A 48725-nucleotide genomic window follows, 5' to 3' on the forward strand; every position below is an offset into this window, starting at 1 on the left:
GCGCGGCGGAAAGCTGCGCGGCAGCACAGTGCGCTTCGGCGACGCCTGTCTGCGAAAGACCGACGTCGAGCAGCCCGGTGAAGAGGCCCTCGGCGTTTGCGGTGTTTTGGCCGTGCCGCAGCAGCACCAGCCGGGATACTCCGGCGTCGCCCGTCATGAAGTCACCGCCCACGGGAGGGCATCGTCTGATGCGACCGGTGCCACCGGGATGACAATCACCGGCCGGTGTTGACGGTGGGCCAGATGCGCGGCAACGGAGCCGTTCAAGAACTCACCGACAGTGGAACGCCCGCTGGCGCGGCGGGTTCCGACCACGATCGCCGTCGCATCCCACTCCCCCGCGAGTTGCGCGAGAGCAGCGGCCGCGTCGCCAGCCGGTATCGACGTACACGAACACCAACCGCGCGCCGAACCGTTCCGCGAAGACGACCGCCTGCGAGACCACGACGTCGGGCATGCCCGGGAACACGCCGACGACAATGACTGGCGTGCTCACTACCGCCAAAGGTTCGGGCAGTGACGATGCGGTGGGTGACTGTGACACGGTGGGCTCCTATCTCGTGGCGCACCAAAGTGCTGAGATAGGGACTGTTGTCGACCTGGGTCGAGGTTGGTTACGGTGAGCCCCACCGCCGTCGCACCAAGGTGCTCTCTAAACATGCCACAGATGACTGGGTAGCGCTACGACCGAGACGGCTGGTGATTCCACGGTCGCAAGCGTACCCTAGGGGGGTATCCAATAGGGGAGTTGACGATGAATGTTCGAAGTGCAGGATTCACCCCAGAGATCACGACGATGAACGCCTGGCTCGTCGAATGGGGCGCGAGTTCCCGCCGCATGCCGGGCATGGACATGAGCGGCATGATGAGCCAGAGCATCATGACCTCGCAGACGGCTGAGATCACCACCATTCACACTCTGCTCGCGGGGCTCTGATCATGTTCATCATTCAGGCCGTCGGCGACGCTCTCGCCACCGCCGGGTCGATGGCCTGGCAGATTCTCTGGCCGCTGATACTCGGTTTCACCCTCTCCGGCGTCATCCAGGCACTGATCAGGCGCGAGCAGATCACTCGGCTGATGCGAACCGACTCGCCGCGCTCGCTGGTCATCGCGAGTGGCCTTGGTGCGGCATCCTCTTCATGCTCGTATGCCGCCGTGGCACTGGCGCGGGCCCTCTTTCGAAAGGGAGCCAGCTTCTCTGCTGCCATGGCCTTCGAGATCGCGTCGACCAACCTGGTGGTCGAGCTCGGCCTGATTCTGGCCTTCGTGATGGGCTGGCAGTTCACTCTCGCCGAGTTCGTCGGCGGCCCCATCATGATCATCCTGGTAGCCCTCGGCTTCCGACTCTGGATGCGTGGCAAGATCATCGACAAAGCCCGCGAGCAGGCAGAGAAGGGCCTGGCCGGCTCGATGGAGGGCCACGCCGGCATGGACATGTCGGTGCAGCAGGGCGGCACGTTCTGGCAGCGCCTCTTTTCCCGCCCCGGCATCACCTCGGTGTCTCAGTACTTCGTCATGGACTGGGCCGCGGTACTCAAAGACATCGTCATCGGCCTACTGATCGCCGGCGCGTTCGCTGCGTGGGTTCCGAAAGCCTGGCTGCAAGCCGCTTTCTTCGTCAACGATCCGACCGTGGCGTTCCTCCTCGGCCCGATCATCGGCCCGCTGCTCGCGATGATCAGCTTCGTCTGCTCGGTCGGCAACGTACCACTGGCCGCGGTGCTCTGGAACGGCGGCATCAGTTTCGGCGGGGTGATCAGCTTCATCTTCGCCGACCTCATCATCATTCCGATCATCCTGATCTACCGGAAGTACTACGGCACAAAGGCAGCCATCCGCATTACTGTCATCTTCTACGGCGCCATGGTGCTCGCTGGGTACGCCGTCGAACTGATCTTCACCCCGCTCGGCCTCATCCCCACGAATCGCAACCTCACGATCGTCGACGATGGAACCAGCTGGAACTACACCACGTGGCTCAACATCGTCTTCCTGCTGATCGGAGCTCTGCTGCTGGTCGTGTTCTACCGAAGCGGCAGCGGGCCCATGCTGAAGATGATGGGCGGCAACCCCGACGGGGGGGCCGACCACGCGGTCCACAATCACGCAGGACACTAGCCCTGAGGGGTCGCCGGAGCCACTCAGGTGATCTTCTGATGGGGGGCGTCGGGGGCATCCTCCATCGGGCCGACACCCACCGGTATTCCCGCTTCAGGATGGTTCAGGTCGAAAGCTGGCGACTCGCTACGAATGCGCGGAATGGTGGTGAAATTGTGCCGAGGAGGCGGACAGGAGGTAGCCCATTCGAGCGAGCGACCGTAGCCCCACGGGTCGTTCACGGTGACCTTCGGAGCGTTTCGGGCCGTGATGTACACGTTCAAGAAGAACGGGATCATCGACGAGGCCAGCAGGAAGGCGCCCACGGTGGAGATCTGGTTCATCCAGGTGAAACCGTCGTCGGGTGAATACGACGCGTAGCGACGGGGCATGCCCACCACTCCGAGCCAGTGCTGGATGAGGAACGTGGTGTGGAACCCGATGAACAGCAGCCAGAAATGCCACTGGCCCAGCTTCTCGTTCAGCATCTTGCCGGTCCATTTGGGCCACCAGAAGTAGAAGCCGGAGAACATGGCGAACACCACGGTTCCGAAGACCACGTAGTGGAAGTGGGCGACGACGAAGTAGCTGTCGGAGACATGGAAGTCAAGCGGCGGGGAGGCGAGGATGACGCCCGTGAGCCCGCCGAACGTGAAGGTGATGAGAAAGCCGATCGCCCACACCATGGGTGTCTCGAACGTGACCGAGCCTCGCCACATCGTGCCCACCCAGTTGAAGATCTTGACCCCGGTGGGAACGGCGATCAGCATCGTCATCAGGGAAAAGAAAGGAAGCAGAACGGAGCCCGTCACGTACATGTGATGTGCCCACACGGTGATCGAGAGTGCCGCGATCGCTATGGTCGCATAGATCAACGTCTTATACCCGAACAAGGGTTTCCGGCTGAAGACGGGGAGTACTTCGCTGATGATGCCGAAGAACGGCAGCGCGATGATGTAGACCTCCGGATGCCCGAAGAACCAGAACATGTGCTGCCAGAGCAGGGGTCCGCCGTTGGCTGGGTCGTAGATGTGCGCACCGAAGACGCGGTCGATACCGAGCGCTGACAGTGCTGCTGCGAGCACGGGGAACGCCATCAGGATGAGGATGGCCGTGACCAGGGTAGTCCAGCTGAACAACGGCATACGGAACATCGTCATACCGGGTGCCCGCATGGTGATGATGGTGGTGATGAAGTTCACGGCGCCGAGGATGGTGCCGAACCCGGAGAGCACGAGTCCGAACACCCAGAGGTTGCCGCCGTCTCCCGGGGTGAATGTCTGGCTCGAGAGCGGTGCGTACGCGAACCAGCCGAACGATGCGGCGCCCTGGGGGGTGAGGAACCCGCCGACGACAATTGCGCTTCCGAACGTGTACAGCCAGAACGCGAGCCCGTTCAGCCGCGGAAATGCGACGTCGGGGGCACCGATCTGTAACGGCATCAGCACGTTCGCGAACCCCGCGAAGAGTGGTGTTGCGAACATCAGCAGCATGATCGTGCCATGCATCGTGAACAGCTGGTTGTATTGGTCCTTCGTCGCGAGGAGCTGCGCCCCGGGTTCGAAGAGCTGAGCACGGATCACCAGAGCGAGCACGCCACCGAAACAGAAGTAGAGAAACGATTCGATCAGGTACATGTACCCGATGATCTTGTGATCGGTCGATGTGACCCATCGCACAAACACATTTCCTTTGCGCAGGGCCGAAGCGCTGACAGCGACATCGGCATGGTCACTGAGCGTGGTCATGACATTCCCCTCCGGCGGCCGGTCACACCCGTCTTCATGTTTATACACTCGTACGTTCTAGTTTGACAGGGGCATCATTTCTGAAGGCGCCCGTGTATGTTTTCTCGAACATCTGCTGATCGGAGCGCGCGTGCTACTCGAGGGAAAAACCATTGTCGTCACGGGAGGCAACAGCGGCATCGGAGAAGCGATCGTGATCGCCGCGGCCGCCGAGGGGGCGAACATCGTGATCGACTACCTCACCCACCCAGAGGAAACATCCGACATCATCGACCGCATCGAGAAGGCCGGTGGCCACGCCGTCGGTGTGCAAGCGGACGTCAGTCGGGCCTCCGACCTCCACAAGATGATCACGACGGCTGTCGACACCTACGGCAGGCTCGATGTGATCATCAACAACGCCGGCATTGAGACACGCACCTCCATCCTCGACACGACCGAAGCGGACTTCGAGAAGGTCATCGATGTGAACCTCAAAAGTGCATTCTTCGGCACACAGTTCGCCGCGAAACGGTTCATCGAACAGGGCGGCGGCGGGCTCGTCATCAACATCTCATCGGTGCACGAAGACTGGCCGATGCCGGGAAACATCGCCTACTGCGTCTCCAAAGGCGGCACCCGGATGCTCACACGAACCGCGGGCGTCGAGCTCGGCAAGCACGGCATCCGGGTCGTCAACCTGGCACCGGGCGCCGTCGACACGCCCATCAACGCCAGCACCGAAGCGAATCCTGCACAGCTGAAAGCACTCGATGCGGCTATCCCTCTCGGCCGGATGGCTAAACCCAGCGAGATCGCGGATGTCGCCGTTTTCCTGGCCTCGGGCCAGTCCTCGTATTTCACTGCCACAACCCTGTTCCTCGACGGTGGGATCATGCAGGGAAGCGTCGGACTGTGAGCGAACCACACACCTCACCGAGTGATCACTACGACGTGATTGTCATCGGCAGCGGCCCAGGCGGTGGCACCACCGCCGCAGAGGTGGCCAAGACCGGAAAGCGGGTTCTGCTGATCGAACGAGGCGACTACCTCCGACGTGAACGGGAGAACTGGGACTCGAAATCGGTGTTCGCCGAGAACCGATACGTTGCCGAAGAGACGTTCTACGATCTCAACGACAAACCATTCCGGCCCGAGCTGCACTTCTACGTCGGAGGCAATTCGAAAGTGTACGGCGCAGCTCTGTTCCGCCTGCACCCCACCGACTTCACCGGTGTTCAGCACCCCGGCGGTGTATCGCCGGAATGGCCGATCAGCTACGACGACCTCGAACCGTACTACGTAAAGGCAGAGCACCTGTACTGGGTTCATGGCAAACACGGCGAAGACCCTTTCGCTGGAGCATCCAGTCAGGACTACGCCTTTCCCCCGGTCAAACACGCACCGCGGATCCAAGAACTCTCCGACGGCCTGACGAAGCTCGGGCTGCACCCGTTTCATCTGCCGGTCGGTGTGAATCTCGTGCAGAATGACGACGGCACCGCTGCCCACGGATCAGCGTGCATCCGCTGCGACCGGGTCGATGGTTTTCCCTGCCTTGTCGAAGCGAAAGCGGATTCCGAGTCGGTCGTCGTACGCCCCGCGCTTCGCGCGAACCCCAACCTGCGCCTGCTGACCAACACCACGGTCACGAAGCTGCTCACCGACACAACCGGCCGCACGGTCACCGGGGTGGCGACTGTGAACACTGCAGGAGAGCACACCACATTCAGCGCCGACATCATCGTTCTCTCGGCCGGGTCGATTCTCTCCTCGGCGCTGCTGCTCGCCTCAGCAACGGATACCCACCCGGGCGGCCTCGGCAACAGCTCCGATACCGTCGGGCGCCACTACATGCGGCACAACAACCTCGCGCTCATTGCGTTCTCCAAAGACCGCAACGACACCGTCTTCCAAAAAACACTGACCCTGAACGACTACTACGGGCCGAGCAGCGCGTGGGAATACCCGATGGGCAACATTCAGATGCTCGGCAAATCCGACGACTGGCAGGTCAAAGGCCAGGCGCCGAAGGGGCTCGGCTGGGCACCACCAGCAGCGTACGGAATCGTCGGCAAGCATTCGATGGACTTCTGGCTCGCCAGCGAAGACCTGCCTCTCCCCACCAGCCGCGTCACTCTCCGAACCGACGGCCACATCAACCTCACCGTGCAACCCGACAACAATTCTGAGGGGCTCAAACGGCTCCGCCACACCTTCGACAGCATGCTCACCGATCTCGGCATGCACTCACAATCGTTCGAAAGAAACCTCTACCTCAGTAAAGCGATGGATGTCTCAGCCACCGCACACCAAGCCGGAACCGCACGATTTGGAACCGACTCAAGCACCTCCGCCCTCGACACGAACTGCAAAATGCACGACCTCGACAATCTCTACGTGATCGACGGCTCATTCATGCCCTCCATCGGCGCTGTGAATCCCACACTCACCATCATCGCCAACGCACTCCGAGTCAGCGAACACATCACGGGCAGGCTGAACTGACGACGCCCACGCAACAGCGCTGCCACTGCAGGAAGTGCCGCTTGGCAGACCCGAGCCGGAGTACCAACTGCGTCGACTCAGCGAAGTGAGCGGAGCAGCGCGTTGACCGCGCGCACGTGATTCGCGCTGCGCCGGTGCCCGTTCGCGGGAGACGGGTGCGGCGCCGCCAGCACCGGCACGATTATCGGATGATCGTGCAGGGTGTATGCCGGCTGCATCGAACAACGGCCAGGAAACCACGTTCCACCGGAAGCAGTCGCTCCGCGACATACCGGCCTCGATGTCATCCCTGCGCCCCCTGTGGTCTCAGCGCGCATGCGTCAGAGCGATGGAGAGCAGCCGTTCAGCGTTCTCCGGCAGGCCGGTCGAATTGCGCACCCACACCGCCGTGAGCGGACGCTTCAACGTCAGCCCCGCAACACGAACCCGCGCGAGGCGACCGAGCGTAAAGTCGTCGCGGATGGCGAGCGAGCTCAGGACGGCGGGCGCCCTACCCGATGCGACGGTCGAACGGATCGCGGTCGTCGTCGGCAATATCGAAGCTGGAGCAGCCAGGACAATCTTCGGTTCGAGTGTGTCGAGCGCGAGTTCGAGCGTGCGCCTCGTACCGGAACCCTCCTCACGAACCACCAGGGCGGTCGAGGCGAGCTCGGCGGCGCTGAGCGCACGCCGCCGCCGCGCCCACGGATGGTTCACACCGACCACGACAACGAGTTCATCGAATGCGATGACACGCGACTCGAGGTCGGATGGCACATCGGGTGTCTCGATGAACCCAATGTCGCGGGCACCCGCGCGCAACTGCTCGATGACCGCGCGACTGTTCGCCACGACCAGGTCGACGGCAGCAGGATTTCCGCTCCCCGTCTGGAATGCGATCAACCACTCCGGCATCAGATGCTCGGCGATCGTGAGGCTCGCGCCGACCCGAAGCTGCGAATGACTTTTGTCTCGGAGTGCGGCGACCGCGACCTCGAACCGTTCGGCGGCATCCAGCACGTCCTTCGCCCAGCCTGCCACTAGCAGGCCCGCCTCGGTCAGCTGCGATCCGCGGGCAGACCTCGTCACGAGCGGAGATCCGGTGCGAACTTCAAGAGCGCGGATACGCGATGAAACTGCCTGCTGGGTCACGCCGAGCGCGGTGCTGGCCGACGTCAGGCTGCCAAGCTCGGCCACCACTGCGAGCGTCTGCAGGCTCTTCAGGTCAGGCGGGTCGCTGCGGATCATCACTAACCCTCCCCCACAAACTCAGCTTGTGACCTCACAACCCTAACGCTCTTCTGCGATCACCCCGTGGAACGCAGGATTGAAGTATGTCAATAGCCCAGGCCCTCCGACCCGCCGCCCCGTCACGGATGTTCCTGCGTGAGCTCGAACGCCCGATGCACATGTTCCGGAACATCACCCCGAACTGGTATGCGTCGGTCATGGGAACGGGAATCGTGGCCAACGCAGCAGCCACGCTCCCTCTGCAGTTCGCTGGGCTTCGCATCGCGGCGACAGTGGTGTGGGTGATTGCCAGTGCACTGCTCCTTGCGCTCACTGCAGCCACGGTCATCCACTGGGTCACGAATCGGCAGACAGCCCGAACCCATCACCTGAACCCCGTCATGGCGCACTTCTACGGCGCACCCGCGATGGCCCTGCTCACGGTCGGGGCCGGCACGATCCTGCTCGGCCGGGACGTCCTCGGCGAACAGACCGCCGTCGCCGTCGACGCCGTCCTGTGGACCCTCGGCACGATCATGGGCCTGGCAACTGCTGTCGCGGTGCCCTACCTGACCTTCACGAAGTTCACGGTCGCCGCCGACAGCGCATTCGGCGGCTGGCTGATGCCCATCGTGCCACCCATGGTCTCCGCCTCGACAGGCGCCCTGCTCATTCCGTACCTACCCGACGGCCAAGCGCGCCTCACGATGCTGCTGGCCTGCTACGCCATGTTCGGCCTCAGCCTCGTCGCCTCCCTCATCGTCATCACCCTCATCTGGTCCAGGCTCACCACACACAAGATCGGTGTCGCAGCGATGGTGCCCACGCTCTGGATCGTGCTCGGCCCCCTCGGCCAATCCGTCACCGCCGTGAACCTCCTCGGCGGCAACGCCCACCTCGCCACCACCGCACCCCTTGCCGAAGCCCTGCAGGCCTTCGGCGTGATCTACGGGGTACCCGTGCTCGGATTCGCGGCCCTCTGGGCAGCACTCGCCCTCGCCATCACCCTGCGAACCGCGCGCGAACACCTCCCGTTCTCCTTGACCTGGTGGTCATTCACCTTCCCTGTCGGCACTTGCGTCACCGGACTCACCGGAGTCGCCCTACACACCGGATCCGTCGCGTTCCAGGCCGCCGCCGTACTCGCCTTCGCCGCCCTCCTCGGCGCGTGGGCAGTCGTCGCCATCCGCACCTTCCGCGGCAGCGCCCTCACCGGCACCCTCTTCGTACCCCCGGCAGCAAAGATCGGCTGAACCACCACGCACCACCTCCTCGGCCTCTGGCTCAGCAACATCGAGGATCCCCACCTGGGAGTGCGTCGGCGCTGGCGGCTGCGGCCGAACCGGTGTGCGAGCATCCCCCGGCCACCCGGATAGATTGGAGACAGTCGATGCCAGCACATCGAGAAGCTACGACAGTTTCTCGTGTGATCGGAGGTGTCGGAAGACTGGCTCATTGCCAGAGGAGAAGGGAGCTGTCGTGAGATTGGCAGTTTTTCAGGGCCAGGCGATTGCGCTTGATTTCCCCCACAACCTCGCCCTGCTTGAAGCTGCGGCGATCGAAGCGGCCGAGGGCCGGGCCGACATTCTGATCACTCCAGAGCTCTTTGCGGTGGGGTACGCGCCCGACGCGATTGCACGAGAAGTGACGGCCGACGATGTCGACGTCATTGAGCGTTCACTCTGCGACATGGCACGGCGGCATCGCATTGCCCTCGTTTTCAGCACGCCAGGGCGCGGCGATGCCACACTCCGCGGCATCACCTCCACCTTTGTCGACAGCGAAGGGGTCAGGCTCGGCACCTACACGAAGTCACACCTCTTCGGCGAGCATGAAGCGGCCGCCTTCCAGCCGGGACTGTTGCCGCCAACGGTTGTCTCGTTCGCGGGCGTCAGGGTGGGGCTGGCCATCTGCTTCGACGTGGAGTTTCCGGAGGTTGCACGTGCGGCTGCGGTTCGCGGGGCAGACATTCTGCTCGTGCCAACCGCCGTGGGTGAGGGTTTCGAAAGCGTGAGCCTGGTTCTGGTACCGGCCAGGGCGTTGGAGAACTCAATGGTGATCGCTTATGCAAACCACGCGGGAGTCGAGAACGGGTTCGCGTTCTCCGGCACGAGCGTCATCGTCGATTCAGACGGCACCATCGTCGCGCAAGCCGGAAAAGCTCCTTCTGTGATGTTCGCCGACGTTGAGGCGCGACGACCCGAGGTCGACTATCTCACCGAACTGAAGCCTGAGTTGTACGCTTCGTGGTCGGCCCTGCCCCGATAGAATCGGTCGCTCAGGAAGAACCGCTCCAGGCCGCGGGAACGATAGTCCAAACGACTTCGCTCTCCCGTTCTGTGGGGTTGCTCCACGAATGCGGTTCACGGCCTGGCACGGTCATCGTGTCTCCCTCGCCCAGCGAAACGGAAGAGCCGGCGAAACGCAGCTCGATGCAATTGCGGATCACATGAACCACCTCAACGTCACAGTTGATCGTGTACAGCTCCGCACCTCCCGTAGCGCCCGGGGAGAGCGTCGAGCGCAGCATCTGCACGCGCGACTCATTGCGAGGAGTGAGGAGTCGCTCGATCGCGTTGTCACCGCCCATATTGATCAGAGGCGCGTCTGCAAGACTGATGACCTCGTTTGAGGACGGCTCGAAAAGAGACCCGATCGGCAACGAAAGAACCTGGCAGATCGTCACCAGCGTGGCCACGCTCGGAGACGTCTCATTGCGTTCGATACGGCTGATGAACCCCGATGTCAGCTGTGTGGCGCCGGCGAGATTCGCAATGGTGAGGCCCTGCGCCAAGCGGCTGGCCCTCAACTTCGCCCCAATCAACGTCGGCAAAGGCGCGGGCGCGGGATGAACGGCTCTCACGCAACACTCCTCAGTGAACAGTTGACAACTACGGTCAGACAGCCCATCATATTGTAAACCGCAAGTTGCCTTATAAGCACTTTACGGTGCGTATAGGTATATTTCATACAGTCCATCACACCTCGACGAGGAAGTCTGAACCGTGAACGCCGCATCGAACTTTGTCGGCCCCACCGACTCGAGCAAGACACCACGCTTCGCGGGGATCGCGACATTCGCACTGCTGCCGCAGTTGCGCGACGTGCCGCACGCCGACGTCGTCGTCGTCGGTGTTCCGTTCGACGCGGGAGTCAGCTACCGCCCCGGCGCACGGTTCGGGCCCGCGCACATTCGCGAGGCGTCGCGGCTACTGCGACCGTACAACCCGGTTCAGGACATCGAACCGTTTGCGACGCAACAGGTCGTCGATGCCGGAGACATCTCAGCGAACCCCTTCAACATCGATGAGGCCGTGGCCCAGATAGAAGACGGAGCTCGCCATCTCACCGAGACAGGTGCACGATTGGTGACTCTGGGCGGCGACCACACCATTGCTCTTCCGCTGCTGCGGAACGTCGCCCGCACGCACGGGCCAGTGGCGGTCATCCACTTCGATGCGCACCTTGACACCTGGGACACCTACTTCGGCGCACCCGTGACGCACGGCACCCCGTTTCGTCGGGCGTCAGAGGAGGGGCTCATCGACCTCACCGCCAGCTGGCACATCGGAACCAGGGGGCCCCTCTACGGCCGCGAAGACCTCCGCGACGACGAACGGCTCGGCTTCGCCATTATCGGGTCGCACGAATTCGAGACGGAGAGCCTCGCCAGCATCATTGCGCGGCTGCACGCGCGCATTGCGGGAAAGCCTGTGTATGTGAGCGTCGACATCGATGTGCTCGACCCTGCGCACGCTCCGGGCACGGGCACCCCCGAGGCGGGAGGGCTGACAAGTCGAGAGCTGCTGGCGATCATCCGGTCGCTCTCCACAGTCAATCTGGTGGGCGCCGATGTGGTCGAAGTGGCCCCCGCCTACGATCACGCTCAGGTCACCGCTGTCGCGGCATCCCACGTAGCGTACGAACTGATCTCAGCGATGGCGCCCCGCTCGTGATCGGCATCTCGGAGCCGGCCGATTCTGCGGAGACAGAAGCGCTTGCTGCAGCAGACGCCATCGTCGCCGCCTTCGGCAACCACCGACGAGACGAATACTTCAGAGGTTTCGCTCCGGATGCGACGTTCGTGTTCCACACGCATCCCGCCCGTCTGGAGTGCCGAGCAGAGTACGAACAGCTCTGGCATGAGTGGGAAGACCTTCATGGGTTTCGCGTACACAACTGCGTGTCGACGAACAGGCGCGTGCAACTCGTCGACACCGTCGCGATCTTCACCCACGACGTAGTCACTGAGTCGACGATGGACGGGCAACGCGAAATCGGTCGCGAGCGCGAGACGATCGTGCTCCAGCGACACGCCGGCGTTTGGCTTGCCATCCACGAACACCTCTCCCCTGCCTCACACCTTTAGAACTGCCTCACAACATCTGACAATGGAGTCACAATCATGACAAATCAGACAAGCCCGCAGACCGCATCCACGTCGCGGGTGCCCCTCGTCGAGAAACGATCGATCGACTGGGTTCCGAACAGCGAACGGCACGGAAAGCTGTGGCACCAAGCGCCGCTGTGGTTTCTCGGCAACTTCCAGTATTTCTCCATCCCGATCGGCTTCATCGGCCCCTCCCTCGGCCTCTCCCTGATCTGGACGGCGGTTGCCAGCATCATCGGAATCGGGATCGGCACGCTGTTCATGGCGTTCCACGCTTCTCAAGGACCGCACATGGGGCTTCCCCAAATGATCCAGTCTCGCGCCCAGTTCGGGTTTCGCGGAGTACTGATACCCCTGCTCGCGACCCTGTTCACGTACCTCGCGTTCAACATCGCCGATACCGTGCTGCTGGGGGAAGGCTTGAACAGCGCATTCGGCTGGAACCCCACCGTCGTCGCCGTGACCGTCGCGATAGCCGCCGCCCTGCTTGCTATTTTCGGCCACGACTGGGTGCACAAGATCTTTCGCATCCTGCTCTACGTCTCGTTTCCCCTCACCGTGCTTCTGACGCTCGGCGTGATCTTCGGCGGCGCCGGCGGAACCCCACCCGAAATCGACTACGGCTTCTCGATCGTTGCCTTCATGGCACAACTCACCGCAGCGGCCGCTTACAACATCACCTACGCCCCCTACGTTTCTGACTACTCCCGGTACCTGCCCTCGACCACCGCACCGCGGAAGGTGATCGCCGCCGTATTCTTCGGCGCATCATCGTCGGCGATCTGGCTCATCATTCTCGGCGCCTGGCTCGCGATCGAATTGCGCGCAACCGACGGTCTCGGCGGCCTTCAGCTCGCCGGCAACAACGTCTTCTTCCACCTCGGCGACGCCGTCGCATTGCTCTCCGCCCTCGCCCTGGCGGCGACGATGGGCATGAACGCCTATGGCGGCATGCTGACCATCCTCACCGGCATCGACTCGTTCAAGTCGATCAAGCCCACCAGAGCCGCCCGTGTCATCACGATCATCGTTCTCACCGTTGTCTGGTTCTCCATTGCCAGCATCATCACCACCGACTCTGTCGGCACGGTCTTTGCAGCGCTGACCCTCATGCTCTACCTCCTCGTGCCCTGGACCGCGACGAACCTCGTCGACTATTTCGTCGTCCGCAAAGGCCGCTACGCGATCACCGACCTCTTCACCCCGAACGGTGTCTACGGAACCTGGGCCTGGCGAGGGCTGGCCGCCTTCGCGATCGGATTCGCTTTCGAAATACCGTTCATGGTCATCCCTCCGCTCGGCGACTGGTCGTTCACCGGCCCGATCGCGGCCGCGCTAGGCGGGCTCGACGTGTCTTGGCTCGTCGGCCTCGTGGCGGCTTCTGTTGCGTATCTGGTCTTGTCTCGCTCGCTCGACCTCGATCGTGAACGGGCAGCCGAACTGCGAAGCGACAGAGAACTCGCCGAAATCGACGAGCGAGAGGCCGTGAACTCGTGACGCTCGCCATCACCCTTCGCCCGGGATCCGGGGTGCAGACCGAGACGATTGCCCTCGCTGCACCCGGGCCGGGCCAGGTCGAAGTCGAGATCAGAGCAAGCGGCGTGTGCCATTCAGACCTGCACGTCGTCAACGGCGACTGGCCGGCAGAAAGGCCGCTTGTGCTCGGGCACGAGGCCGCAGGAATCGTGACCGCCATCGGAGCCGGGGTGCTGGATGCCCGACTGGGCGACCACGTCGTCTTGTCTTGGTTCGCCCCCTGTGGCCGTTGCACGAACTGCGCCGCCGGCAAGGGATGGCTCTGCACCGGCACAACGGCGCTCGACAATACGTTGCCCGATGGCACCACCGCCTACACCGACGCACGAGGGGCAGACGTCTGGCCCTATCTCGGACTGGGGGCCTTCAGCGAACGCGTGGTCATTCCAGAGTCAGCGGTCGTGGTCGTTCCGCCAGAACTGCCGTTCGAGATAGGCGCCCTTCTGGGCTGCTCAGTCACAACGGGAATCGGTGCCGTGGTCAACACCGCGTCCGTTCCCATGGGGGCATCGGCCGCCGTGATCGGCTGCGGCGGCGTCGGTCTTTCGATCATCATGGGCCTCAAACTCATCGGCGCGAACCCGATCATCGCCATCGACGTGTCAGACGAGAAACTGGAAGCGGCACGTGCGCTTGGTGCGACCACCCTGCTGCGCGGCGATCTGGTTGATACGACCGCGGAGATTCAGAGCTCGCTCGGCGGAGTCGACTTCGCTTTCGAGGCCATCGGGCGGGTCGCCACCATCGAGAGCCTGCCGGGCCTTCTCGCGCGAGGGGGTACAGCCGTACTTGTCGGCATGACTCCCATCGGTCTTCGTGCCTCGATAGACCCGTTCGACCTCGCCGACCAGGGGAAGAACATTCTGGGCTGCAACTATGGCTCCAGCGTTGCGCGGGTCGACATACCGAGACTCGCAAAGCTGTATCTGGCGGGGCGGCTCCCGCTCGACCAGCTCATCGGGCGCATCCGTCCCCTCGCCGAGGCCTCAGAGGCGCTCACCGAACTCGGTCAGGGCGTCGGGCTCAGAACGATTCTCGTGCCACCGAAGCGCTCGCAGCGCTAGTGTGCTGGTAGCCGAGCCTTCCGGCGAGAGAATGGGCGGTCAGGCTACGACGCTTCGTGATCGGACAGAGAATGCACCCCGTACCTGTTGTGGCGTGGATATTCACCGCTCTTCTCCTTCTACTGGTCGTGGTCTGCATCATGGCGGGGCGCGGGCAGCTCGGCATGAACAGGTTCGTCGGAATACGCTTTCCCAGCCTGATGCGAAGCGACTCTGCATGGCGGGCGGGTCACGCCGCTGCCGTGATGCCAGCCGTCGTCTCGTGGGGTGCCGCTCTCGTCTGCAGCGCGATCGGCACAACAGCCCTCCCAGCGTATTGGGGGGCCATCGCGGCGTTTGTCGGCGGATTCGTCTGGGTGGCGGTTCGCGCATCACACGCTGCCTCAAAATCCGACCACCGCTGATCTCGCAACTCTCCCGTAGAGGCCACCGCCCGAACTGTACGCGGTACAGTAGAACCATGCCCGCCCCACGCCAGACCAAACCGCGGGAGCGCCTGAAGCGAGACGATCTCGCAGCCGGCGCCCTCGCCCTCGCCGACCGCGAAGGGCTGGAGGCGGTGACGATCAGACGGCTCGCAGCCGACAACATGGTCACGCCGATGGCGTTGTACTGGCACTTCAGCGACAAAGACGCCCTGTTCGATGCCATCGCCGAACGCATCTATGCCGAGATCACGCTACCTGCGCTACCCGAGGCAGGCGGACTGGCGTGGCACGAAGACCTGCACGCGGTACTCACGGCTGCGCTCGACGCTCTGCGCGCACATCCACTCGCCGTCATGATCGTCGCCCCGGCCATTATGAAATCCGAGGCGGGGCTCGAGCTTGCCGAGCGAACCATCGGCCTGCTGAGAGCGGCGGGGTTCTCGGCCGCGAGCGCCGCGCAGACCGGCATGTTCCTCCTCTGCTCGCTCGTGAACCTGGTCGACATCGAGCCGGGCAGCGACCGCAGGCTCGACTCCGACACGCAAGCCGCCCACCTGCGGTCGAAGCGGGCTCAGCTCGAGTCGCTCGACCCGAAACGCTTCGCGAGCGTGCTCGAGACAGCCGAGTTCTTCTTGTTCTGCCCGAGCGAAGACGAGTATTTCAGCCGGGGAATCGACTTTCTGGTGGCTGGCGCCCAGGGCACGCTGCCCGCCTGAGAGCCGCCAGCTGGTTCCGGTGTTTTTTTCGCACTTGCCTTCCTATACATTGCACATGTACGGTGTACACGTACGGCGTATATACGCGCTGGCCCGAACGCCAAATTAAGGAAGAGCAATGAGACGCAGCCCCTGGAGCACCCTGGTCGTGCTCGCGATAGCGCAGTTCATGGTGGTGCTCGACGTGACCATCGTCAACGTGGCCCTCCCCCGCATGCAGACAGACCTGGGCTTTGCTCCGGATGACCTGCAGTGGGTCATCAGCGCGTACACGTTGATCTTCGGTGGTTTTCTGCTGCTCGGGGGCCGCTCGGCCGACCTCGTCGGTCGGCGGCGCATCTTCGTCGCAGGGCTCGTGGTCTTCGCGCTGTCGTCACTGGCCGCCGGAGTCGCGACCTCACCCCTCGAACTCATTCTCTTTCGCGGCGTGCAGGGCCTCGGCGGCGCGATGCTTTCGGCATCGGCACTGACGTTGCTGATGGTGACCTTCGAGCACGGGCGCCGCCGCACCATCGCCTTGGGCGTGTGGGGTGGGCTGGCCGGCCTCGGCGGCACTATGGGTGCCATCGTCGGCGGCGTGCTGGTCGACAACCTCAGCTGGCGCTGGGTGTTCCTGGTGAACGTGCCCATCGGCATCGTCGTGATCGCGGCCACCTTCTTCATCATCAGAGAGAGCCGCGCGATCATCTCCGGCCGACGCACGTTCGACGTGGCGGGAGCCGTTCTCAGCACCACCGGGCTACTGGCTATCATGCTCGGTGTCATCCGGGCCGAACCTCTCGGCTGGGGGTCGATCGAGGTCATCGGCCTGCTGGCCGGCGGCGTTCTGCTGCTTGCGGCATTCGTTCTGGTCGAATCCCGTTCGGCGGCGCCCCTGATTCCGCTGCGGCTTTTTCGCACACGCAGTCTGTCGCTGTCGGTCGTCGCACTGGGGCTGAACAGTGCCGGTTTTCTCGCGATGTTCTTTCTCACCGCGATCTTCCTCCAGCAGGTACGCGGGCTGTCGGCGTTCGACACCGGCCTGGCCTTTCTGCCGATGGGTATCGCTGCGATCGTGGGGGCAGTCGTGGCGTCACGCTTCGTGACGATGTTCGGCACTCGCGCCGTGCAGGTCGTTGCCGCTGTGATCAGCGTGATCGGACTGTTGTTGCTGTCGACAGCCGACGCGAGCTCACCGTACGCCAGCAGCCTGCTGCCGGGGCTCATTCTGTTCGGCCTGGGAATCACGGCCATGGGGGTGCCCGCGCAAGTTGCGGCGCAGTCGAAGGTGCGAACGGATGACGCTGGTGCGGCATCCGGAGTGCTGAATGCCGGTTACCAGGTGGGCGGCGCGCTGGGGCTCGCTGTGATCACGACACTCGCAACGGCCCACATCACCGACGCAATGACGGGCGGCACGGCGCCGCTGGCCGCGGCCGTCGGCGGGTTTCAGTTCGGGCTGCTGATCGCCGCGATCTTCGCCGCCGTGAACATCGTGATTGCGCTGCTCTCGCCGTCGGTGACGGTCGACTCGGCCACCGCAACGGAGGCCGCCGAGCTCGAGCCCGTCGCGATCTGAACGCATCAGCGAGTGCGGGGGCAGCAGCAGCCTGACCGACAACGGAATCGCCGAGTCATGCGGGAGCCACGACAGCTTCGGCATTCCGATCGGTTTTCGCAGTCAGCCGCTGCGGCTCCTTCGGGAGGAGGAACGCCAGCGCCAGCGGCACCGCGCTGAAGGCGAGCACCCACCAGAATGTGGCGTTGAAGGCTGCCGACAGCGCGGCAGCCGATGCCCCGCCCTCGCTGAAGTGCTGCAGTATCACGGCGATGACCGTGACACCGAACGGCGCTCCCACCTGCTTCACCAGGTTGTATGCAGCGCTGCCCCGCGGGGTTTCGGCATGGCTGAGGCTCACAAAGGCCAAGGTCATGACGGGCAGCGAGACGGCGGCCATGCCGAATCCCTGCAAGAACTGCCCGGCCAACAGCAGGGCGTCTCCACCCGACGCCCCCGCGAGGGCGAACGGGAGTGTTCCCAGCATGCTCAGGATGACGCCCCCTGCGATCACGAAGCGGGTGTCGACGCGGCCCGCCAGGCGACGGTTGACCAGAATGAAGACGATGGTGCCGACGCCCTGCGGAATGAGCAGGAACCCCGTGGTGAATACCGAGTCGCCCCGAACCTGCTGGTAGAAGAGCGGCAGCAGGAACATGATGGCGTAGACCGAGAACCCCGCCAGCAGAGTAATGATGCTGCTGATGCCGAAACTGCGGCGGCCGAACACGCGTACGTCGATGAGGGCTGGCCGGGTTGCGCGCAACGATCGCAGCACGAAGACCCCAAGCAGGATGACGCCAGCAGCGATCGGCAACCACACTTCGACAGCGCCGAACCCCGCAGCATCCGGAATCTGGCTGATGCCGTAGGCCAGCGCGATCACGCCGGGTGTCAGCAGCAGGAACCCGAGGAGGTCGAGACGGCGTGCGCTGTCTCTCTCGCCCGTGGGCAGGAACATCGGCGCGAGAACGAGGGCTGCGAGGCAGATGGGGATGTTGATGAAGAACAGCCAGTGCCAGCCCACTGAGGTGATCAGTGACCCTCCGATGATGGGCCCGAGGATCGGACCGAGCTGGCCGACGATGCCGATGGTCGCGATGGCTCGGCCGATCCGGTCACGGCCTGCCGCGCGGGTGAGCAGCGTGATGGTCACCGGCAGCACCATTCCGCCGCCGATGCCCTGCAGAACGCGGAAGCCGATCAGCGAGGGCAGGTTCCAGGCCAGGCCGCAGAGAACAGAACCCACCAGGAAGACGGCGACCGCGAGCATCCAGACCCGGCGTGCGCCGAAGCGCTCGGAGGCCCAGCCGGAGACGGGGACGACGGCGACGTAGGCGAGCAGATAGCCGGTGACCACCCACTGCGATTCAGCAACGGAGGCGTGGAAGACATCGTGGAGGGTGTCGAGGGCGATGTTCACGATGGTGGCGTCGAGGATGGTCGCGATCGCGCCGAGAATCAGCACAAGGCTGATGAGATTCAGTCGGCGGGCTGAGACCGGGGCGGGAGCATGTGTGGTAGTCATGATGGCTACACTACACCGTGCAGTGTAGTTACGAAGGCCGTAAGCTGAATCCGACGAATGGATGAACGGATGGCAGCGCCGGCGGGTAAGAGCATTCGGGAGGGTTCGGCGCAGAAGCGCTCGGCCATCCTGCTGGCTGCTCGAGCACTCTTTCTGTCTGACGGATTCGATCGCACCAGCATGGATCTTGTCGCTGCCGAGGCAGGTGTCTCCAAGCGCACCGTCTACGACTACTACGGCGACAAGCGCACGCTGCTAGCGGCCGTCGTCGACCACACGGTCGAAGCGCTGAGCACTGCGGTTCAGCGAGCGATCGACGAGAACCTCGTCGTGGTTCCGGATGCGGCCCAGCTCGAGCACGCCCTCGTTTCCTTCGCCGAGAGCATCACTGTGTCGGCCATCGGATCCTCTGACTATGCGGCTCTCATGCGCCTGCTCTACACAGAGGCAACGAACCTTCCCGAGACCCGGTCGATGGCCTGGAACGCCGAGGAGCCCGAAGACGCGGTAGCCACCCGCTTCGCCGCCTTCGACCGGGACGGCCTGCTGCACGCCCCCGACCCTCGGCTGGCTGCGGACCACTTCGTGGCGCTGACGATCTCCCCGCTCACGTCGAGTCTCGGGGTCGTCGGTGCCGAAGTCGACGAACACCGCGTCATCGTCGAGGGAGTGAGGGCGTTCCTCCGCGCCTATCGGCCATTCTGAATTCTCTCTGGCGTGTGAAACGTGGCCGCTCCGACGACCACGCCCCGCGGGTTGTTCGGCGTACTAGCGGAGTCAGGCCGCGTCGAGGTAGCCGTTCGGATTCAGAACGTACTTCGTTGCAGCACCGGCGTCGAACTCGGCGTAGCCGCGTGGCGCGTCGTCGAGGGAGATCGCCTTGGCGTTCACGTTCTTACCGATGTGCACCCTGTCGTGCAGGATCGCCATCATGAGCCCACGGTTGTACTTCATCACCGGGCACTGGCCGGTCGTGAACGAGAGAGACTTCGCCCAGCCGGTACCGAGGCTGAGGGAGAGCGAACCCTTCTGGGCCGCCTCGTCGACCCCGCCCGGATCACCGGTCACGTAGAGCCCGGGGATGCCGAGGGCACCGCCCGCCGCCGTGATGTCCATCAGGGAGTTGAGTACCGTTGCCGGAGCCTCACCACCGCCGTGCAGACCCTTCGCCTCAAAACCGACGGCATCGATTCCGCAATCAACCTCGGGAACTCCGAGAATCTGCTCGATCTGGTCGGCGATCTCGCCCGAAGACAGATCGATCGTCTCGCAGCCGAAACTGCGGGCCTGGGCCAGTCGATCGGCGTTCATGTCACCGACGATGACGGCCGCCGCGCCGAGCAGCATGGCAGACGTCGCAGCAGCGAGCCCCACCGGGCCGGCGCCGGCGACATAGACGGTGGAACCGACACCGACCCCCGCGGTCACGGCACCGTGAAACCCTGTGGGAAAGATGTCTGACAGCATCGTCAGATCCATGATCTTCTCGAGCGCGTGATCACGGTCAGGAAAAACGAGCAGGTTCCAGTCTGCGTAGGGCACGAGAACGAATTCGGCCTGGCCACCCACCCAGCCACCCATATCCACATAGCCGTATGCACTGCCGGGTCGATCGGGGTTGACGTTCAGGCAGATGCCCGTCTTACGCTCTTTGCAGTTGCGACAGCGACCGCAGGAGATATTGAAGGGAACAGAGACGATGTCGCCGATCTTCACGAACTCGACACCCGGGCCGACCTCGATGACCTCCCCGGTGATCTCGTGCCCGAGCACAAGATTGGCGGGGGCCGTGGTGCGACCTCGAACCATGTGCTGATCCGAACCGCAGATATTCGTTGCGACGGTGCGGATGATCGCGCCGTGCGGCACCTTGCGGCCGATGTTGGCGGGGTTGACGCCGGGCCCGTCTTTCAGCTCGAACGTGGGGTAGTCGGTGTCGATGACTTCGACTTTGCCGGGCTCTTTGTAGGCAACTGCTCTGTTTCCTGACATTCGGATCCTCCTTGATCCTGCGGGCCCCGTTGTGGGGGTCTCTGTGTCAACGGTAAGTCGGCCCGTCGCCGGTGTCCAGCCCGCGCCGCCCATCTCCGCCATGGAGGCAGACCGGGTCAGCGCGCCTGGAAGGCCGCATCGAAGGCGGCCGCCGAGGGTTCGTACGACGAGAGTTGGCGCACGAAGCCCAGGGCCTCCGGAGCACCGACGAGGCGATCCATGCCGGCGTCTTCCCACTCGATCGAGAGCGGCCCGGTGTAGTGAATGGCGTTCAGCATGCGAAACGCGTCTTCCCACGGCACGTCACCGTGGCCGGTCGAGATGAAATCCCAACCGCGTCGCGGGTCGGCCCAGGCCAGGTGCGACGACAGGCGACCGTTTCGGCCGTCGACGAGACGTTTCTTCGTGTCTTTGCAGTGCACGTTGTAGATACGGTCTTTGAAGTCCCACAAGAACCCGACCGGGTCGATGTCTTGCCAGACCATGTGACTCGGATCCCAGTTCAGGCCGAACGCCTCGCGATGGCCGATCGCCTCGAGGGTTCGAACGGTGGTCCAGTAGTCGTAGGCGATCTCTGAGGGGTGAACTTCGTGGGCGAAACGAACCCCCACCTCGTCGAAGACGTCGAGAATCGGGTTCCAGCGCTCGGCGAAATCGTGGTAGCCGGCGTCGATCATCTGCTCGGTGACGGGCGGGAACATGGCCACGTACTTCCAGATCGATGACCCGGTGAAGCCGGTCACTGTCTTCACCCCGAGCTTCGCTGCGAGACGCGCGGTGTTCTTCAGCGAATCGGCCGCGCGTTGCCGCACGCCCTCGGGGTCACCGTCGCCCCACACCGCGGCGGGCAGCATGTCATGGTGCCGCTGGTCGATCGGGTCGTCGCAGACAGCCTGACCCGTGAGGTGATTCGAAATGGCGAAGACTTTCAAGCCGTTCGCTGCCAACACCGCGAGCTTGCCCTGAACGTAGGCCTCGTCATCCCACCGCTCCGGGTCGAGGTGGTCGCCCCAGCACGCGATTTCGAGACCGTCGTACCCCCACTCCCCCGCCAGCCTGGCAACTTCGACGAAGGAAAGGTCGGCCCACTGGCCAGTGAACAAGGTGATCGGGCGTGCCATTGCGTGGACTCATCTCTGTAAGAAGTTCTCGCCGTTTGTAGTAATTTACTCAGGCTGTCGACATTGCGCGCGCCGCCGCACGGAGCACGACCCAGCAAACGTAGTGTCGGAGGCATGGAACGGCGAATCTCTTCGGGGCGGTGGCGATGAGCAGCGCCGTGAAGACCCCCATGGGCGCGGCTACCTCGGGCGGCGCCCGCCTCATGCGCATCACCCTGCCCAAAGTCGCTCCGATGCTCTCATCGAACTTCTACCTGCTGCTCGGTGTGACGCTGTTCATGGTGGGCTTCGGGCTGATGATGGTGCTCTCCTCGTCGTCTGTCGGATCAGAGATCGACGCCGACAACTCGTTCACGGTCTTCCTCCGGCAGGGCAGCTTCGCCCTCATCGGTATTCCCCTGCTGCTGCTGGCCTCGCGGCTACCCTCGTCGTTCTGGAAGCGCTCGGCCTGGCTGGTGCTCGCCGGCGGCTCTGCGCTTCAGCTGCTCGTCATCGCGACTCCCCTCGGCGTCACTGTAAACGGTAACCGAAACTGGCTGCAGCTCGGCCCACTGCCCGCTCTGCAGCCCTCCGAACTCATCAAGGTGGGCGTCGTTCTGTGGCTGGGCATGTTCCTCGCGAAGAAACAGCACCGCATCGCCCAGTTCTCGTACACACTGGTGCCGACCGTGATCGTCACGGGCACGGCCATCATTCTCGTGGCCCTGGGCGGTGACCTCGGTACGACCGTCATCCTGATCGGAATGGTTCTCGGCGCGCTGTTCTTCGCCGGCATTCCCCTTCGTCACCTCGCCCTCCTCACCGCCGTGTCGGCGACCATCGCGATTCTCACCGCTCTCTCGAGGCCCAACCGGGTCACGCGCATCCTCTCGTTTCTGCAACCCGACACCACCGACTACAGCGGCTCGGGCTGGCAGATTCAGAACGGCTATTTCGCGCTCGGCGACGGCGGCATCTTCGGTGTGGGGCTTGGCAACTCGAAAGCAAAATGGTCGTGGCTGCCCGCCGTCGACACCGACTTCATCTTCGCGGTGATCGGCGAAGAGCTCGGCCTGATCGGCGCCGTCGTCGTTCTGCTGCTGATCGTGGTGCTCGGGGTGGCGTTTCTGCGAATCATTCATGCCACGCAAGACCCGTTCGCCCGGGTGGTGACCGCGGCCATCCTGGTCTGGATCGTGGGGCAGGCCCTCGTGAACATCGCCGTTGTGCTCGGCCTGCTACCGGTGCTCGGGGTGCCTCTACCGCTGATATCTGCCGGGGGCACAGCCTTGATCAGTTCGCTCATCGCCATCGGAATCGTGCTTTCTTTCTCGCGGGAGACGGATGCCCGAACCCCAGACCCTGGTGAGCGCGAGTTCGTCGACGCTTAGAGCTTCGCTGGCCCGGGCAGGCTGAACGCCTCTCAGCGCACGATGCTGGCCCGGCGCATCGACGTGCCCGCCCGCGCGGCGAACGCGGTTGCGGTGGCAGCGATGGTGTGCTGCATCACCTCGACCGCGGCCGTCGGCGCGACATCGGCCGGGCGAGCGAGGCTGATCGTGCGGGTGAGGGCGGGCCCTCCGAGGCGCACCGATCGGAGGCCCGGGCGATCGATGAGCACCATGGCGGGCACGATGGCGACACCGAGCCCGCGTTCGACGAACCGCAGGAGGGCATCCATCTCAGCACCCTCGAGCACCACGTCGGGCGTCAGACCTGCCGCACGAAACGCTGCGTCGGTGGTGCGGCGCAGGTCGTACGTCGAGCTGAAGACGATCTGCGGCAGGGCCGCCACTTCGTCGAGCGCAATGGTGGCGCGGGGAGTCACCGGCGGGGAAGCGATAGACGAGATCACCACGAGCTCTTCGACCAGCAGCGGCGTCACGGTGAATCGTTCGGCCGCCGCGGCATCTGAGGTTGTGATCAGAGCGAGATCGAGTTCTCCTGCGGCCAGCTCATCGAGCAGCAGCCGGGAGCCCTGCTCAGAGAGGTGCAATTCGATGGCGGGGTGAGCCGCGTGAAAGGCGCTGAGCACTTCGGCTACGAGGCTGATGCACAGGGTTGGTGTCGCGCCGAGGCGCACCCGGCCCCGGCCGAGGCCCGCCAGTTCGGCGAGCTCGTGACGAACCGACGCGGCATCGGCCAACATGCGCCGAGCGAGGGGCAACAGCGCCTCTCCCGCGGTGGTGAGAGTGCTGCCGCTGCGAGCGCGATGAAACAGCTCTGCCCCAAGGTCGAGCTCGAGAGCAGAGATCTGGCGACTGAGCGAGGGCTGGGCGAGGTGCAGCTTGTCGGCGGCGCGTGTGAAGTTGCCGAGACTCGCCACTTCGACAAAGCTGCCCAGCTGCTCGAGGTTCATATCGATAGCTTATCTGCATCGTAATGACGAATAATATGCATTGGAGTAATCAAATATCAAAGCCTAGCGTTGCCTCATGAGCACTTCAGAACGACAGATCTCCACCACTGTTCTCGTCATCGGCACCGGCGGTTCGGGCCTGCGCGCGGCCATCGAACTGGCTGAGGCCGGGGTCGACGTGCTGGCCCTGGGCAAGCGCCCGAAGTCAGACGCCCACACCTCGCTTGCGGCCGGTGGCATCAACGCTGCCCTCTCGACGATGGACCCAGAAGACAGCTGGCAGCAGCACGCGGCAGACACCCTCACAGAGAGTTACCTGCTCGCCAACCCGCACACGGTCGAAATCGTCACCTCGGGTGCGGCCCGCGGCATCGACGACCTCGAACGCTACGGAATGCCGTTCGCGCGCGAGGCCGATGGCCGCATCTCGCAGCGCTTCTTCGGCGCTCACACCTACCGGCGCACCGCCTTCGCGGGCGACTACACCGGCCTCGAGATTCAGCGCACGCTCATCAACCGGGCGGCCCAGCTGAACGTGCCCATCCTCGACACGGTATATGTCACGCGCATCCTGGTGAATGACGAGGGAGCGGTTTTCGGCGCCTACGGCTTCGACCTCGAAGATGGCACTCGGTACCTGATTCACGCTGATGCGGTCATCCTCGCTGCCGGCGGCCACAACCGCATCTGGCGGCGCACGTCTTCGAGACGCGACGAGAACACGGGCGACTCGTTCCGTCTCGCGGTCGAGGCGGGCGGGCGGCTGCGCGACCCCGAGCTGGTTCAGTTTCACCCGTCGGGCATCATCGAGCCCGAGAACGCCGCCGGCACCCTCATCTCTGAGGCGGCGCGCGGCGAGGGCGGCATCTTGCGCAACGGTCTCGGCGAGCGCTTCATGCAGAACTACGACCCCGAGCGCCTCGAACTCTCGACGCGTGACCGCGTGGCGCTGGCCTGCTACACCGAGATCAAGGAGGGGCGCGGAACCCCCAACGGCGGCGTCTGGCTCGACGTCTCACACCTGCCCCGCGAGACCATCATGACCCGCCTGCCCCGCGTCTACCAGACCATGCTCGAGCTGCAGATGCTCGACATCACGACCGATCCCATCGAGATCGCGCCGACCGCCCACTATTCGATGGGCGGGGTGTGGGTGCGCCCGGATGACCATTCCACCGATGTGCCGGGCCTGTACGCCATCGGCGAGGCCTCCTCGGGGCTGCACGGTGCCAACCGGCTCGGCGGAAACTCCCTCATCGAACTGCTCGTCTTCGGGCGCATCGTCGGCCAGGCCGCGGCGGAGTACTCTGCCGGGTTGCCCGCGCAGACACGCTCCGCGGCGGCGGTCACGACCGCCCGTTCGGAGATCGACGCGCTTCTCGCGGCCGACGGCACCGAGAACGTGCGGGCCCTGCAGCGCGCCATCCGCAACACGATGACCGACCACGCGGGCGTCGTGCGAAGCGAAGAGGGCCTGCTGGCCGGTCTCGCCGAACTCGACGCGATCGAGGCGCGCATGCCCTCGATCGGCGTGCACCCCGACATCGCCGGCTACCAAGACCTGGCGCACGCCTTCGACCTGAAGTCGGCCGCCCTCGCCGCGCGCGCCACCCTCGAGGCCGCCCTCGAACGCCGCGAGACCCGGGGCTGCCACAACCGCAGCGACTACCCCGACCTCGACCCGGCCCTGCAGGTGAACCTCGTCTGGTCGCCCTCCGCCGGCATCGTGCGGGAGCCCATCCCGCCCATCCCCGCCGAAATAGCCGCTTTTATGCGCGAAGAGGTCACCACCGCCGGCAAACTCCTCGAGTAGCCCCGCCAACCCTCGCCCGGCCCCTCGCCGCCATCCATCGAGAGGGCAGAAACGCTCCGAAACAGGATGATTTTGGAGAGACTTTGCCCTCTCGATGGCGGACGCGCGGGCGGGGTTGACGAGGGCGGGGTGGGAGAGGGCGCTGGAGGAGTTCATGCGCGAGACTGTCGGTATGAGCTTTACGGAGGTTCCCCGACGCGAGTTGTTGGGTCAGGCCGTGGCCTCGGTCATCCGCAATCAGATTCTGGGCGGCGAGATACACCAGGGTGAACGGCTGGCGCTGGCGCCGCTCTCGCTGAAGATGGAGATGAGCATCACGCCCGTACGGGAGGCACTGCTGCTGCTCGCCCAAGACGGCTGGGTCGTGCACGAAGCCCACCGCGGGTTTCGTGTCGCAGCAATTCGGCGTGACGATGTCATCGACACCTACCTGATGTGGGCCACCGCTGAGGGTGAGATCGCCGCCCGCGCCGCAGCACGCCGCGAGACGGCCGACATCGTGCGCCTGCGCGCCATCGACGCGCGACTGAACGAGATGCAAGACCACCACACGGGCGACGCTCTCGCGCTGAACACCGAGCTGCACGTCTCGGTGCACCAGATCGCGGACGCCCCGAAGCTGGCCTGGTTCGCCGACGCGGCCGCACGACTCGTGCCGCTGCGGTTCGCCGATTCTTTCACGTCTGTTCCGGGCTGGGCCGAGGTCAACCGATACGGTCACACCTCGATCATCGACAGCATCGAAGCGGGCAATATCGCCCGCTCCCGCGTGCTGATGCACGACCACTTCATGCTGACGGCCGACCTGCTACTGCGTCGCCTCGACGCGATCTCCTTCTGGGAGGCATCCGTCTCAGAGAACGATCTCGAGACGCAGCCCACCGAGTAGACACCGACCAGAGCCGCCCGGCGTTCTCGTACGATGCATCACCCGCAACGCATGGCCGGCCTCACGCCGCCCGCGAATAGGCCTTCAGGTCGAACAGGGGGTCGGCGGCCTGTGCCACGGTCAGTGGCAGGTGATGGCTCAGGATGCGGCGGGCGGCTAGGTGGTCGGCGGTGTTGTTGACCGACTCGACTCCGAGCAGGTGGTCGCCACGAAAGCAGAAGACCGAGAACTTGCCGCACGCGGGGTCTCCGCGAAGCACCGGATCGCCCGCAACGTCGACGATGCCCGCGATCTGCAGTTTGTCGGCGCCCTGCTGCGACCAGAACCAGGGTAGTTCGACGTACTCGGTCGGCTGGCCTGTGAGCGTCTTCGCCAGAACCTTGGCCTGGTCGACCGCGTTCTGCACCGACTCGAGGCGGGTGATTGTTCCGGTGTGGGCGTTCGGGTAGCTGCAGCAGTCGCCGATCGCGTAGACGAACGGGTCGCTGGTGCGCAGGTACGAGTCGACTTCGATGCCGTTCGAAACACCGACCCCAGCCATCCGGCCGAGTTCGACGTTGGGCTCGACGCCGATTCCGACGACCACCAGGTCGGCGGCGTAGAGGGCGCCGCTGGTGCCGACTCCCCCGGTCACGTGGCCGTCGACCCCGGTGAGACGTGCGATGCCCTCGCCGAGCCGAATGGCGACGGAGGCGTCGCCGTGCAACTGCGAGAAGTGCTGCGACATGGGTTCGGAGAGCACCCGGCCCATGATGCGCTCGCCCCGCTCGAGCACGGTCACGGCAACGCCGCGCTGGCTGGCGCTGGCCGCGAACTCGAGCCCGATGAACCCGCCGCCCACCACGAGGGCGGTTCTGGCACGCTCGAGTTCGACGCGCAGCGCCGTCGCATCGTCGAGGGTGCGCAGGTAGTGCACACCCTCGAGCTCGGCACCGTCGATGGCGAGCTGGCGGTTTCGGGCACCGGTCGCCAGTACCAGAGCGGCGTAGCCCAGAACGTCGCCGGCGGATGAGGTGATCAGCCGGGTGGCCGCATCGACGCCGGTCACCGAGACGCCCCGGTGAAATGTGATGTCACGCTCGGCGAAGAACTTCTCCGCCCGCAGCGGCAGCGCCGACGGGTCGTCGGCCGTGCCCAGGAAGTCTTTCGAGAGCGGCGGCCGCTGGTAGGGCAGGTGAGCTTCGGTCGCAAAGACGTCGATCGGCCCGTTGTAGCCCTCGGTGCGCAGCGAGTCAGCGAGCTGGATGCCCGCCTGCCCGCCTCCGACGATGACGACGCCGGGCGCCCCACCATCCGGGCGACGCTCTGCGCCGACCCCGCCCACCCCGCTCACTCCTCGACCTGCATCGACGGCAGGTCAACCACGATCGACTCGAGCCGCGAGCCCATCTTCAGCTGGCAGCCGAGCCGCGACCGCTCCTCATCCCGCGGCGCTGCCGTCTCTTCGAGCATCTCTTCTTCGTCGTCGTTCATCGGCGCCAGAGCGGCCAGAAACTCGTCGCGCACGTAGACATGGCAGGTGGCGCACATCGCCTGGCCGCCGCACTCCCCCACGATGCCGTCGACGCCGTTCGTCACGGCGGCGCGCATCACCGACGTGCCCGGCACAACCTCGATGACCTGTTCGTCGCCGTTCGGGTGAACATAGGTGATGGAGGGCACGGTTATCGACGACCCGTCAGCACTCGGGCGGCATTCGTCACCATGATCTGGCGAATGCTCTCCTCCGACACCCCGCGCTCCCGGATGGCCGGCAGAATGTTGTCGGAGATGTTGGCGTGATGCCAGTTCGGCGACACCCGCGAGCGCCACGACGGCGGTGTGTTGATGCTGAAGATTCCGGCATCGTGCGAGAGCGTGATCTTCTCGGCGTAGCCCAGTTCGATCAGCTGCACGAGCATCTCGATGCGGCGATCGTCGCGCAGAACCTGTTCCATGCCGAAGCGGTCGAGCCCGATGGTCGAGCCGTTGTCCATCAGCTCTTTGAGGTAGTCGAGGTCGGTCGAGTCGCCGCAGTGCCCGATCAGCACGTTCTCCAGCGGCACGCCGGCCTTCCTGAAGAACTCCTGCTGCAGTCGCCCGGTGAAGTGTTCGACATGGGTGTGGGTCGAGATGGTGGCACCCGTCGCTTTGTGGGCCTCTGCCGCCGCGTTCATGACCCGCTCGACGCCCGGTGTGATGCCGAACTCGTCGGTGGCGATCTTGATGAACACGGCCTTCACGCCCGTGTCACCGATGCCCTCGGTGATGTCACGCACGAAGAACTCGCTCATCAGCTCCGGCCCGTCGACCATCAGCCCCGGCCCGTGGGTCTGAAAGAACGACGGCAGGTCTTTGAACGTGTAGAACCCCGTGGCGACCACGATATTGAGGTCGACGCGAGCGGCGACCTGCTGAATGCGCGGAATGTAGCGCCCGAGCCCCGGCACCGTGAGGTCGACCATTGTGTCGATTCCATTGGCCTTCAACGCGGTGAGCGCATCGACAGCCTTCTGAATCATCGGCTCTTCGCCCTCCCACTCGGGGTCGGGCCAGTTCTGCTCGATCTCGGGGTTCTTCGTGAAGATGTGCTCGTGCGTCAGGGTCACGCCGATGTCTTCGACAGCGATGGGCCCGCGAACGGTTTCGATGGTTGTCATTTCACTAACACTTTCGTTGTATTCGTTTCAGCTGAATCGGTGGCGCGCTTCTCAGACGGGTTCCGGATGATCACGCCATAACTCTGCGGAGTCGACGTGCGCGCCGTGGCCAGCGCCGACCTGATCATGGTGATGTCGCTCGCGACGGTGACCATGCGAAACCCGTCGGCCGAGCGGCGAGCCGCGTTGCCGGTGATGGCGGCGACTTTGCCGGCGCGGGCACACGCATCCTGAATCGCCGCGATGGCCGCCAGCTGGGTCTGGTCGCCCGACTGTTCGACGCCAACGGGCAGGCCTCCGAGGCTCACGGCGAGGTCGGCCGGCCCGATGTACACGCCGTCGACGCCCGGGGTGGCGAGTATCTCGTCGACGTTCGCCAGGCCCTTCGCCGACTCGATCATCACCAGGCAGATGACCTGGGCGTTGACTGTGGCCGGGTCGCTTCCGAGCCCGTAGACAGCCCGGAGCGGGCCCCAGCTGCGCTGGCCGAGAGGGTGGTACCGGCAGGCGGCTGCTGCACCCGCCGCCGCGGCGGCGTCTTCGATCATGGGCACGATGACGCCTTCGGCCCCGGCATCCAGAGCCTGCCCGATGAGGGCGACATCGTTCTTCGCCACCCGCACGAGCGGGGTCGTCTCAGACCGGGCGACCGCTCGCAGCATCTCGAGCAGGGTGTCGGCCGAGGTGGTGCCGTGCTGCTGATCGAGGTACACGTAGTCGAACCCGGCGAGCGCGAACTCTTCGGCGATCTGGGCGCTGCCCAGCATGCACGACAGGCCCACGGCCGTCTCGCCCGCCGCCAGCACCTCGAGCAGATGGTTGGTACTCACAGTCGGTACCAGTCACGCGCCGACTCGCTCATCAGCTTCGGGCGCATCGACTCGGGAACCACCTCGAGCAGCTTCTCGAGCGAGTCTTCGTGCAGGTGGGGGTAGTCGGTCGCGAACATCAACAGGTCTTCTGACCCGAGCCAGTCGACGATGCGCTTCGACTCTTCAACGGTGCCGAGGTCGCTCGGTGCGACCGAGAACCGCATGTGGTCGCGCACGATCTCGAGCGGCAGGCGGTCGACCCATGGGGTTTCGCGGCGAAGGCCCTTCCACTTCTTGTTCATGCTCCAGCCCCACATGGGCACCCAGCTGAAGCCGCCCTCCATGACGGCGACACGCAGGGTGGGGAACTTCTGAAAGGTGCCCTCGAACACCATGCTCGTGAGCTGGGCGAGGTACACCTGCGTCTCGGCGGCGTACTGCTCGGCGTAGTACGACGAGTAGCCGGTGGGCGACGGGGCGTCTTCTGTGGTGCCGCCCCACTGCAGGCCCACGACGAGGTTGTTGCGGGTCGCCGCCGCGTAGATGGGGTAGAAGATGCGCTGGCCGTAGAGCCGCTCAGACCGCACCGGCAGCATCACCTGCACGAAGCCGGGGTGCGAGCCCACGCGGTCGATCTCGGCCGCCGCCGCGATCGGGTCGCGCGCCGGAATGACGAGCGACGCCGCCAATCGGGGGTCTTTGTCGAGCCACTCGGCGATGATCCAATCATTGACCGAACGCGCCAGTGCGGGCGCCCAGTCGGGGTGCCGCAACGAATCGATTCCGTAGTAACAGTTCACGATGGCGCGGTCGACCTGCCAGGGGTCGAGAATGTCACTCTGCAGCATCCGGAGCCTCGAGGCGGGCTCTTCGCCGTCACGGCGCCATTCGGGCCGGGCCGTCGTGGTGGCACCGGGTGGATACGCGTAGCGGGGGCCGGTGGGGCCGCGCCAGCCCCTCTCCTGGGTGCCCTGAACCCACACCGGCTCCATGTAGTCGAAGAGCGATTCGATCGAGGGCACGTTGGCGTGCACGTCGCAATCGATGATCGACCCTGACCAGAGGTCGGTGCGGTTGGTGCCTGAGAGCAGTGCGGTCGTCATTGTCGGCTCATTTCTCTGTCTGGGGTGCGCGCGTGAGGGGCGCACGGTCGTTGATGGTTGTCTGAGCGCGGGCCGAGGTGGGAACGACGGCGGGAATGGCGCAGGCGTGTGCCTGCTGTTCGGCCGTGCCCGGGTTGTCTGGGGCCCCTTTGCCTGAGGCGCCGCCAGCTGCTGCGACTCCGGCTCCGGATGCCCGGGGCTGGGCTTTCAGCGACAGCACCACGTACTCGGCCTCGACTCCCACCTCGATGGTCTCGGCCTTGTAGGGGCCAGCGATTCGGCCCACACTGCCGGCGCTCACCTGCTCGGAGACCGATTCGCCGGCCTCGACCTCGACACCGAACGGGCGGGCGTGCAGGTTCTTCGGATCCCAGTACGACTGCCCGGTTCGAATGTCGAACTCCCAGTTGTGCCACGGACAAGCGAGCAGGTCTTGACCCGTGTTGAGGGTCATGTTGCCGGGGCCCGTCGACTGGATCTCGTTCAGTACTTGGCCGACGCACAGCGGGCCGCCCAGATGCGGGCAGCGGTTCAGCATGGCGAAGAACTCGCCCCGAATGTTGAAGATGCCTATGGATCGGCCGTTGATCTCGACGATCAGCCGGCCGGTGGCGGGAAACTCGGCGACCGGGCAGACCACGTAGCGCTGGAGGCGATTCGAGGGTTTCGCGGGTGCCTGAGTTGCGGATTCTGCGTTCATGAGCAGCTCACTTTCGGGTCAGAAGGTCGGGCAACTCTGCAGCCGCCGCCTCGGTGTTCAACCACGACGCATCCAGTGCACCCACCGAGGTGCAGCCGAGCAGCCGCATCGTACGAATCATCTCTGCGCGCAGAATCTCGAGCACGTGCGAGACCCCGGCCTCGCCGCCCGCGGCCAAGCCGTAGGCCGGATAACGGCCCACGAGCACGGCTTTCGCGCCCAGCGAGAGGGCCTTGATGACATCACTGCCGCGCCGAACGCCGCTGTCGAGCAGAATCTCGACGTCGCCGCCCACCGCTTCGGCGATGCGCGTGAGCACGTTCATCGTGGCCGGGGCGCCGTCGAGCTGGCGGCCGCCGTGGTTCGACACGATGATGCCGTCGGCGCCGAGACTGGCGGCCTTTCGGGCGTCGGCCACGGTGAGAATGCCCTTGATGACGAGCGGCCCGTCCCAGTTCGAACGCATCCAGCGAATGTCTTGCCACGAGGGCGAGTGCGAGTCTTTGCCGGTGCGCGTCATCTCGGTGAGCTCCATCGGTTTGCCGTCGCTTGTGAGATCGGCGGTGTTGGGCAGCTCGAACGGCATGCCGTCGCGCATGAACCGGTACACCCAACCGGGTCGAGTGCTCATGCGGGGTGCCATGCGCGCGATGTTGGCGAGGTTGATGCGCATGTTGTAACTGAACCCGTTGCGAAAGTCTTTCTCGCGGTTGCCGGCCACCGCGGTGTCGATCGTGGCGACGAGGGCGCCGAACCCGGCGGTCTGTGCCCGCCGCACCAGCGACTGCATCGCGTCTTCGTTCGAGAACCGGTACGCCTGAAACCACTGCTGGCCAGGCGTCTGGGCGATCTCTTCGAGCGAATAGCCCGAGGCCGAGGTCGCCACGTGAACGGTGCCCGCACGGCTGGCTGCCCGCGCGATTCCGAGATCGCCCTCGGGATGCACCAGGCGCATGCCACCGCACGGCGCGGTCATCACCGGCAGCGAGAGGTCACAGCCGAGCACGCGGGTGCGGAGGTCGGGCTCCGCCACCCACGTCGCCCCGCGAGGAGCGAACGAGAGGTCGGAGAACGCCTTTGTGTTGCGACCCAGCGTCACTTCGTCTTCGGCCCCGCCGTCAACGTAGTCGAAGATGGCCTTGGGCAGCCGCTTCGCCGCCGACGCCCGGGCATCGGTGTAGTTGCGGATCGTCTGAAGGCGGCGGTCGGTCTGCGCGTCAGTGAAAGAGGAGAGCAGCGACATCAGAACTCCGTCGGAGAGGGCAGCCCGCTGTCTGGCAGCAGCGGCAGGCCGTAGAGCTTCGACGCGTTCTCGCCCAGGATGCGGCGGCGGCGGTCTTCGGGAAAGCTCTCGGGCACCGACTCGTACGGTGAGTCGAAATCCCAGTGCGGGTAGTCAGAGGAGAACATCAAGCGGTCGGCAAAACCGGCCTCCTCGAACATCTGGTAGACCCCTTCGGTCTGTTCCGGATGCTCGGGCTCTTCGAGGGGCTGCGTACTGAACCAGAAGTGCTCCTTGAGGTACTCGGAGGGCTTTCGCGCCAGGTGGCTCACCTCGTCGCGCAACTTCGAGTACGTGGCATCCAGTCGCCAGCTGTAGGGCACCACCCAGTCCCAGCCGAGTTCGAGCGCGGCGATCTTCAGCTTCGGAAAGTGGTCGAAGACACCCTCGAAGACGAAGCTCGGCACCATGGCGAGCGGCAGCACGGCGAACGCGGCGTGCATCTCCGAGTAGAAGTTCTGGCGGCCGGCGCCCGTGGGCTGGCGGCCCATTCCCGGCACGTGAAAGCCCAACGGAATGTTGTACCGCTCGCACGCCTCGAAGATGGGCCAGTAGCGGCGCTTGCCGATCGGGTCGGCACCGGCCGGCGACATCAGCACCTGAACGAACTTGTCGCCGTTCGGGCCCTCCTTGCAGCGCTCGATCTCTTCGACGGCGCCCGGCAGGTCGCGGGCGATAGAGATGGATGCCCTGAACCGGTCATCCGCGCCGCACCAGGTGTAGGCGAGGGCATCGTTGTATGCGCTGTAGAGCGAGATCGCCATGTCGTGCGGCATGTTCACGCCGCCGTTGGTGATGATGTACGCCTGCGGGCAGGTGAGCACGACGGCCGACATGTCGAACATGTCGACGACCTGCTCGACCGCGAGCTGCGGGTCGACGCCCACCCGGCCGTTCTCGTCGATGGCGTCGAGCCGGTGGGTGAACTCGCGTTGGGCGGGCGACACTCCCCCGCCGAAACTGCCGAGGCCGTAGCGGCTGATGTAGTCACGCCACTTCTGCGGCAGGTGTTCGGCGACCTGTTTGTCGGTCGGCGTCGGCATCGGGTGAAAATCGACGTCGATAACACCGAGCTTGCGCGGCGAGGTGACCGCGGCGGGAGTGGTCTCTGTGATGGTCATGACTTTCCTTTCTAGAGCACGTCTTTGTAGGTCTCTTTGGCGAAGAAGACAGCCACGAGGGCGATCACATTCACCAGCACGCTGAAGAGCGCAACGTAGATGGTGTTCGGCGGGCCTCCCGCTGCGAGCAACAGAGCCGCGCAGATGAGCGGGGTGAGGCCGCCGACCGACCCGGCGATCTGGTAGCCGAGCGAGGCACCCGTGTAACGCAGGTGCGTCGGGAAGAGCTCGCCGAGCCACGCGGCCATCGGGCTGTAGCAGATGGAGTGGCCGATGCCGATGAGACCCATGGTCACATAGACGCCGCCGAGGTCGTGCGCGTTCAGTTGGTCGAGCATGAAGAACACGCTCACCGCCTGAATCACGAGCCCGATCGTGACCACGAGCTTTCGGCCCCAGTAGTCAGAGAGCGTGCCGAAGATCGGTTGGCCCAGAAAGCCGATGGCCGCCGTGAACAGCACAACATTCGACATCTCCGAGGCGGTGAACCCCACCTGCAGGCCGTATGCGGCGGCGAACGTCGAATACACCGAGCTGATGGCGAACGGCCCGACAACCAGACAGATCGAGATGATCAGCGCCTTGGGGCGGCGCAGCACCTCCAGAATCGGTGCCTTCTGTTTCACGGTCGCCGTGACCGCTGCCTTCTGTGCCGCCAGAAAGATGGGGCTCTCGTGGATGCCGAGACGAATCCACAGGCCGACGATCACCAGCACTGCCGAGAACAGGAACGGCAGCCGCCAGCCCCAGCTGAGGAGTTCGTCTTTGGGCAGCAGTGCCACCAGCGCGAACACCCCCGTCGCGAGCAGGATGCCCCCCGTCAGCCCCATCTGGGGAAAACTACTCGAGAACCCCCGCCGCTTCGGCGAGTGCTCCATGGCGATCAGCACGGCACCGCCCCACTCGCCGCCGGCTGCGATGCCCTGCAGAAAGCGCAGCACGACAAGGATGATCGGTGCGCCCATGCCGATCTGGGCATAGGTGGGGAGGAGGCCGATGATCGTGGTGCCGATTCCCATCAGGATGATCGAGAGTACGAGCATCCGTTTGCGACCGATTCGGTCACCGAAGTGCCCCCAGATCGCTCCCCCGATGGGGCGGGCGAAGAAGCCCACCGCAAGCGTGGCGAAGGAGGCGAGCGTGCCGACGCCCGGGGCCACCTCCGGAAAGAAGACGAGCGGAAACACGATCGCCGAGGCAATGCCGAAGACGTAGAAGTCGTACCACTCGATGAGGGCCCCGACGAAGCTCGAGACGAGAACGCGTCGAATCTCCTTCGGCGTCGAAACGGTGACGGTCGCTCCCTCAGGATCGATCACACCCGTCGTAGTTCCTGCTGTTTCGTTCACAAAGATCCTCCATCGCATCTGTGACTGCCGCGTCGTCGCGTGGGGTTTACGCTAGCACATTTATCTTTTATAAAATATTAAAGATACGCGAACAACATGGCGCGAGATCAGTCTCTCCCGCGTTGGCGCGTCAACTGCCGAGCGGGGCCGCCAGCTCGAGATTGATGTCGTCGGGGTCTTGCAACGACACAATGACAAGGTTGAAGTCGGGCAGCGGCGTGACCTCGCCGTGAACGACCCCGGCGGCAGTCAACCGTTCGGCCGCGGCGTGCAGCTCGGCGAACGTCGCCACGGCAAAGCTCAGATGATCGAGCCCCACCCGGTTCGGGTTGAACCGGTCATCCTTCGGCGCCACCGGGCGGAGACCCATGGTTTGGCCGGCGAACGTGAATGAGCAGCCGCCATACAGACGCGCGGGGTCGTCATGGATGCTCGGGTCGTCGATCTGGTCGCTGAAATCGTTGCCGGGTGGCGTGCCGAACAGGCTCTCGTAGAAGGCCTTGCTGCGGCCGATGTCGGTCACCGTGAGACGAATGTGCGAGAACCCCCGCGGCTGAAAGACCTGAGACGTCATGCCCCTATCGTCTCAGCTCTCGCCGACAGCGGTGGGCTCCGTGTGAGGGGTGGGCTCCGTGTCACCGGCGGGCTGCCACAGCTCGACGCGGTTGCCCTCCGGGTCGGTGAACCAGCCGAATCTGCCGAAGTCGAAGCTCTCGCGGTGGTTGTCGACCTCGACACCGAGCTCGGCCAGCCTGTCTAGCATGGCATCGAGATCATCGACCTGCAGGTTGATCATCACGTTCTGCGACCGCGGAAAGTACTCATCGTCGGCGCCGAACAGCGCGAACACCACCTGGGTGCGCTGCTCGCTGGCGGGAAACGCGAAGTAGCCACCCGACCGGCCGAGGCCGAGGTGCTTCTCGTACCAGCCGTACAGGGCCTCGGGGTCGTGGGCGCGCACGAACGCGCCTCCGAAAGCGGTGATCGACGCCATCAGGCCTCCCATTCAGAACTGAATTCCCTGATCATACGCGCTCAGAAGCGTACGCGAACAGGAGATTCGCTGGGCAGCGTGCGTACGGCAACCATCACCCCGAAACTCCTGTTTTATGGTGCGATCACGGCCGGCACCGACCGACTCCGCTCAGTGGTCGCAGCCGCAGCTGTGGCCGCATAGCGGGCGGCGAGCACCCCGAACGCGGCCGCCAACTCGGGCGGCCCCACCACCTCGATGTCGGTGTCGAACCGGCCGAGAGACGCCGCGAGCGCCACCCACGACCACGAGCCGGCGACCAGGCTGCACCGATGGGGGCCGAGGTCTTCGACAGCCTCTCCCTCTGCGAAGGGCAGCACCTCACGGGCGGGCAGGTTCAGGATGACCGTTGCCACGCACGGCCAGCCCCCACCCTGCTCTGACCCTGCGAAGCGCGCCGCCACGAACGCCTGCACGCTGGCGCCTCCCGGCAACTCGCGCCGAGAGAACCGCGGCCCCGGGGCACTCCTCGGCTCGAATCGGTCGACGCGAAAGATGCGCCAGTCGGCCTTCTCCAGATCCCACGCCACGAGGTACCAGCGTGCCCGCGAGGTGACGAGGTGGTGCGGCTCGACGCGGCGCGGCCCGCGAGGCACGGGCTGCTCGCTCGGCTCAGGCACAGACGCAGACCCAGGCTCAGACCCAGACCCAGACGCAGACGCAGACCCAGACGCAGACCCAGACGCAGACTCAGACCCAGGCTCATACAAAGACCCAGACGCCTCCGCATAGTCGAAGCGCAGCACCTCCCGGGCTCGAATCGCCAGCGACAGCGCCACAAGCACATCGGGTGACACCGTCTCGCGACCGCCTCCTCCGCCGGCGCTTCTGCCCGCCGCCGGGGTCGCCGCCGTGCCGGCCGCGACCCCCGTCGACCGCTCGGGAACCGCCGTGAACCGCAGCGCGTCGAGTCGGTGCCGCAGCCGCGACGGCATCACCTGGCGCACCGTTGCCAGCGCACGAACTGCGGCCTCCCCCATGCCGGCGCCCGCCACGATCGCCGACTGCAACCCCACCGCGAGCGCCACAGCCTGTTCGTCGTCGAACAGCAACGGCGGCAGTTCGCTGCCCGCCTCGAGTCGGTAGCCTGCGCCGGGGCCCTTGGTGGCGCGCACGCGGTACCCCATCTCGCGCAACCGATCGACGTCGCGGCGAACGGTTCGCTGGCTGACCTCGAGCCGGTCGGCCAACAGCTGACCCGGCCAGTCGCGACCCGTCTGCAACAGCGAGAGCACCAGCAGCAGGCGTGAGGTCGTCGAAATCATGGGACTCATGGTAATTCGAATAGAGGCCCGAACCTGTCCTGCACTGGCGCGAGAGTAGACGCAGTCGGGACAAGCCCGGCACCACCCATCAGGAGCAACCATGACGATCACCACCACCCCTCACCTCAACTTTCGGGGCAACGCTCGTGCGGCGCTCGAGTTCTATCACTCGGTCTTCGGCGGCCAGTTGGTCGTTCTGACGAACGAACAGGCCCACAGCGCCCAGACGCCCGCCGAGGCCCAGCAGGTCAAGTTCGGCCAGGTCGTGGGCGACAGCGGCTTTCAGATCATGGCCTACGACGTTCCCGCGAGCGTGTCGTACGAGCAGGGCGACAAGTCGCTCTTCGTGTCGGTGCGCGGCACCTCGGCAGAGCAGATCAGCGAACTCTGGGGCCGGCTCTCGGCAGGGTCGACCGTCATCGAAGATCTGGCGCCGTCGTTCTTCTCTCCTGCCTACGGAATGCTGAAAGACAGCTTCGGCGTGGTGTGGGTACTTGATGTGGCGGTTGCGTACGAGCCCGCGTGACCCGGTGAGAGCGGGCGGGGCCGGATGATCATCCGGCCCCGCCCGTCACAGCACCAGCACCAGCATGCCGAGCACACGGTACCCTTGAGTCACTCATGGCAGACAACAACGCATCACACGTATCCCCCACCGACTCGCTCGAGGCACGCCTCGACGCCGCCGTCGAACTCGACGGAGCCGACACTGTTGCGCGCCGGGCCGCCGCGCTGCTCGCCGGCGGTTACGAGGGTGAAGACTTCTTGCGGGTTGTCGGCGGCGCGCACGCCGAGGGCATTCTGGGCGGGGCTCCGGCCCCGTACTGGCCCGAGCTGTGGGGAGCCCGTGCTCTGCTCTACATCTGGAACGATGCTGCGACGCCCATCGTCATCGCGAATCTCGCCAACCAGTCGTGGCGCGTGCGCGAGATGTGCGCGAAGGTGTGTGCCGCCCACGGTCTCGGCACACCGAAGGAGCTTGCCCGGCTGACAACCGACGAGCAGTCCCGGGTGCGCCAAGCCGCTGCCCGTGCGCTGGTGACGATCGGCGACGCGTCGAGCATCGGTACCCTCGAAGTGATGCTGCGCGACCACGACAAAGAAGCCCGTCGCACCGCACAGCAGTCGCTCACAGCGCTGCACACGCGCCTGAACGAGGCGTAGCCCGAGCGCTGCCTGACCGCCGCGCCGCCTACGCCCCCGGGCCGACGGCCGCGAACAGCGTGGCTGCGAGGCGCACGAGGGCAGCACGATCGGCCTCTGACGACGGTCGCAGCAGCGCGTCGAGGCCCAACGAAACCTCTTCGACGAGCTCGGCTGCGAGGGTATGCGCAGCAGCGGTCAGCTCGACGAGGGTGACCCTGGCATCCGTCGGCGAACCCCGTCGCACGACGAGGCCCCTGCGCTCGGCCCGGTCGATGAGGCCGGAGACCGACGAGCGGTCGAGTTCGAGTACGTCGGCGATGGCCGCCATGCTCGGGGTGCGGTCGCGAAGAATTCCGAGCAGCCGCAGCTGGGTGACCGAGAGGTCGTGCACCGACGCGACCCGCGTGAGAACGAGCTGAACGGCGAAACTGAGTTGCACCAAGGCGTCGACCACCAGGGGTGTCTCGCCGACGCCGGATGTCGTTTCGCTGGGTTCGCTGGGCATGTTCCGATGATAGTTGATTTAGTTGGTGTCACCAAGTATATGATTGGTGACACCAACTAAATCGAAGGAGGGCGCCATGCACGCCGCCGTTGTCAGAGACTGGGCCACCCCGCCCCGCTACGAAGTGTTCGCCGACCCCACAGCGCTCGGCGAACACGAGGAGGTGGTCGAGGTGCTGGCGTCTGGACTGCACCCCCGCGTGCGTTCGCAGGCCGCGGGCTCGCACTACACCTCGACCGACACTCTGCCGCTCATCCCCGGCATCGACGGCGTCGGCCGCCGCGCCGACGGTACGCTGGTGTACTTCGTTCTCCCCGACACGAACCTGGGGGCTCTCGCAGAGCAGACGGTGGTGGATGCCCGCCGCCTGGTCACCCTGCCCGCGAGTTCTGACCCGGTGCTACTCGCGGCGGCGATGAACCCCGCCATGTCATCGTGGATCGCTCTTCGCGACCGACTCTCGTTCACCGCCGGCGAGTCGGTGCTGATCATGGGTGCCACCGGCTCGGCCGGCCAGCTGGCCGTGCAGGTGGCGAAGCATCTCGGCGCCGGCGAGATCGTCGTGGCCGGGCGAGGCCAAGCGCGGCTCGATCTGTTGAGGGCACTCGGCGCTGACAGAACCATCGACCTGGCAGGCCCCCTCGAGCAGGTCGCCGCCGACTACGCCGCGCGAGCGGCCGAGGTCGACGTGGTGCTCGACTACCTCTGGGGGCCGCCGACCGAGCTGGCGCTGCCCGCGCTTCTGCAAGCGCGACGCGACCGTGGCCGCCTTCTCTCCTGGATCGAGATCGGATCGGTTGCGGGCCCCGACATTGCGCTGCCGTCGGCCGCCCTCCGTCAGGCCAACGTGCATTTTCTGGGCAGCGGGCAGGGCTCGGCCAGTACCGCCGGCATCCTCGCCAGCCTGCCGGCTCTTGTCGAAGAGCTCAGCCGGGGCAGTTTTGTGATCGATGCCGTGACCCGGCCGCTTCGCGACGTCGAGGCGGTATGGGGCGAGCGCAGCCAGAGTTCGGGTGAACGAATCGTGCTGGTGCCCTGACAGGTCGGCCTGCGCCGGGCACGGCCGACCCTTTATACCTCCCGAACCCCCGCTTCGCCAACTGTCACATTCTGGCTAGGTCAGTGTCGGCCTGTCTGATTCACTCGGAATATGAGACAGCTACATTACGGCGCCGGCGTCATCACCGTGAGTTTCGCCGTGTGCTCGGCCGTGTTCGACTACACGGTGGCACTCGCGAATGCGGGGCGCACCGAGCGCATCACGGTTCCCGTGCTGGTTGACGGCGAGAGGGGCTTCTCAAACCTGCTGCTCGGGCCGACCACGCAGTTGTACTGCACCTCACCCGACAGCGCTGCTGTCAGTGCGGCCGACAGTACGGTCGATCTCGACGACGCGGAGCTCATCGAGACGCTCGCGCGAAAGACCGCCGAACTGGCCGAGAACCCGCCACTTGTCGCGTCGAACCATGAACTCGACATCGAGACCATCGACCTGGACTGAACGGGCCGGGCCCCGGCGGGCTCCGACCAAGACCGTCTGGCCAGGCCCAGGCCCCGCCACAGTCAGACTCAGACGGTCAGACTCAGGCCCCGGCCGTTCGGGTCAGGCCGGAGCCTGCGCCAGCTTCTCGGCGATGAGTTCGAGTCCGCCGGCGCTGTTGGCGCGGTTCATCATGGCCTCGATCCAGGCCCGGTTCAGCGGTATTCGCTTCGAACCGTAGTAGCTGAATTCGACGAACATGTGCGGGTGCATCCAGAGCGTGTTGTGACCGCTGCTGAGGTCGGAGGAGCGTTCCCAGGTGAACGAGAAACTTTCGCCCCGGCGCAGCTTGGTGAGAATGACGGCCTGCAGGTGCGCAAGGTCACGATCGTCGATCGAGATGGGCTTCGCCGCCGGACCGTAGGTGAGAGTGCCCATGCGAGCAGAATATCAGGTCGTTTTGGTGGCTACGGCCTCGACGAGTGCCGCCCGGCGACCGAAGCGGATGCACCAGGAAGCAAGGCCCGGCGCTCTTCGACGCTGCGGTGCGCGAACAGCAGCACCGACCGCAGCGGCTCGGCGGCCGAGATACGGGCCGGTGCGCTTCGCCAGAACTCGAGGAAGATCTCACCTGTCAGTTCTTCAGCGAGAAGTTTGTCATCGATACCGGCACACACGATGCCGTGCACGCGGGCCGACATGACGTCGTAGAAATCACCGAATGCGTCGTGATCACCCTGCGCCACACGCCGCAGAAGGTCGGCGGCGAACGACAGCCCGGAGACAGGTGGATCGTCGGCTACTGCGTCGTGAATGCTCATGAATTACCCCTGTGATCAGCGAATCGCTGCCAGGGTCTTGGGCAACACTTGACGATACCAAGGGTCTCAGCCGACGACCGGAATCGGTTTGACACTTGACGAGCGCGACATGCTGTGCATACGGCGCAGATCAGTTGCAGACGCCGAGGTACCGCTCGGCCTCCGTCACCAGAGCGGCCGCGGCGCTTTCTGGTCGGGCGGTGCGGGCGAGTTCTGCGCAGCGACCGACCACAGCGCGTGCAAGTGGCTGATCGGGCCCCGGCCGGTTCCCACCTCGAGGGCGTCGGCATGCCGAAGGCTGTCGAGCAGCCAGTGCTTCGAGAGCGTCAGCGAGCGGACCCAGTCGAGGGTCTGAGCCTGGCGGGTTGCGAGCGCAGACGACAGCGAGCATCCGGTGCCGTGAGTGTTCACCGTGGCGACCCTCTCACCGGTTGATTCGAAGAGCCCCGCGGCGACCCTGCCCGAGGCGTCGACCAGGGCGTCGGGGCTCAGGGCTCCCTCGAGGTGGCCGCCTTTGGCGAGCACGATCGCTCCGGTGTCGGCCGACAGGCGCCGGGCCTGCTCGAGCGCCGTGGCCCAGTCGGGTGCCAGGGGTGCGCCGACAAGCACGGCAAGCTCAGGCAGGTTGGGCGTCACGAGGTCGGCGAACGGCACGAGACGCCGTACGGCGTCTTCGGCGTCGGCGGCGAGCAGACGGTGACCACTCGTCGACACCATCACGGGGTCGAGCACCACGATCGGCGGCCGCACCGTGTCGAGCCAGCCTCGCACGACAGCCACGGTGACGGCCTCCCCGAGCATTCCGATCTTGACGGCGTCGATGACAACGTCGTCGCTCACCGCGTCGAGCTGTTCACGCAGAAACTCGGGCGGCGGCGTGTGCACCGAACGCACCCCGTGCGTGTTCTGGGCCACGAGCGCGGTCACGACGGCCATGCCGTAGCCACCGTTCGCCGCGATGCTCTTCAGATCGGCCTGGATGCCCGCCCCACCGGTGGGGTCGGTGCCCGCGATGCTCAGCACTCGTGGCACGGCTCGGGCGACGGGGGCCGGGCGGTCGGTGGGGCTACTCATTGTCGCGCTCGCCGACCCGGCGGGCGACGGGGGCAGTGGTATCGGCGGCGGGCGAGTTCCACGCGGCGACGAGCAGTTCGGCCTCGCGCCGAGGGTCGGCGGCGAGGCACAGAAGGGAGACCACCGCGGCGCCGACGCCTCCGGCCTGGCGGATGGCCGGCAGGTCATCCCGCCGCACTCCCCCGATGGCAACGCACGGCACTGAGCTGGCCAGAGCGAAGCCCGCGAAACCGTCGATTCCCAGGGGTTCTGGATGATCGGCTTTCGTGCTCGTCGGGCGAATGACCCCCACGCCCGCGTAGCTCACGGTGCCGGGCGTCAGGGCGCCGATGGCGTCGAAGTGCGCCGCCGTGTTCGCCGTCAGGCCCACGATCGCCTCGGAGCCCACCAGCTCGCGAACCCACCGCACCGGCAGGTCGCCCTGGCCCACGTGCACCCCCTGAACCCACGCACCCGCGGCCTTCGCCGCCAGATACACGTCGACTCGATCGTTCATCAGCACGGTGGCATGCCCCTGGCAGACCTGCCCCACCGCAACCAACAGCTCGAACGCCTCAGCGGCCGACTCATTCTTCGCGCGCACCTGAACGGTGTGCACCCCGCCGAGCACGGCCTGCCGAACGGTCTCGACGACGCCCCGGTCGCCACACAGCGCGGTGTCGGTCACGAAGTAGACCGCGGGGTCGAAGCCGCGCGGAGCCGAACTCAGAGCGGTCACGCGAGCACGAAGCGTTCGCGCAGCTGGTCGCCGGTCAGCTTCGCCAGAGCGTCGACGAATTCGGCCGCAAACGAGCCGGGCCCGGATGCCCGTTCCGCCGCGATCTCGGCCGCAACCGTGTACGCGGTGATCGCCGCGACCGTCGCGTCGAACGCGTCGGCGCTTCCTGCGGAGGCGGCCGCGTCGGTACTGGCCGCATCGGTACTTGCCGTGTCGGCGGCCGCGCCGAGGAACGCCGCCATGACGGCGCCGAGCGCGCACCCGCCACCGGTGACGCGGGTGAGCAACGCGTCTCCGTTCGCCAGACGCAGGGTTCGAGTGCCGTCGGTGACGATGTCGATGGGGCCGGAGATGGCCACGACCGAACCGAAGGTGCGCGCGAGGTGCTGTGCGGCATCCAGAGCATCGTCACCCGTGTCGGTGGAGTCGACGCCACGCCCACCCGCGCCGCCGCCCGCAAGCGCAATGATCTCGGAGGGGTTGCCGCGCACGAGGGTCGGCCGGTGCGCAACAAGCTCGGCGGCGAGCGCGGTGCGCACCGGCAGCGACCCGATGGCGACGGGGTCGAGCACCCAGGATGTGCCGTGCGCGACGGCTGACAGAGCCGCCTCGAGCATGGCTTCACGCTGTTCGGCGTGCGGGGTTCCAAGGTTGATGAGCAGGCCCGAGGCCACCGCGGCGAACGGCCCGGCCTCTGCCGGGATGTCGACCATGGCGGCCGATGCCCCGACGGCAAGCAGAACGTTTGCGGTGAAGTTCACCACCACGCTGTTGGTGATGCACTGCACGAGCGGCGGTTGCGCGCGCACCCGGTCAAGAAGCGCGATCGATCGTTCGACGATGTCGTGCGTGGTTGTCGCTGCGGTCGTTTCTGGTGCCAGGCGAATGGTCATTCGCGACATCCCTTCGCTAGTGCTAACTAGATCAGGTTCAACGGGTCTCATCTCAGCCCGCTGTGTGGGGCACCCCGTGTCACTCAGCACGATTCTAGCGGGCACCGCCCGCCGGCGACTCAGCGGGGAGGGGTCAGGAGGTGGCGGCGATGAGGGCGAGAGCCTCGCTCACCACGCGGGCGGGGTCGTCGCGCTGAATGGAGTGTGCGGCGCCCTCGACCACAGCGAACGTGATCGCCGGGTTGGCCGTCGCGAGTGACAGGCCTTCGGCCTCGGAGAACACCGGAGGTTCGATTGCCGGGTCTGCGCCGAGAATCCGCATGCGCCGGGTCGTGTTGGCGACGACCGCACCGACGTTCCACGGCACATTGTCGAGCAGCGAGTGCTCGACGACGAACGGGCTGATGGCGCGGGCCGCGATCAGTTTTTGGTGGGCGTCTTCGGCGTGCCAGCGGGGGTTCTGCGCCAGATGGTCGGCGACGGTGCCCGAGAGCAGAGCCGACGACATGTCGTGGGCGATGCCCGGAACCGCGTCGTCAGCCGCGGCGAAGAGCGGGTCGAGCAGCAGTGCTGCAACGGCCCACTCGGGGTGGCCTGCGAGCGTGTGACCCGTGATGGCGCCGCCGAGCGAGTGCCCGATGACGAGGGTGTAGGGGCGGGCATCCGGAGCAGCCAACCGCAGCAGGTCGGCACTGAATTCGGGCAGTGTGTAGCTGAGGGTGCGCGGCGCGAGCCCATGGCCGCGGAGGTCTGGAGCTTCTACGAAGAACCCCTCGGCGGCGAGCAGGCTGGCGACCCGCCACCACACCGCCCCGGCCGAGGTGAGACCGTGCACGAGCAGAATTCGGCGCTCTGAGCGGGGGTCGCCCCACGACGTGACAGGAAGTTGCACAGAAACGGCCGAACGCGCAGACACAACGGGAGCACTCATGGCACCAACTTACCGGCGCGCATTCGTTAGGCTCAGCACCAGTCGGAGGCTCCTTCGACTGAGGGGTGGGGATGCACGGTGAAATCGAACGCGTTCAGAGCGGGTTTTCTGGCGACACTCGGCGGGCTGATCGCCCTGGTGCTTGGGCTGGCTGTGTCGTCGATCGCGACGGTTCTCGTCTACCTCGCCGCGGCGCTGTTCATCGGGCTCGGACTCGACCCCATCGTGCGCCTCATCGAGCGTCGGGGGCTGAAACGCATCTGGGCGATCAGCATCGTCTTCGCGGGCTTCGTCGTTGTGCTGGTGGGAATGCTCTTTCTCATCGTGCCCGTGGCCATCACCGAAGGCGCCTCGCTCATCTCGTCGTTGCCCACGTCGGTCTCTGATCTCGCCGGCCAGTCGTGGTTCGTGTCGCTGAATGCCTCACTCGGCGGTGTCATCGACCTGAAAGCCATCTCGGCCTCGCTCGGAACCTTTCTGAGCGACCCGCAGAACCTGCTCACCCTCGGCGGCGGCCTGGTGAAGGTGGGCAGCACGGTCATCGGCGGCGTGTTCGGCACCATCACCATCGTGATTCTCTCGCTGTTCTTCCTCGGCTCGCTCGACGCCTCGAAGAACGCGCTCTATCTCATGGTGCCGGCCTCCCGCCGCGCCGGCGTCATCACCATCTCCGAGCAGATCATCTCGTCGGTGGGCAAGTACACCATCGGCCAGGTGATCCTCGCGGCATCGAACGGAGTGCTCGGCTTCATCGCGATGAGCATCATCGGGGTACCGTTCGCCGGCGTGCTGGCGGTGATCGCGTTTCTGCTCGCGCTCATCCCGCTCATCGGCACGATCATCAGCGCAGTGCTCATCACCCTCATCGCGCTCTCCGCCTCGCCGTGGGCCGCTCTCGCCGTCGGCATCTACTTCCTGGTCTATATGCAGGTCGAGGCATATTACTTCAGCCCGAAGGTGATGAGCCGGGCTGTGGATGTTCCGGGCATCCTCGTCGTCATCGGGGCCCTTGTCGGAGGAACCCTGCTCGGGGTACTCGGGGCACTGGTGGCCGTGCCGGTCACCGCTGCGATTCTGATCATCGTCAAGCAGGTCGTGATTCCTCGCCAGCAGCTCGCCTGATCGGGGTCAGCCGAACACGCCGTTCACGTAGTCGTATGTGCGCGAGTCGATCGGGTCGGAGAACATCGCGTCGGTGTCGCCGTGTTCGACGATGCCCCCCGGTTGCCCCTGCGCCGCGAGGAAGAACGCACACTGCGTCGACACCCGCTGCGCCTGCTGCATGTTGTGCGTCACGATCACGATCGTCACGTCGTTCACCAGCTCGAGCATGGTCTCTTCGATCACGCGCGTCGAGGTGGGATCGAGTGCCGAGCACGGCTCGTCCATCAGCAGCACGGCGGGCGTCACAGCCAGCGAACGTGCGATACACAGGCGTTGCTGTTGACCACCCGACAGTCCGCCACCAGGCGAACGGAGACGGTCGTTCACTTCCCTCCAGAGCCCCGCCTTGGTGAGGCAGTTCTCGACCAGGAAGTCGCGTTCGTCTTTCGACGCACGCGTGCCGGTGAGTTTGAGCCCGGCCAGAACGTTGTCGTAGATCGACATGGCCGGAAACGGGTTGGGCTTTTGAAAGACCATGCCGATGCTCTTGCGAGCGTCGACCAACTTTCGATCGGCGTTGTAGATGTCACTACCGTCGATGAGCACTTCACCGGCGAGGCTGGCCGAGGGCACAAGCTCGTGCATGCGGTTCAGAATGCGCAGGAATGTCGACTTGCCGCAACCGGAGGGGCCGATGAGCGACGTGATGACGCCGGCGGGCATGGTGAGCGAGACCCGATCAAGCACTTGGTGGTCGCCGAACCACGCAGAGATGTTGCGCGCTTCGAGGGCGGCAAGCGATGGCTGCCCGGCCTCCGATGCAGCACGCATGCTGCGCCGGCTCTGCGGTGGCAGCACCTCGGTGATGTCGTTTGGTGGCAGGGAGGTCATGGCAGTCGATTCTCTACGGTTCGGCGAGGTGGGGCATTTCGGGGTGGGCCCGCGGTGGTCACAGCAGGTTGGGCAGCAGCAGTGTCATCTGGTTGGCCACGTACAGCGCGGCGAGCAGCGACAGCGGAACGAATACCACCCAGGTCTTCTGCGCACCGATTCTGCGGTATGCCCACACCGCCGCCATCTCGACCACGAGCAGAAACTGCAGGGCGAACACGAGCGCCCAGGCGGTCGACGTGTCGGTCGACATAGCCAGCTCGGCAGACGGTAGAGCGATGAAGGTGGTCTGTCGCTTGCCGGCGGGCTGCACCAGGCTCGTCAGCTGGGTGTCGACATAGGCGATCGCTGTGGGAATGAAGGCCGGCCCCCGTGCCGTCACAAGCGTCAGCCGGCTGGTACCCGGGGCGTAGGTGGGCACCGGGTCGCCGGCATAGCGAACGCCGATCACGGCAAAGGTCTGCGAACCCTGACCGGTGAGCACGGTCATCCGGTCGCCCGGAGCCAGCTCTTGAATCCGCGAGAACGGGCCGCCGTAGGCCGCGGCGCGGGCCATCACGGTACTGATTCCCGCCTGACCGGGCAGCACGGAGTCACGCCGATGGCCTGGGCCACCTTCGAGCACCGAGGCCGAGGTGCCTTCGCTGAAGACCTCGTGCACTCCGATCGAGGGAATATCGATGATGCCCAGCGGCGTCGCATCAGCAACAAGGCTGTTGTCGAAGGTGGCCTCGCTGACCGGTGCGGTACCGGCCGCCAGCGACACTCTCAGTTCGTTCATGGCCTGCTGCTGCGAGACGGCGTGCTGAATGTGGCTGAGAACCATGAGGTTGGCCGCAAACGCGAAGAGCATGGCGGCGACCAGAATCAGCACACCGCGGAGAAAGTTCTGAAGGGGGGTGAGCGGCACAGACGCGGAGGGCGGAGGGCGCCGCGGCAGACGCCGCGGTCGGGGTGGGCCG

54 protein-coding genes and 1 riboswitch (1 of these 55 cut by a window edge) are annotated in these 48725 nt (G+C 65.3%); of the genes, 23 read left to right on the forward strand and 31 right to left on the reverse strand.

All coding sequences use genetic code 11. The annotated features are described in order from the left end of the window. Both D4765_RS08325 and D4765_RS19650 read right to left on the reverse strand, forming a co-directional pair. A protein-coding gene (locus tag D4765_RS08325; protein ID WP_136641827.1) for a 2,3-bisphosphoglycerate-dependent phosphoglycerate mutase crosses the window boundary here: on the reverse strand, positions 1-157 show its beginning. 329 nt of this gene lie to the left of the window's left edge; 157 of the gene's 486 nt are visible here — the first part of the coding sequence; it begins with the start codon at positions 155-157; its stop codon lies off the left edge, out of view. Next, the gene (locus tag D4765_RS19650) at positions 154-315 is read right to left on the reverse strand and encodes an adenine nucleotide alpha hydrolase family protein (RefSeq protein WP_237280318.1); all 162 of its coding nucleotides are present in this window, start codon (positions 313-315) and stop codon (positions 154-156) included. The genes D4765_RS08325 and D4765_RS19650 overlap by 4 nt, the downstream gene beginning before the upstream one ends. Between D4765_RS19650 and D4765_RS19655 the strand changes: the two genes are divergently transcribed. The 3 genes from D4765_RS19655 to D4765_RS08340 all read left to right on the forward strand — a co-directional run bounded on the left by D4765_RS19655 (position 281) and on the right by D4765_RS08340 (position 2121). Continuing rightward, on the forward strand, positions 281-520 hold the full coding sequence (locus D4765_RS19655; protein ID WP_237280324.1) for a hypothetical protein: 240 nt from the start codon (positions 281-283) through the stop codon (positions 518-520). The two genes, D4765_RS19650 and D4765_RS19655, sit on opposite strands and share 35 nt — an antisense overlap. A 234-nt stretch (positions 521-754) precedes the next feature. Then, positions 755-937, forward strand: a complete 183-nt coding sequence (locus D4765_RS08335; RefSeq protein ID WP_136641828.1) for a hypothetical protein — start codon at positions 755-757, stop codon at positions 935-937. A gap of 2 nt (positions 938-939) precedes the next feature. Then, a complete protein-coding gene (locus tag D4765_RS08340) occupies positions 940-2121 on the forward strand; it encodes a permease (protein WP_136641829.1) in 1182 nt (393 codons plus the stop codon). A 23-nt stretch (positions 2122-2144) separates the two neighbouring features. Here the strand turns inward: D4765_RS08340 and ctaD are convergent, their stop codons facing one another. Continuing rightward, positions 2145-3848 (reverse strand): aa3-type cytochrome oxidase subunit I, encoded by a 1704-nt coding sequence (gene ctaD / locus D4765_RS08345; RefSeq protein WP_136641830.1) that lies wholly within the window; start codon positions 3846-3848, stop codon positions 2145-2147. 130 nt (positions 3849-3978) lie between these two features. Between ctaD and D4765_RS08350 the strand changes: the two genes are divergently transcribed. Beyond that, the gene (locus D4765_RS08350; protein WP_136641831.1) at positions 3979-4746 is read left to right on the forward strand and encodes a glucose 1-dehydrogenase; all 768 of its coding nucleotides are present in this window, start codon (positions 3979-3981) and stop codon (positions 4744-4746) included. Beyond that, positions 4743-6335, forward strand: a complete 1593-nt coding sequence (locus D4765_RS08355; protein WP_136641832.1) for a GMC oxidoreductase — start codon at positions 4743-4745, stop codon at positions 6333-6335. The genes D4765_RS08350 and D4765_RS08355 overlap by 4 nt, the downstream gene beginning before the upstream one ends. A gap of 77 nt (positions 6336-6412) precedes the next feature. Here the strand turns inward: D4765_RS08355 and D4765_RS19170 are convergent, their stop codons facing one another. Next, the gene (locus tag D4765_RS19170; protein WP_161580396.1) at positions 6413-6553 is read right to left on the reverse strand and encodes a uracil-DNA glycosylase family protein; all 141 of its coding nucleotides are present in this window, start codon (positions 6551-6553) and stop codon (positions 6413-6415) included. A gap of 88 nt (positions 6554-6641) precedes the next feature. Beyond that, positions 6642-7562, reverse strand: a complete 921-nt coding sequence (locus tag D4765_RS08360) for a LysR family transcriptional regulator (protein WP_136641833.1) — start codon at positions 7560-7562, stop codon at positions 6642-6644. An 86-nt stretch (positions 7563-7648) separates the two neighbouring features. On the opposite strand from D4765_RS08360, the gene D4765_RS08365 reads away from it, so the two are divergent. Then, positions 7649-8797 carry a TDT family transporter gene (locus D4765_RS08365; protein ID WP_136641834.1) on the forward strand — a complete coding sequence of 383 codons (1149 nt, stop codon included), beginning with the start codon at positions 7649-7651 and terminating at the stop codon, positions 8795-8797. Positions 8798-9023: 226 nt separating this feature from the next. Next, a complete protein-coding gene (locus tag D4765_RS08370) occupies positions 9024-9812 on the forward strand; it encodes a nitrilase-related carbon-nitrogen hydrolase (RefSeq protein WP_136641835.1) in 789 nt (262 codons plus the stop codon). 10 nt (positions 9813-9822) lie between these two features. Here D4765_RS08370 and D4765_RS08375 read toward each other — a convergent pair whose 3' ends face one another. Next, positions 9823-10407, reverse strand: coding sequence for a helix-turn-helix domain-containing protein (locus tag D4765_RS08375; protein WP_136641836.1), 585 nt, complete (start codon positions 10405-10407; stop codon positions 9823-9825). A gap of 142 nt (positions 10408-10549) precedes the next feature. On the opposite strand from D4765_RS08375, the gene speB reads away from it, so the two are divergent. From speB to D4765_RS08410, 7 genes are all read left to right on the forward strand, one after another. After that, positions 10550-11500 (forward strand): agmatinase, encoded by a 951-nt coding sequence (gene speB, locus D4765_RS08380; protein ID WP_136641837.1) that lies wholly within the window; start codon positions 10550-10552, stop codon positions 11498-11500. Continuing rightward, complete coding sequence (locus D4765_RS08385) at positions 11497-11913, forward strand: nuclear transport factor 2 family protein (RefSeq protein ID WP_237280320.1); 417 nt, start codon at positions 11497-11499, stop codon at positions 11911-11913. Before speB ends, D4765_RS08385 begins: the two co-directional genes overlap by 4 nt. Positions 11914-11949: 36 nt before the next feature. Then, positions 11950-13431 (forward strand): purine-cytosine permease family protein, encoded by a 1482-nt coding sequence (locus D4765_RS08390; protein ID WP_136641838.1) that lies wholly within the window; start codon positions 11950-11952, stop codon positions 13429-13431. Then, the gene (locus D4765_RS08395) at positions 13428-14534 is read left to right on the forward strand and encodes an alcohol dehydrogenase catalytic domain-containing protein (RefSeq protein WP_136641839.1); all 1107 of its coding nucleotides are present in this window, start codon (positions 13428-13430) and stop codon (positions 14532-14534) included. The genes D4765_RS08390 and D4765_RS08395 overlap by 4 nt, the downstream gene beginning before the upstream one ends. Positions 14535-14590: 56 nt before the next feature. Then, a complete protein-coding gene (locus tag D4765_RS08400) occupies positions 14591-14938 on the forward strand; it encodes an SdpI family protein (RefSeq protein WP_136641840.1) in 348 nt (115 codons plus the stop codon). Between the two features lie 56 nt (positions 14939-14994). Continuing rightward, a complete protein-coding gene (locus D4765_RS08405) occupies positions 14995-15678 on the forward strand; it encodes a TetR/AcrR family transcriptional regulator (RefSeq protein ID WP_136641841.1) in 684 nt (227 codons plus the stop codon). Between the two features lie 118 nt (positions 15679-15796). Beyond that, positions 15797-17236, forward strand: a complete 1440-nt coding sequence (locus D4765_RS08410; RefSeq protein ID WP_136641842.1) for an MFS transporter — start codon at positions 15797-15799, stop codon at positions 17234-17236. Between the two features lie 55 nt (positions 17237-17291). On the opposite strand, the gene D4765_RS08415 is transcribed toward D4765_RS08410, so the two are convergent. Next, the gene (locus D4765_RS08415; RefSeq protein WP_136641843.1) at positions 17292-18743 is read right to left on the reverse strand and encodes an MDR family MFS transporter; all 1452 of its coding nucleotides are present in this window, start codon (positions 18741-18743) and stop codon (positions 17292-17294) included. Between the two features lie 69 nt (positions 18744-18812). Between D4765_RS08415 and D4765_RS08420 the strand changes: the two genes are divergently transcribed. Further along, positions 18813-19448, forward strand: coding sequence for a TetR/AcrR family transcriptional regulator (locus D4765_RS08420; RefSeq protein ID WP_136641844.1), 636 nt, complete (start codon positions 18813-18815; stop codon positions 19446-19448). A gap of 72 nt (positions 19449-19520) precedes the next feature. Here the strand turns inward: D4765_RS08420 and fdhA are convergent, their stop codons facing one another. Further along, entirely contained in the window at positions 19521-20735 is a 1215-nt protein-coding gene (gene fdhA / locus D4765_RS08425) for a formaldehyde dehydrogenase, glutathione-independent (protein WP_136641845.1), read from the reverse strand. 116 nt (positions 20736-20851) lie between these two features. Further along, positions 20852-21856, reverse strand: a complete 1005-nt coding sequence (locus tag D4765_RS08430; protein ID WP_136641846.1) for a sugar phosphate isomerase/epimerase family protein — start codon at positions 21854-21856, stop codon at positions 20852-20854. A 146-nt stretch (positions 21857-22002) separates the two neighbouring features. Here D4765_RS08430 and ftsW point away from each other — a divergent pair, with 146 nt between their 5' ends. Further along, positions 22003-23226 carry a putative lipid II flippase FtsW gene (gene ftsW / locus D4765_RS08435; RefSeq protein WP_136641847.1) on the forward strand — a complete coding sequence of 408 codons (1224 nt, stop codon included), beginning with the start codon at positions 22003-22005 and terminating at the stop codon, positions 23224-23226. A 32-nt stretch (positions 23227-23258) separates the two neighbouring features. Here ftsW and D4765_RS08440 read toward each other — a convergent pair whose 3' ends face one another. Continuing rightward, a complete protein-coding gene (locus D4765_RS08440) occupies positions 23259-24194 on the reverse strand; it encodes a LysR family transcriptional regulator (protein WP_136641848.1) in 936 nt (311 codons plus the stop codon). 76 nt (positions 24195-24270) lie between these two features. Here D4765_RS08440 and D4765_RS08445 point away from each other — a divergent pair, with 76 nt between their 5' ends. Both D4765_RS08445 and D4765_RS08450 read left to right on the forward strand, forming a co-directional pair. Then, positions 24271-26007, forward strand: a complete 1737-nt coding sequence (locus tag D4765_RS08445) for an L-aspartate oxidase (RefSeq protein ID WP_136641849.1) — start codon at positions 24271-24273, stop codon at positions 26005-26007. A gap of 172 nt (positions 26008-26179) precedes the next feature. Beyond that, a complete protein-coding gene (locus tag D4765_RS08450) occupies positions 26180-26896 on the forward strand; it encodes a GntR family transcriptional regulator (RefSeq protein WP_161580397.1) in 717 nt (238 codons plus the stop codon). Positions 26897-26957: 61 nt separating this feature from the next. On the opposite strand, the gene D4765_RS08455 is transcribed toward D4765_RS08450, so the two are convergent. The 12 genes from D4765_RS08455 to D4765_RS08510 form a co-directional block, all read right to left on the reverse strand. Beyond that, entirely contained in the window at positions 26958-28220 is a 1263-nt protein-coding gene (locus D4765_RS08455; RefSeq protein WP_136641851.1) for an NAD(P)/FAD-dependent oxidoreductase, read from the reverse strand. Positions 28221-28225: 5 nt separating this feature from the next. Next, entirely contained in the window at positions 28226-28558 is a 333-nt protein-coding gene (locus D4765_RS08460) for a 2Fe-2S iron-sulfur cluster-binding protein (RefSeq protein ID WP_136641852.1), read from the reverse strand. A 2-nt stretch (positions 28559-28560) separates the two neighbouring features. Then, the gene (locus D4765_RS08465; protein ID WP_136641853.1) at positions 28561-29535 is read right to left on the reverse strand and encodes a phosphotriesterase family protein; all 975 of its coding nucleotides are present in this window, start codon (positions 29533-29535) and stop codon (positions 28561-28563) included. Beyond that, the gene (locus tag D4765_RS08470; RefSeq protein ID WP_136641854.1) at positions 29532-30365 is read right to left on the reverse strand and encodes an HpcH/HpaI aldolase family protein; all 834 of its coding nucleotides are present in this window, start codon (positions 30363-30365) and stop codon (positions 29532-29534) included. Before D4765_RS08470 ends, D4765_RS08465 begins: the two co-directional genes overlap by 4 nt. Beyond that, the gene (locus D4765_RS08475; RefSeq protein WP_136641855.1) at positions 30362-31450 is read right to left on the reverse strand and encodes an amidohydrolase family protein; all 1089 of its coding nucleotides are present in this window, start codon (positions 31448-31450) and stop codon (positions 30362-30364) included. Before D4765_RS08475 ends, D4765_RS08470 begins: the two co-directional genes overlap by 4 nt. A 7-nt stretch (positions 31451-31457) precedes the next feature. Further along, positions 31458-32150: a Rieske (2Fe-2S) protein gene (locus D4765_RS08480; RefSeq protein WP_136641856.1), complete on the reverse strand. Its 693-nt coding sequence runs from the start codon at positions 32148-32150 to the stop codon at positions 31458-31460. A 7-nt stretch (positions 32151-32157) separates the two neighbouring features. Further along, entirely contained in the window at positions 32158-33393 is a 1236-nt protein-coding gene (locus tag D4765_RS08485; protein ID WP_136641857.1) for an alpha-hydroxy acid oxidase, read from the reverse strand. Continuing rightward, positions 33393-34553, reverse strand: coding sequence for an amidohydrolase family protein (locus D4765_RS08490; protein WP_136641858.1), 1161 nt, complete (start codon positions 34551-34553; stop codon positions 33393-33395). The genes D4765_RS08485 and D4765_RS08490 overlap by 1 nt, the downstream gene beginning before the upstream one ends. An 11-nt stretch (positions 34554-34564) precedes the next feature. Next, positions 34565-35902, reverse strand: coding sequence for an MFS transporter (locus tag D4765_RS08495; protein ID WP_161580398.1), 1338 nt, complete (start codon positions 35900-35902; stop codon positions 34565-34567). Positions 35903-36032: 130 nt separating this feature from the next. Next, positions 36033-36476: a VOC family protein gene (locus D4765_RS08500; protein WP_136641860.1), complete on the reverse strand. Its 444-nt coding sequence runs from the start codon at positions 36474-36476 to the stop codon at positions 36033-36035. A gap of 12 nt (positions 36477-36488) precedes the next feature. Continuing rightward, positions 36489-36896, reverse strand: a complete 408-nt coding sequence (locus tag D4765_RS08505) for a VOC family protein (RefSeq protein WP_136641861.1) — start codon at positions 36894-36896, stop codon at positions 36489-36491. A 113-nt stretch (positions 36897-37009) separates the two neighbouring features. Then, entirely contained in the window at positions 37010-38200 is a 1191-nt protein-coding gene (locus D4765_RS08510; RefSeq protein WP_136641862.1) for a helix-turn-helix transcriptional regulator, read from the reverse strand. A 100-nt stretch (positions 38201-38300) separates the two neighbouring features. On the opposite strand from D4765_RS08510, the gene D4765_RS08515 reads away from it, so the two are divergent. After that, positions 38301-38726: a VOC family protein gene (locus tag D4765_RS08515; RefSeq protein ID WP_136641863.1), complete on the forward strand. Its 426-nt coding sequence runs from the start codon at positions 38301-38303 to the stop codon at positions 38724-38726. A gap of 95 nt (positions 38727-38821) precedes the next feature. Continuing rightward, positions 38822-39364, forward strand: a complete 543-nt coding sequence (locus D4765_RS08520; protein WP_136641864.1) for a HEAT repeat domain-containing protein — start codon at positions 38822-38824, stop codon at positions 39362-39364. A gap of 28 nt (positions 39365-39392) precedes the next feature. On the opposite strand, the gene D4765_RS08525 is transcribed toward D4765_RS08520, so the two are convergent. Continuing rightward, on the reverse strand, positions 39393-39851 hold the full coding sequence (locus D4765_RS08525; RefSeq protein WP_136641865.1) for a MarR family winged helix-turn-helix transcriptional regulator: 459 nt from the start codon (positions 39849-39851) through the stop codon (positions 39393-39395). Between the two features lie 76 nt (positions 39852-39927). Here D4765_RS08525 and D4765_RS08530 point away from each other — a divergent pair, with 76 nt between their 5' ends. Together D4765_RS08530 and D4765_RS08535 are read left to right on the forward strand one after the other, a co-directional pair. Further along, positions 39928-40890 carry a quinone oxidoreductase family protein gene (locus D4765_RS08530; RefSeq protein ID WP_136641866.1) on the forward strand — a complete coding sequence of 321 codons (963 nt, stop codon included), beginning with the start codon at positions 39928-39930 and terminating at the stop codon, positions 40888-40890. Between the two features lie 111 nt (positions 40891-41001). After that, positions 41002-41352, forward strand: coding sequence for a hypothetical protein (locus D4765_RS08535; protein WP_136641867.1), 351 nt, complete (start codon positions 41002-41004; stop codon positions 41350-41352). A gap of 102 nt (positions 41353-41454) precedes the next feature. Here the strand turns inward: D4765_RS08535 and D4765_RS08540 are convergent, their stop codons facing one another. The 6 genes from D4765_RS08540 to D4765_RS08565 form a co-directional block, all read right to left on the reverse strand. Then, positions 41455-41769, reverse strand: a complete 315-nt coding sequence (locus D4765_RS08540) for a DUF7882 family protein (RefSeq protein ID WP_136641868.1) — start codon at positions 41767-41769, stop codon at positions 41455-41457. A 29-nt stretch (positions 41770-41798) separates the two neighbouring features. Further along, the gene (locus D4765_RS08545) at positions 41799-42152 is read right to left on the reverse strand and encodes a sigma-70 family RNA polymerase sigma factor (RefSeq protein ID WP_136641869.1); all 354 of its coding nucleotides are present in this window, start codon (positions 42150-42152) and stop codon (positions 41799-41801) included. 165 nt (positions 42153-42317) lie between these two features. Then, on the reverse strand, positions 42318-43226 hold the full coding sequence (gene thiD / locus D4765_RS08550) for a bifunctional hydroxymethylpyrimidine kinase/phosphomethylpyrimidine kinase (RefSeq protein ID WP_136641870.1): 909 nt from the start codon (positions 43224-43226) through the stop codon (positions 42318-42320). Next, a complete protein-coding gene (gene thiE, locus D4765_RS08555; RefSeq protein WP_237280321.1) occupies positions 43219-43944 on the reverse strand; it encodes a thiamine phosphate synthase in 726 nt (241 codons plus the stop codon). The genes thiD and thiE overlap by 8 nt, the downstream gene beginning before the upstream one ends. After that, positions 43941-44837 carry a hydroxyethylthiazole kinase gene (gene thiM / locus D4765_RS08560; RefSeq protein ID WP_136641871.1) on the reverse strand — a complete coding sequence of 299 codons (897 nt, stop codon included), beginning with the start codon at positions 44835-44837 and terminating at the stop codon, positions 43941-43943. The genes thiE and thiM overlap by 4 nt, the downstream gene beginning before the upstream one ends. Continuing rightward, positions 44829-44924, reverse strand: a riboswitch (TPP riboswitch). Its footprint overlaps the gene before it by 9 nt. 46 nt (positions 44925-44970) lie before the next feature. Continuing rightward, entirely contained in the window at positions 44971-45768 is a 798-nt protein-coding gene (locus D4765_RS08565; protein WP_136641872.1) for an alpha/beta hydrolase, read from the reverse strand. Between the two features lie 78 nt (positions 45769-45846). On the opposite strand from D4765_RS08565, the gene D4765_RS08570 reads away from it, so the two are divergent. Beyond that, complete coding sequence (locus D4765_RS08570; protein WP_136641873.1) at positions 45847-46890, forward strand: AI-2E family transporter; 1044 nt, start codon at positions 45847-45849, stop codon at positions 46888-46890. Positions 46891-46896: 6 nt separating this feature from the next. Here the strand turns inward: D4765_RS08570 and D4765_RS08575 are convergent, their stop codons facing one another. Both D4765_RS08575 and D4765_RS08580 read right to left on the reverse strand, forming a co-directional pair. Next, entirely contained in the window at positions 46897-47703 is an 807-nt protein-coding gene (locus D4765_RS08575) for a phosphate ABC transporter ATP-binding protein (protein WP_201799265.1), read from the reverse strand. Positions 47704-47821: 118 nt separating this feature from the next. Beyond that, the coding region (locus D4765_RS08580) for a sortase (protein ID WP_237280322.1) at positions 47822-48725 on the reverse strand (904 nt) is incomplete at its 5' end.

Source organism: Subtercola vilae, assembly GCF_004923255.1.
Classification (GTDB): domain Bacteria; phylum Actinomycetota; class Actinomycetes; order Actinomycetales; family Microbacteriaceae; genus Subtercola; species Subtercola vilae.

Coding starts and splice junctions, on each gene's coding strand:
- D4765_RS08510 (WP_136641862.1), bottom strand. CDS start 38,200: ATGATTTCGACGACCTCACGCCTGCTGCTGGTGCTCTCGCTGTTGCAG.
- D4765_RS08430 (WP_136641846.1), bottom strand. CDS start 21,856: ATGGCACGCCCGATCACCTTGTTCACTGGCCAGTGGGCCGACCTTTCC.
- D4765_RS08540 (WP_136641868.1), bottom strand. CDS start 41,769: ATGGGCACTCTCACCTACGGTCCGGCGGCGAAGCCCATCTCGATCGAC.
- D4765_RS08445 (WP_136641849.1), top strand. CDS start 24,271: ATGAGCACTTCAGAACGACAGATCTCCACCACTGTTCTCGTCATCGGC.
- D4765_RS08340 (WP_136641829.1), top strand. CDS start 940: ATGTTCATCATTCAGGCCGTCGGCGACGCTCTCGCCACCGCCGGGTCG.
- D4765_RS19170 (WP_161580396.1), bottom strand. CDS start 6,553: ATGCAGCCGGCATACACCCTGCACGATCATCCGATAATCGTGCCGGTG.
- D4765_RS08500 (WP_136641860.1), bottom strand. CDS start 36,476: ATGACGTCTCAGGTCTTTCAGCCGCGGGGGTTCTCGCACATTCGTCTC.
- D4765_RS08405 (WP_136641841.1), top strand. CDS start 14,995: ATGCCCGCCCCACGCCAGACCAAACCGCGGGAGCGCCTGAAGCGAGAC.
- D4765_RS08390 (WP_136641838.1), top strand. CDS start 11,950: ATGACAAATCAGACAAGCCCGCAGACCGCATCCACGTCGCGGGTGCCC.
- D4765_RS08440 (WP_136641848.1), bottom strand. CDS start 24,194: ATGAACCTCGAGCAGCTGGGCAGCTTTGTCGAAGTGGCGAGTCTCGGC.
- D4765_RS08515 (WP_136641863.1), top strand. CDS start 38,301: ATGACGATCACCACCACCCCTCACCTCAACTTTCGGGGCAACGCTCGT.
- D4765_RS08485 (WP_136641857.1), bottom strand. CDS start 33,393: ATGTCGCTGCTCTCCTCTTTCACTGACGCGCAGACCGACCGCCGCCTT.
- D4765_RS08525 (WP_136641865.1), bottom strand. CDS start 39,851: ATGCCCAGCGAACCCAGCGAAACGACATCCGGCGTCGGCGAGACACCC.
- thiD (WP_136641870.1), bottom strand. CDS start 43,226: ATGAGTAGCCCCACCGACCGCCCGGCCCCCGTCGCCCGAGCCGTGCCA.
- D4765_RS08450 (WP_161580397.1), top strand. CDS start 26,180: ATGAGCTTTACGGAGGTTCCCCGACGCGAGTTGTTGGGTCAGGCCGTG.
- ftsW (WP_136641847.1), top strand. CDS start 22,003: ATGAGCAGCGCCGTGAAGACCCCCATGGGCGCGGCTACCTCGGGCGGC.
- D4765_RS08490 (WP_136641858.1), bottom strand. CDS start 34,553: ATGACCATCACAGAGACCACTCCCGCCGCGGTCACCTCGCCGCGCAAG.
- D4765_RS08505 (WP_136641861.1), bottom strand. CDS start 36,896: ATGGCGTCGATCACCGCTTTCGGAGGCGCGTTCGTGCGCGCCCACGAC.
- D4765_RS08415 (WP_136641843.1), bottom strand. CDS start 18,743: ATGACTACCACACATGCTCCCGCCCCGGTCTCAGCCCGCCGACTGAAT.
- D4765_RS08335 (WP_136641828.1), top strand. CDS start 755: ATGAATGTTCGAAGTGCAGGATTCACCCCAGAGATCACGACGATGAAC.
- D4765_RS08575 (WP_201799265.1), bottom strand. CDS start 47,703: ATGCGTGCTGCATCGGAGGCCGGGCAGCCATCGCTTGCCGCCCTCGAA.
- D4765_RS08545 (WP_136641869.1), bottom strand. CDS start 42,152: ATGAGCATTCACGACGCAGTAGCCGACGATCCACCTGTCTCCGGGCTG.
- D4765_RS08480 (WP_136641856.1), bottom strand. CDS start 32,150: ATGAACGCAGAATCCGCAACTCAGGCACCCGCGAAACCCTCGAATCGC.
- ctaD (WP_136641830.1), bottom strand. CDS start 3,848: ATGACCACGCTCAGTGACCATGCCGATGTCGCTGTCAGCGCTTCGGCC.
- D4765_RS08520 (WP_136641864.1), top strand. CDS start 38,822: ATGGCAGACAACAACGCATCACACGTATCCCCCACCGACTCGCTCGAG.
- D4765_RS08535 (WP_136641867.1), top strand. CDS start 41,002: ATGAGACAGCTACATTACGGCGCCGGCGTCATCACCGTGAGTTTCGCC.
- D4765_RS08475 (WP_136641855.1), bottom strand. CDS start 31,450: ATGACGACCGCACTGCTCTCAGGCACCAACCGCACCGACCTCTGGTCA.
- D4765_RS08530 (WP_136641866.1), top strand. CDS start 39,928: ATGCACGCCGCCGTTGTCAGAGACTGGGCCACCCCGCCCCGCTACGAA.
- D4765_RS08360 (WP_136641833.1), bottom strand. CDS start 7,562: ATGATCCGCAGCGACCCGCCTGACCTGAAGAGCCTGCAGACGCTCGCA.
- D4765_RS08565 (WP_136641872.1), bottom strand. CDS start 45,768: ATGAGTGCTCCCGTTGTGTCTGCGCGTTCGGCCGTTTCTGTGCAACTT.
- D4765_RS08410 (WP_136641842.1), top strand. CDS start 15,797: ATGAGACGCAGCCCCTGGAGCACCCTGGTCGTGCTCGCGATAGCGCAG.
- fdhA (WP_136641845.1), bottom strand. CDS start 20,735: ATGTCAGGAAACAGAGCAGTTGCCTACAAAGAGCCCGGCAAAGTCGAA.
- D4765_RS08465 (WP_136641853.1), bottom strand. CDS start 29,535: ATGACAACCATCGAAACCGTTCGCGGGCCCATCGCTGTCGAAGACATC.
- D4765_RS08420 (WP_136641844.1), top strand. CDS start 18,813: ATGGCAGCGCCGGCGGGTAAGAGCATTCGGGAGGGTTCGGCGCAGAAG.
- D4765_RS08365 (WP_136641834.1), top strand. CDS start 7,649: ATGTCAATAGCCCAGGCCCTCCGACCCGCCGCCCCGTCACGGATGTTC.
- thiM (WP_136641871.1), bottom strand. CDS start 44,837: ATGACCATTCGCCTGGCACCAGAAACGACCGCAGCGACAACCACGCAC.